This is a genomic window from Myroides pelagicus (assembly GCF_009711055.1).
Classification (GTDB): Bacteria; Bacteroidota; Bacteroidia; order Flavobacteriales; family Flavobacteriaceae; genus Flavobacterium; species Flavobacterium pelagicum.
In genome coordinates this window covers 1-54570 of record NZ_WMJY01000022.1, presented here as the reverse complement: position 1 = coordinate 54570, position 54570 = coordinate 1, and the positions used below count along the sequence as shown (strand labels likewise).

The window sequence follows — 54570 nt, the reverse complement described above, 5'->3', positions numbered from 1 at the left end:
AATGACTAATGTTGCATTTATAACTTGAATTCACGGTGGTATATTTTAATATTCCTTATTTGTTTTTAAAATTGTTTATTTGTGTGTTTTTGTTGCGTTTGTTTTTATAAATAGTGTTGATTTTATGTGAATTATAAATAAAAATAACTAGAGAGAAAATAATTACTTTATTAGGAGTGTGTTTATTCTTAGCAATAGGCTGTAAGGATAACAAAAACGTAGGGGGGGAGAATGTAGATGGTATGGAACAAGCAAATGCAATTATCGGTTATACTAATACGGTAATTGACTATATGAATGATTCTAATTCTTATCTTAATTCAAGACAAAGTGATTTGGTTAAGCTAGTTAATGCTACCGAGAAAAAGAAAACATTACAACGTTATGAAATTCCAAAGGAAGTGTTTTTTGTTGATCACCGAATAGGATTGAATAAGAAGAATGAAAGTCTAACAGTACCACCTACTGTGCTATCGGAAGAAGAACAAGCTTTTTTTAAAGAAAAAGTAGGGGAGTACAAAAAGAATAGAGATTTGATAGCAGGAACAGGTGTTGTATATATCAAATATTTAAACAATGAAGATTGCAAAGACAATAAATGGATTAAGGCAGAAGAGTATGCTAAAACATTAGAGCAGGCCTATGAAGCTTGTCAGAATATCAGACCATTAATTCTTGATAAGGTTGATGTGGTAACTGAAAAAGCGGAAGCTATCATTCTGGCTGATTCTCCAATTAAAGATGCGATTATGACTGTAAAAGGGGATTTGAAAAGTATAGAGCAGTTAGTTGACTTGTTTTATACACAAGCTGAAGAAGGTGGAAAAAAACAAGAGTTAGAAGATTTGTACAAAAAGATTGAAACTAATTTTGAACAACACAAAGGTTTATATGTTGAGGAACTAACGAAAGAACATAAACTAGACTCTTATACTAGTTTTTACTCTTCTGTTTCGAATGAATTAGGAGAGGTGAGAAAAGTACTAAGAAAAGTTAGAGAAGGTAAAAAAGTTACTGAGGATGATTTAGATAAATTGCTTAGAGTAAACAATAAAGCTGTAGGAAGTTATAATATCTTTATCTAAATAAAAATAAAAAGGGGAAGCAAGTTGCTTCCCCTTTTATTATGTTTATACTTGAATAACACCTAAGTTAAAAGGTTTCTCGATAGGAGCATGGTTCGCTGCTTCGATACCCATTGAGATCCATTGACGGGTATCTAGTGGGTCGATGATTGCATCAGTCCATAGGCGGGCTGCCGCATAGTATGGAGATACTTGGTTGTCGTATTTGGCTTTAATTTTATTGAATAACTCTTCTTCTTGATCAGCAGACAATTCTTTTCCTTTTGCTTTTAGTGATGAAGCTTCAATCTGCATAAGTACCTTAGCAGCCTGTGCACCACCCATTACTGCTAGTTCTGCACTTGGCCATGCGAAGATTAATCTAGGGTCATAGGCTTTACCACACATAGCATAGTTACCTGCTCCGTATGAATTGCCGACTACTACCGTGAATTTAGGTACTACAGAGTTAGATACTGCATTTACCATTTTTGCGCCATCTTTGATGATTCCCCCGTGTTCTGATTTTGATCCAACCATAAACCCAGTTACATCTTGAAGAAATACTAGAGGTATTTTTTTCTGATTACAGTTAGCGATAAAGCGGGTTGCTTTGTCTGCTGAATCAGAGTAGATAACTCCACCAAACTGCATTTCACCTTTTTTAGTCTTGACCACTTTTCGCTGATTAGCGACAATACCGACAGCCCAGCCGTCTATACGTGCATACCCTGTGATTATGGTCTGTCCGTAGCCTTGTTTGTACTCTTCGAAAGCAGAGTCATCGACTAGTCGCTTGATGATTTCCATCATGTCGTATTGCTCCGAACGTGCCTTTGGCAATATGCCGTAGATATCTTCTTGAGGTAGTGCTGGCTTTACAGCTTTTACTCTGTTGTATCCTGCTTTGTCAAAGTCTCCTATTTTATCCACGATGTTTTTTATTGTATCTAGGGCATCTTTGTCGTCTTTTGCTTTATAGTCTGTCACTCCAGATATCTCACAGTGTGTTGTTGCTCCACCTAGTGTTTCATTGTCTATACTTTCTCCGATAGCTGCTTTTACAAGGTAACTTCCAGCTAAGAAGATACTTCCCGTCTTATCGACGATTAGTGCTTCATCGCTCATGATCGGTAAGTATGCCCCGCCTGCGACGCAACTTCCCATAACTGCAGCTATTTGGGTTATCCCCATGCTGCTCATAATAGCATTGTTTCTAAATATTCTCCCAAAGTGTTCTTTGTCTGGAAAAATCTCATCTTGTAGTGGTAAATATACTCCTGCACTGTCCACAAGGTAGATAATTGGTAGTTTGTTTTCAATAGCAATTTCTTGAGCTCTTAGGTTCTTCTTTCCAGTGATTGGAAACCATGCACCTGCTTTTACTGTTGCATCGTTAGCCACCACAATACATTGTTTGCCTTTAATATAGCCTATTTTGACCACTACACCACCTGAAGGGCATCCTCCGTGCTCTGGGTACATGTCTTCTCCTGCAAACGCCCCTATTTCTATGCTCTTGCTGTCTTTGTCTAACAAGTAGTCAATACGTTCGCGAGCTGTTAGTTTGCCTTGATCGTGTAGCTTTGCTATTCTTTTTTCTCCACCACCCAACTTTACTTTGACTAATTTTCTCTTTAAGTCTGATAGTAAAAGTTTATTGTGGTCTTCGTTTTTATTGAAGTTTATATCCATAGTTTTTTGGTTTTTTCAATGATAGGTCGCTCTGTTTATTGGCTAAAATACAAAAAATCGCCTTATATGAAACAAGTGGCACAACAATTGAGTAGTAAAAAAACAAGAAGTAAGGGCATTACTTCTAATTAGAATAATGTAAATTTGTTAAAGTTTTATTCACACATTTTATTTACAATGTCATTAAACAGTATTTTTCAATTTTTAGTACCAAAGGATAAAGTATTCTATCCATTATTTGAGCAAGCAGCTAATAAAATTAAGACGCTTTCACAAACTTTGCACGAAGCAGTAAATGCTCCTGCCAAAGAAAGAGATAAATTATTAAGAGATGTTGAGGTTCTAAAACAAGAAATAGAAGCAATCGCACAAACTACACGTGTAGAATTGGGTACTAATTTCATTACTCCTTTTGATCGAGAAGATATTCACAACCTTATTACAGGTGTTGATGCTATTGCAGATAACTTATCGGATGCAGCTTCTCGTATGCGCCTTTATCAAATTGATAAAGTGACTAAGCCACTTCGCAAACTTACAGAAGCTAATCTAGAGGCGTGTAGTGAAGTGTCTAAGGGGTTAATGCAGCTAAAGGACATGAAGAACTTAGATGTATTAGCTGAGGTATGTAAGAATATTTCTCGACTAGAGCGCAAAGCTGATAAAGTATTTGATAAAGCTGTAGCTGATATCTTTGAAAACGAACATGACGCAATCGAAATAATTAAGTATAAAGAAGTAATGATGGCTTTGGAGTCTGCTACCGATAGTTGTAGAAACGTAGCCAACGTGCTAGAGGCAGTTACTGTAAAATACGCTTAATCACTAAGGTTTTATACGTATGGAGTTTATCACAGAAATGTTGAGTAATCAAGCAGGGATAATGCTGATCGTTATTATCGTATTGGCTTTAGGATTTGATTATATTAACGGATTTCACGATGCAGCCAATTCTATTGCGACTATTGTTACTACGCGTGTATTGACGCCTTTTCAAGCCGTACTTTGGGCAGCAGCGTTTAACTTTGTAGCCTATTTTATCTCTTTGTATATCATTGGAGAGTTTAAAATCGGTAATACAATCGCCAAGTCAGTCAATATTGACTTTATTAATCTGGAGGTTATTCTTTCTGGTTTAGTAGCGGCAATTATATGGAATTTAATCACCTGGAAGTTGGGTATTCCTTCTTCTTCTTCACATACTTTGATCGGTGGGTTTATTGGAGCTGCTGTAGCTCATGCAGGAGGTTTTGCTCCAGGGGGAACAGATGTGATTGTGTATGAGAAAGTAATTCCTATTTTCTTGTTCATCTTTGGAGCCCCATTCTTAGGAATGGTCTTGGCTTACTTTATTACCGTAGCCATTATGTGGGTTTGTAGAAAGATGAATCACCACAAATGTGAGGTATGGTTCAAACGACTGCAGTTAGTTTCTTCGGCCTTATTCTCTTTAGGACATGGAGGAAACGACGCTCAGAAAGTGATGGGGATCATTGGAGCAGCAGTAATTTACTACCACATGAATGTTGATTTAGATGCGGCTTATATGGCCGAAGGAGCAGATACTTTTGCTTTATTTGTAGAGCATTGGTGGTGGGTACCTTTAGCATCGTTTATCTTTATCGGTTTGGGTACTCTATCTGGTGGTTGGAAGATCGTAAAGACGATGGGATCTAAGATTACTAAGGTGACACCGCTGGAAGGAGTAGCAGCTGAGACAGCAGGAGCAGTAGCCTTATATGTGACTGAACATTTAGGGATTCCAGTATCAACTACCCATACTATTACGGGGTCGATTATCGGGGTTGGTGTGACCAAGCGTATATCTGCCGTGAGATGGGGGGTGACCATTAACCTTTTATGGGCATGGGTATTGACTATTCCTGTATCTGCTATTATAGCAATGATTGTTTACTATCTTGTGAGTCTATTTTTATAGCGATGAGTTCGTTAATATATGATACAAAAATAAGAGCTACTTCTACAAGTAGCTCTTATTTTTATATTCATGTTTTTAATCTTCTTCTTTTTGTCCCATCATCATTAGGTAGGCTTTTAAGAATTCGTCTAATCCTCCGTCCATGACATGGTCTACATCAGTTGACTCTTTTCCTGTGCGCACGTCTTTGACTAATTTGTAAGGGTGCATCACATAGTTTCTGATTTGAGATCCCCATTCTATCTTTTTCTTATTTGCTTCAATCTCATCGCGCATAGCTTGCTTTTTCTTTAATTCAATCTCGTAAAGTTGAGATTTTAAGAGTTGCATTGCTTTGGTTTTATTGTCCAATTGTGAACGCGTCTCGGAGTTCTCAATGATAATTCCTGTAGGGTGGTGACGAAGTCGCACAGCCGTTTCTACTTTGTTTACATTTTGACCTCCAGCTCCACTTGATCGCATGGTCTCCCATGAGATATCTGCAGGGCTTACTTCGATCTCTATCGTATCGTCAGCTAATGGGTATACATACACAGATGCAAATGATGTATGTCTTTTTGCATTACTGTCAAATGGTGAGATACGAACTAATCGATGTACTCCATTTTCCCCTTTTAAGTAACCAAAGCCGTATTCTCCATCGATTTCTAAGGTAACTGTTTTTACACCGGCAACCTCTCCTTCTTGGTAATTGAGTTCTTTGATCTTAAAGCCGTTTTTCTCCCCCCACATGATGTACATGCGCATTAGCATTGAAGCCCAGTCACAACTTTCTGTTCCCCCTGCACCTGCTGTGATCTGCAACACTGCACTCATACTATCTCCTTCATCTGAAAGCATATTCTTAAACTCTAATTCTTCAATTGTCGTCAGAGCCAACTGGTATTGCTCTTCTACATCTTCTGAGCTTGCTTCTCCTGCAGTATAAAATTCGACAAGTATTTGCATTTCTTCAATAGCGCTTTTTGCACTATCAAAGTCTTCTACCCATTTCTTTTTGGATTTCAGGTTTTTAACGATGACTTCCGCCTGCTTTGGGTTGTTCCAAAAGTCTGGCGCAAAGGTTTTTTCTTCTTCGTTTGTGATCTCGATTAATTTCTTATCGATGTCAAAGATACCTCCTTAACGCACCAAGGCGATCAATAATGTCCTTCTGTTGTTCTGTAGTTACCATATTTTTTAATACATTTATGCACAAAAATACTTATTCCAAATTATATATGGAAATTAATTTAACCAGTGATACAATTACCAAGCCTACTCCAGAAATGTTGAATTATATGCTAAAGGCTAGAGTAGGTGATGATGTTTATAAACAAGACGGGAGTACAAATGAATTAGAACATACAGTGGCAGAGCTTTTTGGTATGGAAGCGGCATTGTTTTTTCCCTCTGGTACGATGGCTAATCAAGTCGCAATCAAATTACACACTCAGCCAGGGGATCAATTGATCTGCGAGCGATCATCGCATATTAACCAATATGAAGCGGGAGGACCAGCCTTTCATAGTGGAGTGTCTTGTGGGGTGATTGATGGTAATCGCGGACGCATTACAGCTGAGCAAGTCTTGGATATGTACACTGATGCGAGTAATTTTCACTATCCAATATCGACATTAGTTTGTCTTGAAAATACTACTAATAAAGGTGGTGGAGCTTGTTATGAGCTTTCTGAAATAGAGAGAATTAGAGCGGTGTGTGATGAGAAAGGAATGAAACTTCACTTGGACGGTGCTCGTCTATGGAATGCTTTAGTAGCTAAGGCACAACACCCGACGCATTTCGGAAAGCTGTTTGACACTATTTCGGTTTGTTTTTCTAAAGGACTAGGAGCACCTGTAGGATCAGCTCTCATCGGAAGTAAGGCTGATATTCAAAAGGCAATGCGCCTGCGTAAGCTGATGGGGGGAGCAATGCGTCAGACAGGCTACTTAGCAGCTGCGGCCTTATATGCTTTAAAAAATAATGTGAGCAGATTGCAAAGTGATCACTTGCGCGCTAGACAGCTTGAAGTGGCATTAAATAAAAAGAGTTGGATAGCTGAAGTTCTGCCCGTTCAAACTAATATTATTATCTTTCGCTTACACAAGAACGAGGATATACCAAAGTTCTTTGAAAAATTGAAGCAAAAGAATATCAGTATTAGCGATATGGGGGGTGGTTGGCTTCGAATGGTGACACATTTGGATTACAGAGAAGTTATGCACGACTACGTATGTGAGGCAATAGCATCAATTGAGATATAACTACAAAGGCCATTGGTACAATGGTCTTTTTTTATGTGTATTTTTAACCTAAAGGACTAGATATATAAGAAATCTATAAAATTTCTGTTTTAATTTTTTACTACTATAAAAAGTCTTAGTTTTGCCTTGGATAAAATCAATTAATGGAGAAGTTAAAACAACGTTGGGGGTTGACATCTAATTTTCAGTTGACCATTATTCTTGTCGTATTTGCTATTACGGGATCTACGGCGGCTTATGTATCTAAGCCTATTCTATCTTTTTTAGGTATAGAGAGAGGAGTAATGCACCCAGTACCGTATTGGATACTGTATATCATCATCATCATGCCTATGTACAAGGTGCTACTTGTAACGATTGGAACTATTTTTGGGCAACATACTTTCTTTTGGAACTTTGTCAAAAAGATGCTTCGATCAATGCGTTTGGGCTTCTTATTGCCAAAGGAAAAAGAACCAACGGATAAATCTGAATAACAGCTGGTGGATCTATAAGAAAGATCATATCAAACGATTATATATAAAAAAGCACGTATTAGTCTAACTAATACGTGCTTTTTTATGCGTTTTGTGATTGGTATGTAATTCAATCGACTATTTATTTGTAAGCCTGTTAAAAGAGCTTAAAATACCCCTATTAGTTTTTGTGTATGATAAAGATACACGGACGCTTGTGTAAGTCTATTTTTGTCTTTTTCCACAATGAGGCTGGTTTAGTTTGAATAAACTCTGATTCCAATGTGATGTCACAAGCTACACAGATGAGTGTGTTTGGGTTGAGTATCTGACACATATCGGCTAGGAGCTGATTGTTTCTATAAGGAGTCTCTATGAATAATTGAGACTGATTGCGTTCTTGTGAGGTTTTCTCTAAGTTTTTTAAAGCATTTTTCTTATCTGATTTGTCGATAGGCAAATACCCATTGAAAGCGAAGCTCTGACCATTCATTCCTGATGCCATGACAGACAATAGAATAGAAGAAGGGCCTACAAGTGGTGTAACTTTTATGTTTTTCTTATGTGCTAAATCGACAATTACTGCTCCTGGATCAGCTACCCCAGGACAACCTGCTTCACTCATTACTCCGACACTTTTCCCTTCCAGTAATGGTTTGATATAATCTTTGTATTCACTTATTTCCGTATGCTTGTTTAGGGGTAATAAGATTAATTCAGATTGTTTTTTCTCTGGACAAATACTCTTGATAAATCGCCTTGCTGTCTTTTGGTTTTCCACAATAAAAATATCTAGCATTTTTATCGCTCTTTTGACCGTTTGCGGTAATACGTCTAATGGATTAGTCGTCTCTCCAAGGGTGATGGGAATTAGATATAAGGTTCCGTATGTATTGGTATTGTCCATTGTTAGGTTGTAAACTTTTTTAATAGGGGTAAAGGTATGAATAAAAAAAATGGAAGAGAATTTCTTTCTTCCATTTGTATATTTATCTAAGCTTGTAATTGTCTTGCTATACTGTCACAGGCTTCGTTTAGCATTCTATACACGTTGTAAAAACCACCTGGTCCACCAAAATAGGGATCGGGTACTTCTAAGTCTTTCCCTGGATTAGACTCATTTAGAATAAGCTTTACTTTTTGTTTAGCTTCTTCAGAAGGGGCTAATTTTACCACATTGTCATAATTGGAATGATCCATTACATAAATGCGGTCGAAGCGGTCGAAGTCTTCTGGGACAAATTGACGAGCGCGCTGTGTAGTCAGGTCAATGTCGTAATTGTTAGCTACTTCTATTGATCGAGGATCAGGTAGTTGTCCTACGTGCCATGCCCCTGTACCTGCTGAGTCCACTAAGAAGTCTTCTTTTGGAAGCTTAGCTTGTAGTATTCCCTCAGCTAGTGGTGATCGGCAGATATTACCCAAACAAACCATCAATATTCTTGCCTTCATTACATGTTGAATTTAAGGTTGATATCGTCGTGATGTCTTCTAAACTCTTTGTCTGTCTCGATTAGGTTGTCAATTGTTCTGCAAGCGTGAAGCACAGTAGCGTGGTCACGTCCACCAATTTGAGAACCAATACTTGCTAGCGAAGCTTTCGTGTATTTTTTGGCAAAATACATAGCTAATTGTCTAGCTTGAGCGATATTTCTCTTTCTTGTTTTTGAGCGAAGTGTTATTGGATCGATGTCGAAATAGTCAGAAACAACTGTTTGAATGTAATCAATAGAGATTTCTCTTTTAACATTCTTCACGAATTTTTCAACTACCGAGCGAGCTAAATCTAACGTTACTTCGCGCTTGATGAATGATGACTGAGCGATTAATGAAATAATAGCTCCTTCTAATTCACGGATATTTGTCGATACGTTTTGAGCAACGTATTCAATGATTTCTTTAGGCATTTCAACACCATCGCGGAATAAAATTCCTTCAACGATTTTTACTCTTGTCTCGAAATCTGGGTGGTGTATCTCGGCAGATAATCCCCATTTAAAACGAGAAAGTAATCGTTGTTCAATATCTTGCATTTCTACAGGTGCTTTATCAGAAGTGATAATAACCTGTTTGCCGTTTTGGTGCAAGTGGTTGAAGATATGGAAGAATACTTCCTGTGTTCCTGTCTTACCAGATAAGAATTGAATATCATCGACAATAAGTACATCAATTAATTGATAGAAGTAGATGAAGTCGTTTCTTGTGTTCTTTTTCACAGAGTCCACATACTGCTGAGTAAATACCTCTGCAGAGATGTATAAAACCGTTTTCTCAGGATATAGGTCTTTGATTTCAACACCGATAGCTTGTGCTAAGTGCGTTTTTCCAAGTCCTACGCCTCCAAAGACAAGTAAAGGGTTGAACGAAGTTCCCCCTGGTTTATTAGCTACAGCCAAACCAGCTGAACGTGCTAAACGGTTAGAATCCCCTTCTAGGAAATTGTCAAAAGAATAGTTTGCATTTAATTGTGACTCAATCTTGACATTGCGAATACCAGGAATTATAAAAGGATTTTTTAATTCAGGATTCTTGTTTTGGATTGGTACATCTAACTCTTGCGGTTTTACTGGGCTTCTTTGAGCACTAGGTAATTGTTCTGTGAATGGTTGTTTGCCTGTATTGGCAGACTCCATTTGTATTTTGTACAATAATTTTGCCTCTGGTCCTAATTGCTTAGTTAAGGCTACTTTTAGAATTTTTACATAGTGTTCCTCTAACCATTCGTAAAAGAATTTAGAAGGTACCTGAATACACAAAGAATTCTCTTTGGTCAATTCAATAGGCTTAATAGGCGTGAACCAAGTCTTGTAGGCTTGGTCTTGAATATTATCCTTTATGAATTCCAGACAATTGTTCCATACAGATTCAGCTGTCATGTTCGTATATTCACGCATTTTTGGTTAGAATTAAAAAACAGTTACTATTTTTGAGTGATTTTAAAGGGGTGGAAACCATGATTGATTTCAGTGGCAAATATGTGAACAATTTTTGGGATAAAAAAACATTTTAGTCATTGTAATAATCAAAAAAAAATGATACGTAGAGAAAAAAAAACAATACGCAAATAAACTAAAATATATATGAGAACATTTAACACAACCTTACGTGTACGCTACGCTGAGACGGATAAAATGGGTGTGGTTTACCACGGAAATTACGCGCAATACTTTGAAATTGGGCGAGTTGAGTGGCTTCGCAACTTAGGCGTTTCTTATCGAAAGATGGAAGAGCTTGGAGTGATGCTTCCAGTGGTATCTTTGACAATGAATTACAAAAAAGGAGCTAAGTATGATGATAATCTTACAGTTAGAACAATCTTTAAAAAAGCCAGTGGTGTGAAGATCGAATTCGACTATGAATTATACAATGAACAAGGCGAATTATTAACTACTGCCAACTCAATTTTGGTGTTTGTCAATATGGAAAACGCACGTCCTTGCGCAGCACCTGATTACGTCAGAGAAAAATTGGATTCAATAGTTTAGCTACTAAAGAATTAGTCGAAATTTATTCGCAAAAAGACTTAGTAATTGTCTATATTTACAAAAACAAATGAATATGAAATCTGCAAAAGGGTTAGTTTTACTAGCTGGATTAATAGCTACCACAGCTTTTGCTCAAGAGCAAAAATTAGTTGATGGACGAGCGCGATTGCTCGATGGGCGTAGTGTGCCGGTGAATATCGAAAACCGAAGAAGTAACGAACACGTAGCTGTAGATCAAACAGGCTACTATATGATTCTTGCTAAAGCAGGGGATACGCTTCGCTTCACTAGTAAGTATAGCGTGACTTCCGACTATATCGTGGAAAAGGAAGATTTGAAGAAAGGACGTGTCAATGTCGTATTGGCTAAGCCGGGACAGAGCCTAGAGGAAATCGTTATCATTAAAAAAGATTTTGGCCCTGACTTTTTTGGGAAGACAGCTGAAAATACGCTGACTCCTGCAGAAGCTAAGTTCAAACGCGACAATACTCTTACTAGTGCTACCGCCACTGGAGGGCTTGGTATCAGTATAGATGCTTTGTTTAACCTATTTTCAGGGCAGCGCAAAAAAGACAAACAAGCCATTGTTTATGAAAAGCTGAATTTGATCGTAGAAGATTTTAAAGAGAAATATCCACCAGCTTTATTGTCACAAGACCTTAGTATCCCAGGTGATCGCGTAGAAGCATTCTTGTATTACTTAGCTGCTCAACCTGATTTTCAGAAGGTGAGTGTGGAGCGCAGTGAAGGATATCAACTCTTCTTGGCTCAGCACTACGATGCTTTTTTAGCCTTTGTGGGACTAGATAAATAAGTTTTATTATTTTAATTATATAGTTAAAGCGGGAGTTATGTGATAATTCCCGCTTTATCTATTTTATAGAGTTATATAGTGTTAATTTGGTGGTAATTACTGAGTGTTTTTACTAAATTAACTCTAAGGGTTTAGACTTGTTAATTGTATTTAGTAATCTCTCCTACATATATAGCTTCGCTATATCCATTTGAATATATTATATCGATATAGGCATTGTAAGCGGGAATGTCTTTGTTTGATCTACCATGGAATTGGTTTTCTGGTAAAACCATTGATGCGTCCATATAGCCGTATATGAAGTTTACTAGTATTGAGTGAGGTTTGCTTGTGGGGTTGTTTTCAATTAACCTAACGGCTATTATTTCTATATCTTGGTTTTTTGTATAGATATTTTTTAGTCCTTTAATTAAGAAGGTTAATCTTTTATTGTCAAAGAAGAATTTGTTTCGATCAAGACTATTATCATAATTAGGTGTTGCACTAAAAATCACATCAGTAGTTTCATATTGTGTTTTTGGTGCATTTATCGATACATTTTCTTGTATTAACACAGGGCTATAGGTTTTATCATCTTTTGTTACCTCAATATACAAGTGATAATCTCCTGGTTTTATTTTTTCATTGGACTCGAGAAGTTGTTTTTCTAGATAAATGTTAATTTGTTTTTGTGTGTCTTTTTCAAAGTCACTAACCTTAGTATCTAAATAAAAAGAAGCTTGTTTATTATTTGGGTTTTCAAAGTAGTATCGAACTTTTTGTAATTCGCCAGAGTAATCTAGGTTTTGATAATTTAAATAACTGCTTGTGGAGTTTATAAAGATTTTATTATTTAAAACTTCCTCAGCATAAATAGTATTTAAACTCACACCTTTTATAACAAAGTCTAAATAATCGATTTGTTCAACAATTGAAATAGAAGTATTGTTTTTATCACTTGCTGTTATTTCAATTGCGAGTTTACTATTTGGTGATATTTTTGACTGTAATTGATCAAATGGAAGAGAGGTATTAAGTTGGTCTTGTATGTCGGTGTAGTTATTTTCCCATATAGTAGTATTATCCTTTTTAAGTCGTATTGTTACTTTTTTAATTTTGCTTTTGGAGTTGATTTTAGCCTGAATTGGTAGTGGTGTATTTGGTGTGGCTTGTTTGTTATTGTTTAAACCAATACTTAGTTTGTCAATTGATATTTTTTGAATTGCTACTTCACTTTGTTGGTGTTGCGTATCGTTAGAAGATGTACATGCACCTAGTGTTAATGCTAGTAATAGGCTAGAGACTAACCAATGTGTTTTAATCATTTTTATAAATTTAAATTACACAATATTTATTTAGATTAAATAAAAGTATAGCAAATGTATACCTTATAAATTCATTTCACAAAACATAATAAAGGTTAGAATAGTTAAGTTTTACTAGTTATTTGATACTACGGATGTTGTGTGCGATAATTTTTTATAGCAATAATAGGTTGGTTTAAATAGAAGGTTACTTTTACTGACTTAAGAGTATTTATTTAGAAAGCGTTCGTATAAAAAATATATAAATTCCTTAGATATACACTATATTTGGTATATCAGTAATTGACGCCTTTAACTCGGTAAGGGGGTAAGACAAAAAAATCAATACCGTTTCCAAATTATTATAACTAAACAAGCGATTGGGGTTTTCTCCAGTCGCTTTTTTTTGTGTAGTGACAGTGTGGTTTTAGGAAATAATACAGGGTATTGTTTTTAAGTAATTGTAATTTTAGTTAAGTGCAATATAAAGAAGAAGCTTATGGCAAAATACGAAGATGTTTCTTGGCATTACAAAGGAGCATAAATATGATTATGAACATGTGCGTTCTAGTGAAGAGTTATTTATGAAGTTTAGAGATAAAATGTCAAATGAGGAAATTGCTGAGTTAGTTAATTGTAAAGGAATTGTAAAAGTGACATTGCGATCAATTAATCAATCTAAAGGAAAAAGAGTGTTTGAGAAGTGGCTAAATGATTGTTTAAAGAATAGTCATAATATTTCAAGAGAAGTAGCTGAAAGGACGCTTAAAGATGCAGATCAGGCTATTGCTCGAAAAGCAGAAGAAATCTTATCACGTAAGTGACATGTTCTGTTTAAATTTTTTAAACAATTCTTATCAGCAAAGCAGCCCTAGGGCTGCTTTGTCTGTTTATATCAATAATCATCAGCGGTTGCTTCTACGACTTTGACTTCGTAGAAAGGGACGAAAGCCTCAAGGGCTTGGTCATATTCGCTTTTTCGGATAGAGAGTTCGATTTCGCAACTCATCTCCATGGTTTGGCCAATGATGTTTAGGTTCTTTTCTTTGATTACACGCATGACGTTGTTCATATCCTTGTATTCAAAGCGCACTTTGAAGGTCTTGTCAATGGTCTTTTCGACGATATCGGCTTCTTCCATAGCCATTTGAGCCGTTGCGCGATAAGCGGTGATTAGTCCACCTACACCTAGTTTGACTCCGCCAAAGTAGCGAACAACTACAATAAGTATATCTGTGACCTCATAAGACTGTATTTGCCCGTGTATCGGTGCTCCAGCGGTATTACTAGGCTCGCCGTCATCATTGGCGCGGTAATAGACCTGTTCAGCCCCTAATTGGAAGGCATAACACCAGTGTCTAGCATTGTAGTGTTCTTTTTTGATGCGCTCTAAGGTGTCTTTTACTTCGTCTTCACTTTTGATAGGGAAGGCATAGCCAAAGAATTTACTGTTTTTTTCTTTGTATAAGACTTCAGGGGTGGGTTGACTAATGGTTTTATATGAATCTAAGATTTCACTCATGTTATCTCTTTACGATGTTTAACGTATCGTTTAGGATACGGTGTTGTACTGTATTATTACTGCTTGGAACTTGGGGAGCTTTTACTCCATCACCCAAGTTGTGTTGGGCGACAAAGATACGAGCCTCGTCCCATAAACCACAATTGATAAAAGCGTCAAGGGTAGTTGTGCCTCCTTCAATTACCACCGATAAGATATTGTGCTGATATAGAATATCACAAATCTGCTGAGGTAAATTAGTGCTAAAGTCCGCATAAGCATAAACAACCTTGTCTGTAGAGACTAAGTCATTGTTGGTTGTTATACAGATTGTTTTAGCCACACCGTCGAGTAAAGCGTTTGGTTGGGTTACTTTACCTGTTCGATCTAGATAGACACGTACAGGGTCTTTGCCATACCAATCACGTGTGGTAAGCGATGGATTGTCTTTTAACGCGGTATTAGTACCTACTAAAAAAGCCATTTCTTCACTTCTCCACTTGTGTACCAATTGCTTGGAATAGTTGTTGGATATCCAAAAAGGGCGGTTGTCTACTTGGGTGTTTGGAGCAATGAATCCATCAGCGGTTTGCGCCCATTTCAAGATGATATAGGGACGTTTATTTTGATGGAAAGTAAAGAAGCGCTTGTTGCTTTCTTGACACTTTTTTTCTAAAATGCCGACGATAACTTCTATACCAGCTTCGCGCATCTTCTCAATACCGCGACCACATACTTTTGCAAAAGGGTCTATGGTGCCAATAACTACTTTAGGGATTTTCTTTTCAATCACTAAATCCGCACAAGGAGGTGTTTTGCCAAAGTGACTACACGGCTCTAAGCTCACGTATAGCGTACTTTCTTTGAGCAGCTCAGGATTCTTCACTGATGCTATGGCATTGGGTTCGGCGTGAGGACCGCCATAGGCAGAGGTGAAGCCTTCGCCAATAATCTTATCGTTGTGAACAATTACTGCTCCAACTGAAGGGTTGGGCAGCGCTGCATAGGTGCCTTGTTTGGCTAGTTGTAAGCAGCGAGAAATATATAATTCGTGTTTTTCCAAAGTTGATAAAGCTGTATCTTTGAACAAATTTAATCTTTTTCGCTAGAAGTCATTTGTTTTTAGCTGTTAACTATGGATATTAAGATAATTCAAGCGCGTTTTACAACTGTTTTAACGCCTATATATGATAAGGAAGAAGCTCAGCAATTGTTTTATATTGCCTTGGAGGAATTAGAAGGAAAGTCTCGCATTGATCTTGTGATGGATCCATCGATGCAAACGCAAAAAGCAGCGGCTTGGGAGGAAGTATTGGCTGATTTGACCGCAGAAAAGCCGATTCAGTATATCTTTGGCAAAGCGCATTTTTACGGACGAGTGTTTCAGGTAAATTCTTTTACCTTAATTCCTCGAGCAGAAACAGAAGAACTTGTGGAGTGGGTAGTCAATAGTGCACCTAAAGACAGAGCGATTCGCATATTGGATATCGGGACGGGAAGTGGATGTATTGGAATCACCTTAGCCGCGGAACTTCCTAATACGCAGGTAACTTTGATGGATGTGTCTATAGAAGCCTTAGAAATGGCAAAAGCTAATGCTGTCGCTAACGGTGTGAAGGTAGAGACAATCTTACAAGATGTGTTGGCTTTAGAGGCTTTGCCTGCTACTTATGACATTGTCGTGTCCAATCCTCCTTATGTACGAAACTTGGAAAAGGTAGAAATCAGAAAGAATGTATTAGACTATGAGCCCCATCTGGCTTTATTTGTTCAAGATAATGACCCGTTAATTTTTTATCGTCAAATCGCTCAGTTAGCTCAAGGGAGTTTGTCGACAGGGGGAATGCTTTTTTATGAGATTAATCAATATTTAGGGGCGGAAACTAAGGCACTATTCACCTCTCTTGACTTTAAGGATATAGAGCTCCGAAAAGATATGGTCGGCAATGATCGTATGATTAAGGCGATTAAGCAATAAACTAAAAGATGTATGATATTGAAGGTTGGTATTTACTGACCTTTTTTTGTGTTTTATCTCAAAGGTTTTCAGTGGATATTGGACAATAAAAGTTTGTATATTTTAGTGAGAAAGATTGTCTTATTTTTAGTTTTTTTATAGTTAATTTATTAGTAATTTAGTGTACTGATAATACTAATAGAGTACTGTGCTTGTAAATTGATTGATTTTTACGAATTATCTATTGATTGTCTTAAATAGACAAAGTAAGTATAGATAGTATACAGTTAAATAAGGAAAGTAGTATTTTCATATGCTAATAATGACTAAGCTTACTTTTAAGAGTAAGTATTGTCAGCGTTAATTGATTTTTTTATTATTCTTTACCTAAAAGGTTTTCATTTGTTCAAGGTGAGAACCTTTTTTTGTTCTTTATAGGGCTATAATTTATAGTCGTATCACTCCTGTCTTTCGGTTATGTTATGTAGAAATATTCTAGATAATTTGTTTTTTGTTTCATTTTTATATTTCTGTTCACTAGAGTGTAATTTCTCTTTTTAAAGTAATAGAAATTAATACTATTTAGTGTGTTTTGTTTATTTTAAGGGTGTTAGAAGTCATTATATGGCAATTAAAAGGGGGTTTTGTTCTGTTTGTGTAATTGGTTGATAATGATTGTTTTGTTAATAGTATGCTTGTATTGTATTTAGATTCTTTCTAAGTAGTGTTTGGTAATCTAGTTTATATGCCCCTATATTTGCGCTGTTATTTAAAATAAAACTAAATAAAAATATTTAAAAGCAAACAAACATGAAGAAGTATTTTACCTTATTAGCACTATCCTTATTTGTTTTGGTATCGTGTTCGAAAGAAGATGCTGCCGATCAATTAAGTAGTTTAACCATCGCTTTAGACAGTGAAACAGTAGTAGAGGATTATAGTACGTTTACTGTAATTTTAAAAGAATTAGAATCAGGACAAATTCAAGAGAAGCAAGCTGATAAAGTTGGTAAAGTAGTGTTTAATGTACCAAAGGGTAGTTTCAGTGTTCAAGCTGAAGACCTAGTAGACAATGCTGTAACTATGAGTGGGCAGATCACAAAGTTTACAGTAGCAGAAAGTCAAATGACTTTGTCACTACCTGTTGATTTAGTTGTTAGTCCAAAGAATACTTCCTTTGTTTTAGATGAACTGTATTTTAACGGTGCTAAGAACGGATATTCTTATACTTATTACGAACAATATTTTACTATACGCAATATTTCAGATAAAGCATTATATGCTGATGGATTATCATTTGGTGTGGCTGGAGATTTTAGCAGTTTAGAGGTAGGTGATGCAATGAGTAAGTACTTACCCAATGAGATTGTCATCAGTCAGTTTTATACAATTCCTGGAGATGGTAAGACATATAAAGTAGAGCCTAATGAGAGCTTAGTTATTGCTTTTTCAGCCATTAACCACAATGAGAAGGGCAATCAACCCAACAGCCTTGACTTGTCAGGCGCTGATTTAGAGATTTACGTAGAAGGAGGAATGACTGTAGATAATCCTGCTGTAGATAATGTAATTGTAAATCACTCAATATTTCAAGCCTTTCATTGGCAGTATTCAGGAGCGGCTCCGATGATTTTATTCCGTTTACCAGAGTCTGCTGATAAGTTTATTGCCCAGCACACTGAAAAACTTCCAAACCCTGCATCTATGGGAACGATGATTCAAGACTATTTGCGTCTACCGACAGAGTATGTATTGGATGCTGTAGAAACTGGAATGAAAGATGAGTTTTATCACAAAGTATTACCTGAGTCAGTAGATAGAGGAACTGTATTAATTGATGGATCTAGCTTTGACAATTTTAATGAGCAATTCGTTCAGCGTAAGCCTGTACTTGGAGGAAATGGAGAAGAGACTGTTGCTGATACTAATAATAGTTCAGCTGACTTTATTGTAAATGTTGGCGGACAAAAAAGTTATCCTAAAAAGTAAATAGCAATTAAAATAATGCAAAATGGAGGTACACTACGTACCTCTATTTTATTGATATAATGAAAAATATTAGTTCTTTTCAATCAATTTTTTATCTGCTATCACTCTATTTACTATCTATACCGATGGTTATGGCCCAAAAAGGGAGTAAAGCTTCTCTTCAGGCTAGTGTTGTCGATAGCCAGACAGGAACGGCGATTGCTTTTGCTACGGTGGTATTGACCGAAAGGCAATTAAGCTTACAGACAGATATAAATGGTCAGTTTACAATTGAGTTTAACGGTCAAACTTCACTTAGCTTACAGATTAGTAGTTTAGGCTATATGCCTAAAAGTATTGTTATAAAGCCTGGAGAAGAACACCTAGTTATTGCTTTAGCACTTCAAAGTATTGGTCTTTCAGAGGTTGTGGTTTCTGCCTCTTATACCAATCCATTAACAAGTGAAGCAAAGGTTGATCAACAAGCATTAGAGTATATTAACCCTATCTCTGTTGGGGATATATTTGTTTTGCTGCCCGGGGGAATGGTTCGTCCCAATACAATTAATACACGGGAGTTAATCTCATCCAGACAAGTGGGGAGTGATAAAAGTACGTCTTTTGGTATGGGGGTAACTGTTGATGGGGTACCTATGCAAAATGATGGTTATCGCTTACAGATGGCAGGTATTACTGGATCTAATGCTAACTTAACAACTAATACAGGTGTGGATTTACGCACACTATCTACCGATCATATTCAACAAGTTGAAATAAACAAGGGAATTAGTTCTGCCTCTCAGGGGAATCTCAGTAGTGGAAATATTAAGATTACCTCTAAAAAGGGAAAGTCTCCTTTGAGAACAAGGGTAAAGTTTGACCCTTTGAATAAGTTTGCCTATATAGGAAAAGGAATGCTTCTATCTCCTAAGCTGGGAACGCTCTATGCTGGACTTGATTACATCTCCTCGAGTAATGACCTTAGAGAGGTTAAGTCAGCTTATCAGCGAATTACAGGGCAGCTTAACTATGATAATCAATTTGCTTTTTGGGGTAAATCAATTGATTTTAATCTTAGAGGAAGTTATGTGAGTTCTTTTAAGAATCGAAAAGACGATGAGGTTATCCGACTCAAAGGGGAAAATTATAAGACTTCTTATACTCGTTATGGTTTATCTGCTAATGTTGTAGCTAATATTCACTCACCTATTGTTGATGAAGTTACCTTCAAGGCATCTGTAGATTATACAAGTGATTTACTTGAACATTACAAAAAAGTAGAAAATGTATCTGTACAAATCAGCCCTTCAGCATTGGAAGCTGGTGAGCATGAGGCGAGTTACTTACCCCAACAATATTACACTTTTTACGCCTTTGAAAATAAGCCCATGAATGCTTATACGAGTTTATCAGCCAATAAGTTTTTACAATTGTCAGAATATTTGTCTATGCGTGTACTTGTAGGGACTAATTTGACCTATACCAAAAATAAAGGAGCAGGGGTAATTGTAGATCCTACACGACCGCCTTATCCGTCAAGCACTTTTACACGACCTCGTTCGAATGCTAGTATTCCGGCCTTGATACACCAAGCGGCTTATGCCGAGACTAAGTTGCGTTATGTTGTGAATACCCATGAGTGGAATGCTTCTTTAGGAGTGCGTACTACTTCAATGTACAATCTGCCTAAAGACTATTTATTGGCCTCAAAGTTGCTTATAGAGCCTCGTTTGCAATTAGCTTATACGCATTCAAAAACACTAGCTGATCAAGCACTACTAATCAATAGCTTTCGTATAGGCTTTGGTATTGAGAATAAACTGCCTTCTATAGACTTTTTGTATCCAGATAAGGTGTATCAAGACTTTGTTGCTTTTAATGGATATTTTACAGAAGAACACAATCGCTATGTCTTGATAAATACACACGTATTAGATCCTTTAAATAGCAATGTGAGAGAGAATAAAAACAAGAAAATAGAGCTGGGGTGGGATATGAAATACAAGAAATTATCTCTGTCGATTACTGCTTTTAAAGAACAGATGAACGGTGGAGTTGAGTATTTTTCAATCTATGAGCCTGTAGCTTATACGGCTTACAAATTAAAGGATAGTTCAATTGACCATAAACCGACAAAAGACGATTTAGATCCTTATCAAAAGCGAGATTTTACCATTAATAGTACGCCTGTCAATAGTGCTAAAGTAGTCAAAAAAGGAATAGAGTATCGATTGTTTTTATCAAAGGTGGAGGCGATTGCTTCCGATATAGAGATTAATGGTGCTTATTATCACACCTTATACACTAGTGGTGTACCCGTGATGCATCGACCTGCAATTACTAATGATAATAACTTATATCCTTATGTGGGGTATTACGATGGTTTTGACAAGCAGTATAACCAACGATTTAATACAAATGTTTGGATTAATACTCATTTGCCGGTTTGGAAACTGATCTTTTCAAATTTCGTACAGATTACTTGGTTGGACACGTATCGTTTGGGTGATAATGTAAGTAAGTATCCTAGTCGTATTATGGATTTGGACGGAAATACACGCGAGATAACTCCACAAGAGATAGAGGGTAATCCTGCTTTTTCTGCTTTGATGCGCAGTTTTTCTTCAGCCATGTATAACAAAGAGCGTTTGCCAATTTCTATGCTGTGGAATGTCAAACTAACTAAGGAGTTTAATAAACATGTTAAACTCTCCTTTTTTGCCAATAATCTTTTGCAATTGTCTCCTTCATACAAGACTAAGTTTCAGCGTACCCAACGAAGAGCATTAGCTCCTTTTTTTGGAAGTGAATTGATTGTTAATCTGTTTTAATTGCTTGTTATGAAATTAAATATACTTATATACTTTATTGTTGTTTTTGTATCGGTGGGTATGTGGGCTCAACCAGATAAAGAAAGTATCTATAAAGCAGCTAAACAAACTTATCTAAATGAAGATAGTCAGTCGATAACTTATCACGGATTTAAAGCATTGGCAGATAATCCCGCTTTTAATCATTACACCAAGGAGTTTGTTGATGAGGTAGGGACTTGGAGTGAGTTTATAGGCAATGGAACAGTGTCTGTTGGTCATCGTTTTAATCAAGTGCCTAAGGGAGATTATCAATTTGATTGGGGTGATCGTCAGAGGTTTAGTGAGGTAGAGGCTAAAGGATTTTTTACACAAGCCAGTAAAGGAACATTGTTTGGTACTATGGCTTATGGTCAAGAAAACCGAGAAAATAGTACGCTAAACTACGCGATTAATCCTGAGATATATTATCCTTATTTAGTGTCTGATACTTTAGGTAATGGGGATAAGCGATATGAGCATTACCAGATTCAAGGGGGATATAGTTTTGCTAAAGACGATACTTATTTGGGAATCGGAATTTCCTATAAAGGAGTTGCTTCTTCGAGGATTACCGAACCACGTTTATCTATTTATGACTCTTGGTTTAAGGTAGATGTCGGACTGCTACAGCGAACAAAGCAAGGGTTAATCAGTTTACAGGTGTATCCAGAGTTTAATCGCCAAATGATCAGTAGTAGTAATGTCTTAAATAAAGCTCCAGCAGTTTTACAGTTTATCGGTTTAGGCCAGTGGAAAAACACTCCCATTAAAGTAGGACAAAGTTATGAGCGTTCAATGACAGTCGTTGGAGCAGGAGGTTCGTTGGGTTATAAGCAAATACGGCAACCTGTTCAGCGTTGGAGTTATCAAGCAAATATACACTATAACTATAGGTATATGAATACTTTTGACAATAGTCAACTGGGGTTTGAGAGTAATACTAAGTTAAACTTATTTACTCGAAATACCCATGTGCTGAGCCCTATGTTTGCTTTAGATTATCAAGGGTCCCGTGGCTTCTGGTCATGGATGTATCAGGGGAATAATAGTTTTAGCAAAGGTAGTGAGCATATTTATGAGAGCCAGAAGGTGTCTTCTTCTCAGAATTTGTATGACTATGTGAAGGTAGCTACAAATGCTTTTTATTCTCAACAGGATTGGCAAAATGCTTTGACCATTGAGCGAAAGCAATTCTTTGATCAAACCCATAAGCTTATGACTTGGGTAAAACTAAAACATCGTTTGTATCAGGAGAAATACCTTTATCATCAACAACAAGTCTCTAGTGAGTCTTTAACCGCTAGTATTGGAACGGGATACACAAAGATGTTTACAAAAAGTTCTTTAGATATCAATTTGTCTTATGCAAATCACAAATCATTAAGCAGTACTTATAAAGTGTATAAGTCACTTGAAAAGGTTGCTATAAGGCAGTCATATATTCCTTTTGTATTGCGAACAGAACCTAACTCTTCAGTACAATGGCGAGTGTCTTATCAGCACGCAATAACTAAGCAGCAAACCTTAGGTGTTGCTTTATCAGGGAAGTATGCTTGGACAAACGAGTATTATCAAGGGCCTTATGCTATTGATTTGTCTAACTACGATGTAGCAGTTAATAATCGAATAGCCCTAGAGGTAAAAGTCTTTTACCTTTTTTAATGAATTAAAAACATACTATAACACTTAATACGAAATGAAATTAAAACTATTCTCTATTTTCTTACTTAGTCTGTGTGTCATTTCTTGTGATAAAGAATTTGACTCACGAGAAGTTCCTAATCAAGAAAACCTAGAAAAACTGAAACAGGGAGTTAAAGGCATGATAACTGTTGAGTTTCAAGGAAGTATTGTTGAGCAGTTAGACAATACGGTTAATGAATTAACCTATCCTACAGGACATGCTTCTGTTGATAAATATTTGCAATCAGTAGGAGGGTATAAGCTAAAAAGAGTATTTCCTTATGCAGGTAAATATGAATCTAAACAAGTACAAGAAAATCTACATGCTTGGTATACTGTGTTGTTAAGTGAAGATGCTCAAAAGCCAAAGTTTCAAACTTTAAGCAATGACAATTATCGTGATGTTGTCGCCTATGTTGAGCCTGTATATGAGCCTGTATTGGGAAGTTATACAATAGTACCTACAGAAGAAAAAGTGGTTAGTCAAAGCAATAGCTCAGCTTTTTTCAATGATCCTTTATTTGATAAACAGTGGAACTATCTTAATGATGGGACTGTTGGAAATTACCAAGTGGGTGATGAATATATTGTAAGTTCAATAGCTGGTGCTGATATTAATATGATTCCAGCATGGAAGCAGCAGACAGGAAAGTCAGAAGTCATAGTTTGTGTGGTTGATGGAGGAATTGATATTTACCACGAGGACTTGAAAGACAATTTATGGGTTAATCAGGGGGAGATACCTGGCAATGGAATTGACGATGACAACAACGGGTATATTGATGATGTTTATGGGTACAACTTTGTCGATGAGACAGGTGAAATAGAACCACATGATCACGGTACACACGTAGCGGGTGTCATTGCTGCGACTAATAATAATGGCAAGGGAATTTCCAGTATTGCAGGAGGAGATGGAACACCTCTCTCAGGAGTACGGGTAATGAGTTCACAGATATTTAAAGCTAATCCTAATCACGATCCTAACGATCCGGATTCTCCTAGAAATATTTCAGTTAAATCTTCTAATCATACAGCGGCTGCTATTGTCTATGGAGCGAATAATGGAGCGATAATTTCACAAAACTCTTGGGGATATAACGTAGGGTTATCTACCCCAAGAGTTGTTCAAGTGGCGATTGACTACTTCATAAAAAATGCAGGATATAAGCACACAAAAGAACCATTAATCGAAGGAGGGCTTGTCGTATTTTCAGCTTCTAATGACAACACATCGTATAAGACTTACCCAGGAGCAGAACCTAATGTGATTGCCGTAGCAGCTTATGCTCCAGATTTTTCTGCTTCTTGGTATACCAATTATGGAACATGGGTTGATATTACAGCACCTGGTGGATCGAGTAAAATTGGTAAGAAATATCCTTATCAGGGAGGTAAGATGACTTCAGGTATATTAAGTACAGTGGTATCTGAGCACGGTCAGGGCAAATACGGATATATGCAAGGGACTTCTATGGCATCTCCTCATGTGAGTGGTATTGCAAGTTTGATTGTTTCTAAGTATGGGGGACAAGGTTATACCAATAGGGAGTTAAAGCAAAAGTTATTGACAAGTGTCAAAGGTGTGGATGCTAATAATTATAATGTAAAAGAGTATCACGATAAATTAGGAAAAGGATATATTGATGCCCATTTAGCCTTGGCTGAGGTTGACTATACAGCTTTGCCTGGTATTCCATACTTTATGTCGGAGTCTATTGAGCGAAGTTATAAGTCTATTACCATTGCGTGGAAGGCACATAAAGCGGCAAATCAAGAGCAGCTCAATATCGAGAGTTATACATTGTATGTCTCTAGCCAACCAATTACTTCAGCTAATCTAAACAGTGAACAGGTTATTGCTTTAGAAGTACCAGCGAGTTACAATGTTGAAGATGCTTTGCTGGAGCGAAAAATAACAGGATTATCGAGTGGAACACAATACTTTTTTGCCCTTAGGTCTTATGCGCGTAATGGAAAAGCTTCCGAATTAGTAGCTTATCAACAAGGCATTACTACACTTACGAATCGCGCGCCTATTATTCACATGAATATTGATGATAATCTGGCAGTTGAATTAGCAGGGAATGACGTCTTGGAACTGGCCTTTAGTATTGAAGAACCAGAACAACAAAAATGGGATTATAGCTTGAGTAATAGTGCACAGCTTACCCATTGGCGATCAAAAAATGACGTAATAGTGAAGTTAGAGGCCAGTAAGTTTTACAAAGGAGATCATCAGATTGTCTTGAAGGTAACGGATCAGTATGGAGCCAGAAGTGAAAGAGTCTTTCGATTTACTAAGCGTTTTGACAATCCACCTCGTTTAATAGAAAGCCAATCTTCTCTTAATGTTGTGCTTAATAGTTTAAAACAAGTGAATTTAAAACAGTTAATTAATGACGAAGAGGTAGAATCACTACAGTTTGAATTAGAGACAGCGACTTCATCTGTGTATACAGCTGGTTTAAATCAAGGTGTATTAACAATAAAGCCAAAACAACAAGGAAAGGGAGAAATAGTTTTGTGGGTAACAGATAAACACGCACAGAAAACAAAGGTTGTCCTTCCTGTATTTGTCTATGCTAATGAAGGGATATATAGCTTATATCCTAAGGTCGCAGAGGATATCGTTTATTTAAAAGTAGGTGATAGTATTCACGGAGAAGTACAATTGACCGTTAGAGATGTTTTAGGCAGACAAGTTAAAAAAGAAATCTTCAATACAAAGGAATTACACGCTTTAAAGCGTACCTATGTGTTGTATGTGAATAGTTTGAGCCCAGGCAGGTATGAAGTTGTCCTTAATCAAGGCAATGAGCAGTACAAACAAAGTTTTGTTAAACAATAATAGAATAGAGCAATGAATAAAGGAATTGTAAAGACAATAGTTTTACTGTTTTTATCAGTAATAACACATGCACAAAATCGTCCTATTGCATTAATAGAAGCGCCTGTATCTCCAGTGTCAATGAGTATGGGGCAAGTCAGTATGTCTAGGGCAGCTGAGGGCTATGTATTTCTCAACCCATCAGCGATGTTGGCTTCGGGGAAGCATATTAGCGCTGATTACAATATCGGTTTTTTACCCACAGATGAGAGTACTATGACTTTGCATACGGCAAGTGTTGCTTACCGTTATAAGAACAGTGCCTTTTTTATTGGTGGAAGGTATTTTGATATGGGGAGTATAGACGGATTTGGACAAGGAGAGTTTAATGAAGGTGCTCGTAAAATAGATTTGCAGGCTAATACAGTTAATATAGGTTATGCTTATCAGTGGACAGGTGCTTTAGCAGTGTATAGTAAAGTGGGTATGGCCAGTGAAAAGATGATACATACTGGCAGGGCTTATCACTTAGCTTTAGGAGCTTTTTATACGGGTGGATTGGACAATCTGCAGTATAGCATAGGGGCTGAAATAGGTAATATAGGTCAGTATGTCTATCGCGATGTCTCTAAGCAATTATCGCCTAAATTGAGTTTAGGAGGAGATATAAGTATGCCGACTACTTCTACACAAAAGATAACTTTAGCTATGGACTATAGTGCTTATTTTGCCACATCAGGGTATGATTTTAGCCAGCAGTATAGTCTAGGGATTGATTATAGTTTTTACAATCGATATGCTGTTCGTGTGGGAGGGCTATTTGGTCAAGGTAATGATGCTCTTAGCACTGGTTTTGGCATTAGTTACCAGTCGTTTACTTTGAATGCGGCTGCTCGATTTGGATTAGAAAGTACTATCTATAATTCATATATGTTAGGACTGAGTTACGCAATATAAACCGTTTTTATGGTTGTGCGTATTTGAGTTTTTTGTTAGTTTTTTTACAAGAGAAGTCTTCACTTTTTATAAGTGAAGACTTTTTACTTTTTTGTATAAGTATTTTACGGATTTAATTACCGTTTTTTTTTTAAATAGAAAAGAAGCTATTACAGTTAGTAATAAGCTCCTTTTCAAGTGTATGTAAGTGCATTAATTTTTGCGTAGTTTAGCTTGGTTTGACTCAAAATACCGTAGATATATTCCGTAGATTACCCCTATAGGTAATAAAGCTACAGCTAATAAGACCACCAAATATTTATCATCAAGGACAATGTGTTTACTCTTTAGTATGCGTATTGAAAATAGCACAATAAGAGTAACATAGGCAATGACATATCCAATTACTTCAGAGGATAATAGTAAGTCGTCCATATGTGTTTAATTAATAAATTTGATGAATAGTTATCAGCATATATTATACCAATGTTGAAAATTTTTGGTGTATTTTTTTAAAAAAACATACGATTATAACAAAATGCGAATTTATTAGCTACGATATAGTAAGCTAAACGTCTTTTTATACGAGCATCAGGATAGGAGCGAGGAAGTTATATCAATCTGCTTGTATCAAAAAGTCCATTTTATAGGGGATATAAAATGGACTTTAAAAAAAAAACTTACTATAAAACTAACTCATTAATCCTCCTCTACAATAGGATTAATCATTAGCGAAAAAATATGAAAAAAAACTTACTCTCTTATTTGATCGGCTTGACAATGATAAAAAAAAACTATCAAACTTGTATTAAGTATATTTCAATTACTGCGCCAAACTTCACATTATAAATAAAAATAAATTATTTTTAGCTTATTGTTTTCTAGTGAATTACTGTGTATTACTTGTTATTGTTGAGGTTAATGAAGGTAAAAATGTATTAGCCTTGTATGTTTAAAAGGAAAAGTGCTTTTTTTGTATTATTGCTCAATGAGTAGTAAGGAATTAATATAGGCAAACCGATCTTTTTTTGGTAACTTAGAGGTATTATAGCAATCTGTTAAGAAAGGGTGTTACCATGAATATGTTGATTAGGCTTTTTGAACAATATGGATATATCTCTGCTCAATGCAAGGAGGTCATCGAGCAAAATATACAGACTGTTCACCTAAAAAAAGGAACGGTTATTCAAAAGCGAGGACAGAGTCCTATGGCGCTATATGCCATAGAGAAGGGGGCTGTGCGAGGTTTTTACACTAAAGAAGTTCGAACCATAGATACTTGGTATGCTTTTGATCACACTATATTGCCTGCGACTTATCAAATGTATAAGAGCAGCGTGGCTAACGAGAATATTCAGTGTATGGAGGACTGTTTGGTACATTGTATTTCCAACAGTGTTATGTTGAGACTTTTTAGAGAGTATCCAGAACTCAATCTTATTTGTCGTCGATTGGTAGAAGAATATGCTTTGGATCTACAGCAGCGAGCTTACCAATTGCAAACCATGTCTGTTGAACAGCGTTACTATAGTTTACTCAAGGATTTAGGCGATCATTTTACTCGTGTGTCTAGTGCTAATATGGCGAGTTATCTCGGTATTACAGAACAGGTATTGAGTCATATCAGAAGGATTTGATTTACTTTAGTCTTGATTAGTTTTTTTAATCATTACCTTTGGCCAGTGCATAGTGAATCTTTTATGTAATATCAAGCCTTAAATACCATGAACTTTAGAGATCTTTCTTATCTTCAAACGGGTACTGCTGTCCAACAAGAAATTTATCAACTCTTAGATACACATCAGGTTATGCAAATATTAGCCATACATGACCCTGTACTTATTGGTACTTATCCTATTGATATCGCCATTGCTAGTAGTGATTTAGATATTTGTTGTACCTATCAAGATAAAGTCTCTTTTATAAGTTTGGTGAATCGATACTTTGGGCATTACCCTGGCTATCAGGTGAGAGAAAAGCAAGCTTGTGGAGAAGCTGCTGTAGTAGTCGGTTTTTTCATTGGTACTTATGAAGTAGAGCTATTTGCTCAGTCTATCCCTGTAGAGAGCCAAAATGGTTACCGACATATGTTGGTCGAACACCAATTGTTGGTTCAGCAAGGAGAAGCGTTCAAACAGGCGATTATTGCACTTAAAGAAGCTGGACTAAAAACAGAACCCGCTTTTGCTAAGCTATTGAACTTACAAGGTGATCCTTATGAGGCCTTGCTGCAATTCGGACAAAAGTAAGTAGAGATAAAGTGTACTTTGTCCTTTGGTTGTCCTTGTATTAAAGCAAGTAATCTCTTTATCTTTTTGATTTTACAATGGCTCTTTTTTTTCTTAGCAATTGCAGACGCGTATTTCTTAGGCTATCTCTAGTTTGTTTTCTCAGGTATTCATGGTGTAGAAACCAACCGCCAATTCCTCCAATTAAACTCCCAATAACAATGTCTAGAAAGCGCGATTGTATTAGCAAATTAGGCGTAGTGATCATTGTGCTCCCCGCTTCGGCTAGTAATACCGTAAGTGCAGTTATAAAAATAACCGCCACAGCATAGTTTCGGCTGATAAACATCTCTATTATAAACTGTAAGACCATTATACAAATGCAGAAATACAGTGGTGAGTCTGAAAGGGAAATGAGCAACCAACATAGCGCCAAACCAACAAATGTTCCTGCTATGCGCTGTAAGGCTCTTTGCCAGACGTGATATAGCGTTATCCCTTGCATAATAGCAGCACAAGAAATCGGTATCCAATAGGGGTTGTCTAATTTTAATAGATTGCCTGTTAATAGTGAAAACGACAAGAATCCACCGACAATCAGTGAGCGAATTAGGTATTCTACTTGTTCTTTTATAGGGACGTGATAGATCTGTGGTATGGCTGTTTTACTGTTGTATTTTTTGCCTATTAGTAAGCTATAGATCATCGCTAGGCTACAGGCAAACATCGTTCCCATAGCTACATATCCTAGTCGCGTTGGGATACTGGCTAAGTCAAAAGGCATATTGCTAGACATGGAAGCAACCATGATAAAAAAGAAACTACCAGGTGGAGGTGTCTTAAAATAGAGTGTTATCCAATGAACTGCTGTTGTAAATAAACCAAAGACCAAGGCTGAAAGATAGAGATTAAAGCTAAAGGTAATCCCAACGGCAAAGCTGAGCATAAAGCCGAACGAACACACTAACATTGTTAGCATTCGCTGTGGTGTAGGAATGTTAGAGGGTAAGTATAGAATCACTAATCCCGATAGACAGGCTAGTAATCCAGCCGAAAGATTGTCAAAGTACCAACCCGTGAGTAGGGGTACTCCAGTGGCTAGCATGGCCATAAGAGGTATATGCCACAAGCGTTGACTTTGTTTTAATTTGAATAGTGTTTTGCTCTCTTGTCTGATTAATCGGACAAAGAAATTATCTCCCATTGTATTTTTTTTAATGTATTGGTGAACTACACATATGCCATTTTTGTACTGTCGAAACAATAGCGTGTAGGCGAGTTAAAATAGTTCGGTATAAGACAATACTGAATCGTTGTAGTTTCTCATTCTAGCTAATTGTCTGTAATAAAGTATGGCAAAAATACTAAAAACTCTTGGGATTGCCCAATATAAAAAAGCGCACTATATTAGGGTATAGTACGCTTTTTAAATTATGTAGATACGAATTGTTTATACTCCTGTTATCAATGCGATGATAAAAGAGGCTACTGTTGCTATAAGTGTAAATAGGAAGTAGCGTTTTAATCCTGAAAAAGCATCAATAACTGCTTTTGTATCACTTCTGTTTTCTGTGAAGGCTTTACATTTGCTAGCATAATTGTATAGCCCTAACGATGCTAGAGCGTTTATTACTGCTATACCTATATTGAGTACTCCTGAAAGCGGATCGATTATTATAGTACCTATTGCACCTATAACGCTAAAGGCAACACCTAAAAATCCAAGTATCGCCATAAACATAGCCCAGCCTCCCATTTTAGCAATGTGGTCTTGTGCAGTTTCTGTAAATACTAATCCTTTACTTTGTTTATTTTCTATATTATGAATATCCATGACTTGTCTTTTTTATTTTGTTGATTGATTTTGGACTATAGTTGTGAAGCAAGCGCACCAGCACCAGCTATAATTGCAAAAAACAAAGCAAAGATTCCAAGTCCAATAGCGCAAATGGTCATTATTGCAGAGCCTTTAAAGTATTTACCTAGTGACTCTAGAGCTAATTCTAAATCTTCATCACTTTGATTGTTAATGCCTTCTGTTACTTGTTTAGAGAACTTAGTTAATAAGGTCAATAAATAAAAGATAATTGCAAAAATACCTAACACGGGAATAGCAATTAGCATAGCGACATTAGTGTCAACATCAGAAAAAGCACTTCCCATAATGCTTTCTAAAAATTCATCTCCAATACCTGCGATAATAGCTACAATCACTAAGGTAATTAGACCTAAGATAGCCATACCGATAACCGCTGTTATTTTAGTGTATTTACCTGTTTCTAGTAGATCATGTTGCGTTTGATCAGGTACGTAGAACTTATGTTCTTGCTCTCCAATATTGTGAAGTTCCATATTGATTAATTTAATAGAGTTAATGATTTTCTTTTTTGTTAAAAGTAAGAAAAAAATATTAGATAGATAGAGCGAAGGTATGTTTAACTACTTTAATAGTGTTGATATGATTAATTCTTTATAATGTTTTTTGTGTTTAATTGATTGATTTTTAATGTGAGAGGTGAAGGGTGTTAATTTGTAATATTACTTGATTAGATAACGAGAAGTAAAATAAACAAGTAGGTTAAAAACAACCCCTTGCTAATACGTGGATACACTAACAAGGGGATGAATAGTTTAGTATGAAATTGTAAGTATATTATAAATGGTCTTTAAAATTTTGTATGGTTTGGGTTAGAAGCGCTTTTTGTTCAGGGTTTATAATTTCTGCATCTTTGAAGTTGTCATAAAATTGTCCAAGTGAATAGCTAGCTATGATGTTTCCTCCAAAATAAGGAAAAATACTTTGGGCTTGTTGGAGAACACCAGAAGCGCCTCTTGCTCCAGGAGAAGTAGATAGAAGAAGCATAGGTTTATCTTTAAATACTTTCATATCCTCTCTCGAGGCCCAATCAAAGATATTTTTAAACGCTGTAGTGAATGATCCATTGTGTTCAGCTAATGAAATAATTAAAGCATCACTTTCACTTATAGCTTGATTAAACGCTGTAGCTTGGCTAGGTACACCTTGTTTATTTCTGTCTTCTGAGTAAATTGGCATTTCAAAGTCATTTAGATCCAAAAGATTAATCTGATCGTTTGGGAAATATTTAGTCGCCAATTCTACCAATTGACCATTGATAGAAGTTGAGCTATTACTTGCGGCAAATGCGGTTATTTTCATGTTTATTATTTGTTTTATTGTAGGTCAAAGATAGGTTGTATGGATGAGCTTTTACTTAATCTAGGACAAGAAGTTTATTTGTTTTATCACAGAATAAGGGATACTTTTAGTGAGGTATCTATAATGAGGTTTTACACAAATAGGTGCTAGGTTTAGATCAATCAATAAAAGCATAAATTAAAAAAGTATGAAAATATTAAGCACTGAGCAAATTCGGTTGTTGGATCAAAAGACCATAGAAAATCAGTATATTTCGTCGTTTAAGCTGATGGAGAGAGTTGCTACGCGCTTGTTTGAGGCAATTAGTAATAGACATAAGCTTTATCACAGTAGTTTTGTCATTTTCTGTGGAAAGGGAAACAATGGTGGTGATGGATTAGCTTTAGCTCAATTACTTAAAGAGGCAGGGGCATTCGTGAAGGTGTATTTGCTTCAGAGTAAAAAGTATAGCTCAGACAATTTGCGCAATCAAGAATTGCTTGAGGATAGAGGTATTAAAGTCGAGAAGTTTAATCCAGAGAAATTCAGCTTTTCGATCAAGCCAGACGATATATTGATTGATGCCCTGATAGGGACTGGTCTTCGCGAAGTATTACCTTCAGAGTGGGGAGAAGTAATGGATTGGTTAAACCAGGTCGAGTGTAAGGATCGACTGGCAATAGACGTTCCATCTGGAATGTTTGTTGATGGACCTACACCGGTAGGAGCTCCGGTATTTAAAGTATCAAAAGTTTATGCGATTCACGCACCTAAAATTGCGATGCTGTTACCTGACTCAGCAAAGTACATGGATGATTTTGAGGTGGTATCCATCGATTTAGACAAGGTTGCGGTAGAGGAGTTTGAGAGTAATTATCAGTATGTGTTAGCGAATATTGTACGACCATTTATCCACAAACCTACAAAATATGCTCATAAGGGAACCTTTGGACGGGCTTTGATTATTGGTGGTAGTCATGGTATGATGGGAGCAGCAGTCTTGGCAAGTCGTGCCTGTATGCGTATAGGTGCAGGACTTACTACGGCTTATGTCCCTAGCTGTGGGTATTCGATCATGCAGACAGCAAATCCAGAAGTGATGTGTATGGTTGGCTCATCTGATGAGTACCTAGTGACTTTTCCTATTGTGGAGAAGTATCAGGCTATAGGCGTGGGGATAGGATTGGGGACAGCTAAAGCAACGCAAGTAGCGTTTGCAAATTTTGTCAGGGAAAATACAAATCATTTGATGGTATATGATGCCGATGCGCTAACACTTTTATCGATGGATAAAAGGTTATTAGAGCATCTGGGTAAAGGAAGTATACTTACACCACACCCTAAAGAATTAGAGCGTTTGATAGGGACTTGGGAAACTGATTTTGAAAAGCTAACGTTGTGTTGTGCATTCGCTCAAAAGTACCAAGTTGTATTAGTTGTCAAAGGTGCACATACAGCGGTTGTTTGGCCTTGTGGCAAAATACACTTTAACAGTACGGGCAATTGGGGTATGGCAACAGCAGGAGCAGGAGATGTATTAACAGGGATACTAACGGGGTTACTCGCTCAGGGCTATACGAGTGAGCAAGCGAGCCTTTTAGGGGTATATTTGCACGGATTAGCAGGAGATTGTGCCGTAAAGCTAATGTATAAAGTTAATCTTATTGCTTCTGATCTTATTGATAATCTTACAAATGCGTATGTTTCGTTGCTAAATGAGTAATATGTTTTGCTTTGAGATTAAATAAAATAGTTAAAATCGCATTATTAACTTTTTTGTATTAAAAGTTTTCATAATTTAGCCCGCGAGAACAGTAGTAGTGGGGACTTTATTGCTTCTCAAATAGCAAAAATTACTTGTGTGATTCGAATAAATTGTTTTGATCTTAAAAGACGTTTATTCATACAAGTTAAAGAAAAAGGCATATAATATCCATTATATGCCTTTTTTAGTAGTATAGGGAATAAGAAGTATCTTTTTAGGTCCAATCTCCCAGCATAATGAGGGGCGATAACAAAAAAGTAATATTAAATATTAAAAAATAGTTATACTTTTGCCCTGAAAACAATGATTTCGGCGATTCAAAGGCTTTAGAAGCAGGGAGTAGAGAAGTAATTGTTCTTCATGGAAAAGGAAAAAGTTATTTAGGATAAAGGTTTGTCAAAGAATCGTTTATTTAAAATGTAAAAAGAATTGTATGAAAGTTGGAATTACCTTTAGTGCATTTGATCTGTTGCATGCAGGTCATATAAAGATGTTGGAAGATGCAAAGAGACAATGTGATTACTTAATCGTAGGGTTGCAAACAGACCCCACGCTTGATCGTCCAGAGAAAAACAAACCTACACAGTCAGTAGTAGAGCGCTACATTCAGCTGAAAGGATGTAAGTTCGTCGATGAGATTATCCCTTATGCTACAGAGCAAGACTTAGAAGATGTATTGCGTTCGTTTAAGATAGACGTGAGAATTTTAGGTGTAGAGTACAAGGATAAGAGCTTCACGGGAAGAACATATTGTGAAGAAAAGGGAATAGAGTTGTATTACAATTCTCGCGATCACCGCTTCTCAAGTAGTTCATTGCGCAAAGAAGTTGCCGAGAAGGAAAATAGCAAAGTTGTAAAAATAGGATAAATACAACTCAACGCATAGATAAAGTACAACCTGATGGTTGTACTTTTTTTTTGTGATAATATGTTTATAGCATAAGTGCTTTTTTGAAGTTCTTTGTTAATTCTAGACTTTGATTAAGCAGATGAAATGCTCTTTTTTTGATTTATTTGTTGCCAAGATTGAGAAATAACTCCAGTATTCTTGAGGTATACTACCCTAGGAGCACTTCTTTGGCAACAAAAGTGCAAGCAATGTGCACGTATACTTCAAGGAAGTCTGAGTAAAAGATGGAAATGTTTTTGAAAAAAAGGGCGTGAAGGGATAGCGATAGAGGGATTTTTGACTGTGCCTAGGGTATAGGGTATGGTGAGTATATTTAATGTAGGGAAACACAGGTGGTTTGAGGGTATAAAAAAGAGAATGCACAGGCATTCTCTTATAGTAGGAATTGCGATTGTATCGTATTTTGTTACAATAGAGTCGCAATTGCTGTTTCTAGATTAGTTGAACTATAAACGGGTGTTATAAAAATTAAGGTGTAAAGCGTAATTAAGATGACGTTAGTGGTGTTTATAATAAATATCTAGTTTAAGAAATATACTAGACCGGAAACTCGATAGCGTAGTATTTCTTAGGTCGTTTTAAAAAGCTAAACAATGCGCTTTTTTTCATCAGTTTCTTGATGGTGTAATTCTTTTCAATCAACAGTAAGTGATTTTGGTACGATAGTTTGTCAATATAAATAACAGACTCACCCCTTTGTTTAGCGTGGTGAATTAAAGAATCGATTTCATTCAATTCTCTTTCTAAGCTAAGATCGTCAATGGGGTTTTTGACAGATACAATTTGCATAGTAATACAATTTCGTTTATAAGGTGTTTGTTGCAAATGTAAGAAATAAAAGAGCGATTGTTTATTAATTACGTATTAAAAGCGATATATGATTGATTAATTATTAAAAAGCTAATTTAAAATGTTTATGACTTAAATTGGCAGTATAATTAACATAAGTGTAGTTATTTATTTTATGTATTTAACATAAAATATTAAATAAAATTTAAATAAGGTTTGATTGATTGATTTTGCTAAGTTTAATGATAGGTTAATATTAGTATTTATATATTTAACGCCAAATAAAGTCGTCATTGTAATTTGAATAAAGTAGTAGGATTGTTTAGTTAAAAGATTATTAGAAAATAAAGATTATTCATATCTTTATGCAAAACATTACAATCACATACTATGAAAAAAATATTATTCCCAACCGACTTTTCTGAAACAGCTAATAATGCACTAGTATATGCACTGCGAATGGCTGATAATCAAAAAGCTAGTTTATTTGTTTTGCATGCTTATGAAATGCCAGTAATCTCTGCAACGGCAAACCCTGTGATGGTGCAAGATGTCTATAAGACAATAGAACTTAGCAACTTTGAAAATTTCAAAGATCAGGTACCACAAATTAGAGAGATTGCCAAGGAGCACAATTTAGACCATGTGCCTATGCACTTTATTCTAGAGGAAGGTTTCTTAAATACGATTATGAAAAAGGTTGTGAAAGAAGAGGCTATCGACTTAGTGGTAATGGGAACCAATGGTAACTCTGGGTTGGATAAAAAGCTATTAGGCTCTAATACTGCTAATGCTATTAGTTCATTAGATATCCCTGTGATGAGTGTTCCGCATGATGCTATCTTCGACGGGGTGAAGTCTATTGCATTCTCTACTTTGTTTAAGACGCAAGATAAAGCAATTTTAGACAAGTTAATTCCAATGGCTAATGGTTTTGGTGCAACGATTAAATGTGTGCATGTAGCTACGTCTAAAGATAAAATTGATGGAGCTGTAGTGAAGAGCTGGGAAGAAAATTATAAAGATTCTCCTGTTCGTTTCTATATCGTTGAGGCAAGTGATGTTGAGAAAGGTATCTTTGAGTTTTTAGATCAAGAGAATATTGATTTATTAGTGTCTATCACACGCAGTAGAAACTTCTTTGAAAAGCTATTTACAAGTAGTGTGACTAAGAAGCTTAGTTATCATACTTATGTGCCTATTTTGGCTTTTCACGAAGAATAGTAAGAAACCGTATTTTTTGTAAATAAAGAGAGCTGTATTCATATGGAATGCAGCTCTCTTATTTTAATAAAAAGGTGTAATCGAATGATTACACCTGCATTCTCGAATGTGTTTAGTCGTGGAGTCTAAATTCTCGGAATGTTTGCTTTCTATTATAATAGGTAATTGTTGGTTTATTCGTGTTTTGTTGTATCACATTAGACATGAAAAGAAAAATTAAAGTAGGAAGGTAATCATTAAAACATTTGGTAGCTATAGGGGTATTTGTAAACTTGTTTTAATAAGTGTTTACGATTTGAATTTTGTACAAATAAAAAGTCCCTTTGGTTAAACAATCAAAGGGACTTAGTATATTCAAAATTACTACTAGAGCTACTGCTGGGGGTAATTCATAGAGCGGTTATTTTTGCTCTATTTTTTTGTAGGTGTATTTAATTACTTCTTTATCGCTTTTATCTGATTCAAAATAAGTAATTTGTTCTATTGGCATACCAGTTTTGGGATCTAGAGTATATTCAATCGGAAGTACTTCCGTATCATTGTATTGATACTTGGTCACGCTATTTTTGTTGTTGTGAACAAATCCTAAAAATTCACCTGTAAAATCATAGTCATCTAATGAAAAGTCAACGCGCATGTATTTAAAAGGATTAGGCGTATTGTCATAGCTGAACTTCATTTGTTCGGGTGTAGAGGTGTTCGGACTGTTGTCAACAAGTATGATATTACCTTCTTTGTGTTGATACATAATAGTGTTAACATTATTCGCAGTAGTCACAACTTCTTTTAAGACTTGTCTTTGATCGTTGTACTCAAAGGTAGTTTTTAAGTCTTCTACAGCATCGTAAATTTCGCTGACAAGCTCTTGAGCATTATACGTAAGGGTTGCGTCCCAGAAATCAGTATTGTCTATAAGGTCAACACTTTTGTACTTAACTAATAATCCTTTGTCGTTATAGGTATAGGTACCTTTGTACTTTTGTATATTTTCAGTTGGTTGTCCTATATCGTCAATCGATTCGATAGTATGACTAATTAAGGCTCCTTTGTCGTCATAGGTGAAAGTTTTTGTTTCTGTATCATATGGTTTGTCAAACTCTCCTTTGTCATTAGCTAAGTAGTAATCTGATTGCATAGATTCTACCACATAAATATCGTTTGATGGAACAGGGGTTGGGGTAGGAGTATCATCAGAAGAACAACTTGCCATCAAAAGAGCAATAATTGACATGGATAGAAATGATTTTTTCTTTTTCATATTTTTTCAATTAAGTGATTAGATTTGTAAATATAGATGAATTTTAACTTAAAAAAATATAATTTCACAGCTAAGTTAATAATTGTGAAAACTATAGGTAGGTTGCCTTATTAAATGTATGTTTGTAAAGTACTGTTAGGGGTGCTTTAGTAAGCTGAGATAATACCCTAGAACCTGATATGTTGTAATTGACATCGTAGGGAAACGGCAAAAAATAGAAAAGTATAGTTGTACTAGGACTACAATTATTCAAGATATTGTGTTGATGACCGTTTTGCTTGTGTAAAACGGTCTTTTTTTTTTGCTTAAAAGCCAACGCAGTAAACATACATAACTAAGCTAGCTGTGCCCATTTTGTTGTTTGTGCATTTGATCTAGTGTCGAAAATGTTTAGGGTATAAGCAGCAGCTTAGCTTGTGTACTGTGCTTTCGTTTTTAGTCTCTTCACATACAGCATATTTAGGGTTTGTGTTAAAAATTATTGGCATATAGATAAAATCAGAAGCAATGAGTCAGAGGTATAAAATAGCATTGAGTATAGCAGGGAGTGATCCAAGTGGAGGAGCAGGTATACAGGCAGATTTAAAGACCTTTTCGGCTTTGGGGTGCTATGGAGCTACAGCTATCACAGCAGTTGTAGATGAAAACACAGTAGGAGTAAGCGGTGTACATCCTATACCAGTTGATTTTGTCGTGGGACAGATAGATTCTGTACTCTTAGATATCGGCAGTGATGCTGTAAAAATAGGTATGTTGCACGCTAAGTCTTTAATTCAAGGAGTAAGTGAAGTTCTATTCAGGTATGAGCAAACCAATATTGTCTTAGATCCTGTGATGGTAGCAACATCAGGAGATGAACTTATGCAACAAGAGGCGGTTGATACACTAAAAGAAGTATTGATTCCTCAGGTAAGACTTCTAACCCCTAATATACCAGAGGCTGAAGTCTTATTGGGACAGAAGATAGATACGAAAGCTGATCTAGCTGAATACGCGCGTGCTTTATCGTGTAATAGACAGGTTTCAGTATTGTTAAAAGCAGGTCATGTTGCTGGGGAGGTATTGACAGATGTATTATACAATGCAGAAATTGACAAAGTGTTATACTTGCCATCGCCGCGTATTTATACACAAAACACCCATGGGACGGGTTGTACGTTATCTTCTGCAATTACGGCCTATTTAGCCTTAGGGTTGCCGTTAAACCAGGCGGTACAACGGGGTAAAGATTATATAACAAGAGTACTTATAGCTGGTGCAAAATACACAATTGGTAAAGGACATGGACCTGTTCATCACTTTGCTGATTTTTGGGAATAACCCCAGTGATAATTTTTTTTTCAATTATACTTAGAGGAGGCTTCTAGATAAGAAGTCTCCTTTTTTATGTTTAGGATCATTACGAAAGATAAGTAGGTGAAAATTGACGTTTTTTAAGGTTTTATTTCTTAAAGTTAGTTGTCTTTAAGAAAGGAGCCAAGCTCAAGCGACATGGTTGAGTATTTGTGGTACACCACCATCAGCAGTATTTGATATAAGTGATAAGCACTGTGGTGAAATTGTTGTTAATGGAGAGTACAAACAAGGGAAATACTTAGATGCTTCTAACTTTATCACCTTAACAGTGACAGTGACAGAGCCTGGTACTTACGAATTATTAGCTATTAGTAAGAATGGCTATTATTTTTCTGACAATGGAACTTTTCCAGCAGCGGGAAGTTATACACTGATGCTCAGTGGGACAGGTACACCTAGTAAGGGGTATACTACCGGAGAAGCAGGTGATAAATTGACTATATATTTAGATAAGCGTAGAGAAAGTGACTGTCATCCTAATGTGTTTGTTAGTAGAGCTGCTGTAAGTTATATGGTGGAGTGTGCGACGATACGAGTGCCAGATGCGTGCTTTATTGGTTTAAAGTTAACGGAAGCTGATAAGTTAGCATTTACTGTTAATGTAACTTCTCCAGAGTATTGGAATATTAATACAGATAAGGTAAATGGCTATTCTTTTGCTGGTTCGGGTATATTTGAAACAACAGGTAAGGTTGAGATTGAATTGCAAGCCATGGGAACACCAATTGCTTCAGGAAAAAATGCTTTTACATTAGTTACCAATTCGGATATGGCTAATACTTGTCCTGCCATAGATGTAGAGGTAAAAGATATTAGTTTTTCAGTTGACTGTACGAATGCCGTAGTTAAAGGAGATTACTTACAAGATGAAGCAGCTACTGCTAATCATACTGTGATTCTTCCGATCACTGTATACGCTACTGGCGTAACTACCTTAAAGACTAATGAAGTAGGAGGGGTGTATTTTAGCTCTGGACCATTAACTCTAGATAGTATGGGTGAGCATGAAATAGTACTAACAGCTAATGGTATACCGACAACACCTGGGGTGAATACTTATATTTTAATGTCAGCTGATGGTTTGACACAGTCATGTTCATTTGATGTATCAGTGGCTGCTCAGCCGGTTAATTATTTACTGGATTGCTCGAAAACGGTTAGACACGGTGTGTATTCCCCAGGAATTGCGATGACACAAGAGAATACTTTGGAAGTAATGGTAGATGTGAAGTACCCAGGAGAGTACCTTATAAAAACCAATGAGGTAAACGGAGTAAGCTTTTCTGCTACTGGTCTGTTTGAATCTATAGGTAAACAATCCGTTCTATTAAGAGCCAAAGGTATTCCAGTTGATGGAGGTACATATAATTATGCAATAAGTGGCAATAGTTCTGTTGGTGTAAATGTGTGTAGTCAATCCATTGACTTTAGATATCGAACGATTAATGTTCTTGGGCTTGGAGCCGGAGTATATCAACCTGCTTCTTCAGATCAAATTCATTCTTCAAAGGCTATTGTAAAAACAGCAGCTAACCTTGGTCCAAAAGGAATTCTTAAAGTCGAGAGTATTGAGCTGGTTGATGGTGAGGGTAGTAAAGGTGTGTATTTAAAGAATTTTATTAATAATAATAAGATTGATGTTATTGTAATTGGCTTTGCTTATGGCGCAGATAATGAGGTAATTAAGATTTTAGCCGATTTTGTCAAAAATAAAAAAGGAGTGGTGATTCACGCTCAAGAAAACAATCCTGAAAAATATAAAGAATATGCTTAATGCTATAAGTACTTCAGTAGGCACAGTTGTTAGCAGTGGTGTATCGACACCTACTAATGCAATTAAACAAGTAGACGATCCGTTAATCAATGGACCTTTTGGAGATATTCGAGGGTTGGCAGCTGGTAGTGATGTAAATAATTCACTATATGTTAAAGGATATTCATCGGATTATCTTCCTATCGCGGTTAATAATAAAGATGCTGCATTGGCTTGGATGCTTAAACATCAACCTTTGGGTTATACATTGGCGATGGAGGTTGGATTTCAGGAAATGCAATTAATAAAGATATAAATATATATCCAGCAGCTATTACATCAGCAGGTAAGCCAATTGCTAAAAAGTATAATGGCGATATAATGGTATATAATAGTGTTTTATATGCTAACACTATGGCTTGGGCGATTGCATATGTACAGGCTAATACAGTAGTGGAGTATATGGTTAAATAAGGCTATTAAAAGTAGAAGATTAAAAAAGAAGTGAGTCTAGCATTGTTAGGCTCACTTTTTTGTTATATACTAATGAGAAAATGAAGTGATTTTTAAGGGGTATTGGAGGTCGATAAAGTTATTTTCTAACAAAAATGGGCTTAACACAACAAAAATCAAGTGAAAAAAGATAGGATTTCACATGAAATTAGAAGATAGGCTTCTAACTTTTCTTTAAGAAAATAATTAATACTTCTAGAAAGAGCTTTTTTGGAAGTTTTAGGTATAGTTTTCGAAAAAAAAGAGAGAGAATTCACCACTGAAATCATTGATTTCAACAAATATTCAATAAATCTTTTTAAGATTTTAAACGTTAAATTATCTTAAAAGACAAAAATAGGCATTAGCTAGAATGTTAGGTTTGTTGCTAATAATTAAGTTATTTGTTTTTATTATTTAGGTTCTTAATAAAATATAGATGTATGGTGTTTATAATTTGATTATTCGCAATAAGTCATTTTATGTGATTATAGGTTAGTGAATCCATTTTATGTAATTATCATGAATAAAAACATGATAAATTACCATATTCTTATTAAGTAATATTCTTTATATTTGAATTATCAAAAAAGAAATGGAATTGTTTTTGTAGATAAGTAATCGAAAATCAATAGAAAGTTACAGGGGCTAAAAGCAAAAGTCAATTGGCAAGTGTACAAAAAGAGTTCTGTTTGTTTTTTTTCAATTTTTAATAAATAATTTCTAAAATAGTATAAAATGAAAGATACTAGAAGAGAACATGATTTCTTAGGAGAGTTAGATATTCCTAATGACAAATATTATGGGGTACAAACCTATAGAGCTATTGAAAATTTTAACATTACTGGAATTACTTTAGTAAATGAAAAAGACCTAATTAAATCATTAGGTTGGGTAAAAAAAGCTGCAGCTTTAGCTAATAAAGACTGTGGAGTATTAAAACCAGAGATTGCAGATGCTATATGCTTCGCTTGTGATGAAGTTATCGCTGGTAAATACGATGATCAATTCGTGAGTGACTTGATCCAAGGAGGAGCAGGAACTTCGGTAAATATGAATGCCAATGAAGTAATTGCTAATATCGCTTTAGAACACTTAGGACACAAAAAAGGTGAATACCAATTTGTCCATCCAAATAATCACGTTAACTGTTCTCAGTCAACAAATGATGCTTATCCTACAGCATTCCGTTTAGCTTTATACTTAAAATTAGAGTCTTTCTGTCAGACAATGCAAAAAGTAAACAAAGCGTTTGCTGCTAAAGCACTCGAGTTTGACCAAGTGCTTAAAATGGGACGTACACAACTTCAAGATGCCGTTCCGATGACACTAGGACAAGAGTTCCACGCTTTTGCTACTACAGTGAATGAAGACTACGATAGACTAAAAGAAGCTCAAAAGTTAATTCTAGAGGTAAATATGGGAGCTACTGCTATCGGTACGAAAGTAAATGCACCTGAGGGATACCCTGAGTTATGTGTAGACTACTTAGCAAAAGAAACTAATCTACCTTTAACTTTATCTCCTGATTTAATCGAGGCTACAAGTGATACAGGAGCGTATGTACAAATCATGAGTACACTGAAACGCGCTGCTGTGAAGATCTCTAAAATATGTAATGATTTACGCTTATTGAGCTCTGGACCTCGTACAGGAATTAACGAGATTAACCTTCCTGCTCGTCAGCCTGGTTCTTCTATTATGCCTGGTAAGGTAAACCCTGTAATTCCTGAGGTTGTTAACCAGACTTGTTTCTACGTTATTGGTCAAGACCTTACTGTGACAATGGCTGCTGAGGCTGGACAGTTACAGTTAAACGTTATGGAACCAGTTATCGGATTTGCTTTGTTTACTTCATTGGAATACCTTAAAAATGCTTTGGAAACTTTAGTTGATAAATGTATTATTGGTATTACAGCAAACAAAGAGCACTGTGCAAACTTAGTAATGGGTAGTATCGGAATCGTTACTCAGTTAAACCCAATCCTTGGATACGAAGTATGTGCTAGTGTAGCAGGAGAAGCGTTGTTATCTGGTAAAAACATTCACGAGATTGTGGTTGTTCAGCGCAAATTAATCACACAAGAAAAATGGGATGAAATCTATTCTTTAGAAAACTTGATCCATCCAAAATTAATAAACTCTTAATATTCTTTACAAGATGAAAAAGGTATTAGCAATCGTATTTGGAGTAATGTTTACTTTCCAAATGCAAGCAGAAAAACAAAAAGCGTATTCAGACAAAGGTGAAAAACCAAGAGTAATCATCCTAGCTACAGGAGGTACTATTGCAGGGTCTGGGGAATCTTCTACAAAAGCTGCTTATACAGCTGGTAAAGTGCCTGTTGATGATTTATTAAATGCTGTTCCTCAAATCCATGATTTGGCAGATATCAAAGGTGAGCAAATCGCTCAGATTGGTAGCCAAGATATGAATATCGACACATGGTTAAAATTGAGCCAACGCATCAACGAAATCTTTGACAACAATGAGGCTGAAGGTGTAGTTGTTACTCACGGTACGGATACTCAAGAAGAAACTGCTTATTTCTTAGAGTTAACTGTTAATTCTGACAAACCTGTAGTACTTGTAGGTGCTATGCGTCCTTCGACTGCGATGAGTCAAGATGGAAATAGAAACTTATTAGATGCTGTGATGGTTGCGGCTTCACCTAATAGCCAAGGGATTGGTCCTGTAATTGCAATGAATGAATCTGTATTCGCTGCAAGAGATGTGACTAAAACTATCACTACAAATATAGCTACTTTCCAATCTAGAAATTTTGGACCTATCGGTTTAATCTATGACGGTAAAGTAAGCTATTACTACAAATCACTGCGTTCTTCTGAGGCGAAATTCAATGTGAAAGGGCTTAAGAAATTACCTCAAGTAGAGATTATCTACGGATATGCTGATGCTAGCGCGATTACTGTAAAAGCTCTTCGCGAGGCAAAAGTAAAAGGGATTGTTTACGCTGGTATGGGTAATGGTAACTTCAATGCTCAAGTAGGTGCTGAATTAGAGGCTGCTGCAAAAAGTGGTATCGCTGTATGTAGATCTGCTAGAGCAGGTGGTGGACGTGTTACTTTGTTCAATGAGGTAGATGATAAAGCACTAGGTTTTGTAGTTGCTGATGACTTAAACCCACAAAAAGCGCGTATTTTATTGATGCTTGCATTAACTAGAACAGCTGATGCTAACGCAATTCAAGATATTTTCTTCAAATACTAACAAACACTAAAGGGGTACTTTATAAACGTTGTCTTCTTTGTAAGCATCAAAAGTAAAGTATATAAGATTCTTTAAAATAATGAAAAAAGGAGCACAAATGCGTGAATTTTATTCGTGCAGGCTCCTTTTTTTATTCCCTTATAAGGTGTGATTAAACTGATACATTATGTTGTTAATACAGTTTATAATATTGATAGCCATGATTTTAATTGGCTCTCAAATGAAAGGAATTGGTCTAGGTGTGATGGGGATGGTTGGACTTATCATCTTTGTTTTCTTCTTTAATATGCGCCCAGGCGATCCACCGATAGATGTGATGCTTGTTATTATGGCTATTGTGACTACGGCTGCGACTTTGCAAGCCTGTGGAGGACTAGACTACTTAGTGCATTTGGCAGAAAAAGTGATTCGTTCAAATCCTTCTAAAATCGTATTCATTGCGCCATTTACAGTGTATTTTTTCTGTTTATTCGCAGGTACTGCCCACCTTTTATATTCGTTATTACCTATTATCTCTGAGGTAGCTGCCAAAAAGCGTATCCGTCCAGAGCGTCCACTAAGTGTGTCGGTTATTGCCTCTCACTTGGCCATTACAGGTAGTCCGATGAGTGCTGCTACTGCTGCTTTTGCAGGTGCAGGTATCCTAGGGTATCCAGGAGCGCTAATCGACATTATGAAAGTCTGTATTCCTGCTTGTTTGATCGGAATATTGATTTCGTGTTTGGTGGTGCTTAAAAAAGGTAAAGAGCTTAATGAAGATCCAATCTTCTTAGAAAAAATGAAAGACCCTGCTTTTGCAGCGAGTTTAGACTCTGGTGATGAAGGTCAGCAAAAACAAATTAGCAAAGGGGCTAAACTATCTGTTATCATTTTTTCAATAGCTGTATTGATGATTGTTGTAGCAGGAGCATTTCCTAGTTTATTGCCTACATTCGAAGCGGGTTCAGCTAGCTTAATTATGAAAGCCAATGGAGAACTTCAGATGGTAGCTGTAATTTGTATGGTTACACTAACAGCTTCAGCTGCGATGCTTTTACTTACCAAAACAAGTGCAGTAAAAGTAACACAGGTAAGCTTGTTTAGTTCGATGGCTACTGCTGTTGTTTCTGTCTTCGGTGTGGTTTGGATGAGTGCTACTTTTATGAGTCACAATAAAGTGGAAATTCAAGGCTTCTTACAAGAAGTAGTAACACTTTACCCGTGGACATTCGCCATCGCCGTGTTCATCTTAGGAGCACTGATGTTTAGTCAAGCGGCTACTACCAAAACAATGATGCCATTAGGTATGGCACTAGGATTGTCAAATCCAGCACTGATTGCAATTTTCCCTGCTGTGAATTCTGACTTTGTATTACCAGGTTATCCAACTCTTTTGGCTGCAATCAACTTTGACCGTACCGGAAGTACTAAGATTGGAAAGTTTGTGGTCAACCACAGTTTTATGGTACCAGGAATTGTAGCCATTGTGGTAGCGATAGCTGCCGGCTTCTTGATTGGTTCCTTTGTAATGTAATAGTGAATAAAAAAAATCATAACATGAAAAAATTATTATTAATCATGGCTATTATGGGGCAAGCTGCTATGTTTGGCCAGGCCTTAGAGAAGCAATCGAGTAATGATACTATCGCTAAGCCGATTATCCCAACAGAAAGACAAAATCTATTAAAGAACGTTGATGTGATCTTTAATATGCGTTTTGGATTAGACAATCAGTTTACCGATGGAAATCACATGAATTCGGCGTTTAATAATAACCAAGGTCGTCTAGAAATTAAAGGTAAAATCCACGACAAAGTGTACTTTAGATTTAGAGACCGCTATACTAAAAGTAAAGAACCAGCCGATAGAGATCATATTGCACGTTCTACTGACTTAGCTTTCATTGGTGTAGATGTTACGCCAAATACTCAAATCATGCTTGGTAAGATGAGCGCTGATTGGGGAGGGTATGAATTTGACCTTAACCCAATTGATATCGTAGAGTACAATGATATCTTGGAGTATGCGGACAACTTTCTTACTGGGGTAGCTGTTAATCAAAAATTAAACGCTAATCACTCTTTAGGATTTCAAGTATTAAATGCGCGTAACAGTAATTTTAATTCGATCTATGGAGCATCTATTCCTGCTGGAGTTGAAGAGTCTAAGACAGCTATGGCTTATGTGACTAACTGGAGAGGTAGTTTTTTTGGTGGTAAATTCGAGACTATTTATAGTTACAGCTACTTCCAAGAAGCTAAAAACAAAGGAATGAACTACTATTCATTAGGTCATAAATACCAAGATGACAAACTGAAAATCATGTATGACTTCAAATATTCGAATGAAGGAATTGATAGAAAAGGTTTGGTGACAGGTATGTTGAGTGATCAGTTAAATGGTGAAGCGGCACAAGATACTTCTTATATGGAGCATTGGGTACGTATGGAGTATATGCCTACACCTAAGTGGAACTTGATGTTGAGCGTGATGACTAGTGATGCTTATGGTAAAAACGTAACGGGTCCGGATAGTGGTACAAATCACATGCGTACGGCTTATGGATTTATTCCTGAAGTACAATACATTCCATTCAAAGACTTGAATGTGCGTTTCTTTGTTACTTACGTAGGACGTTACTACAACTACTCAGATTATGCTAAAAATACAATAGGTCTAGAAAACTACAATACAGGAAGACTTTCTGTAGGTTTTGTAGCTCCATTATTAATTTTATAGGCTAATATGCAAATTGTAATATATTGAGTTTTAAAACGGCTATTTCGCTTTTGTGAAATAGCCGTTTTTATTTAAATATCCTATAGTAGTGCTGGTGTTCTGCTTTGATTTTGAGGGACTTCTTATGGAGTGAAAACTATTAATATTGTATCTTCGTTAAACTGAAACTTAGAGTAGAGGTTGAAGTTGCTTGACTTTAAAAGGTATTGTTGAAAATAGAATCACTTTCTATGTATACCAAATGCGATTAGTATAAATTAAAAAAAGTAATATGATGAATTCAAGGGATTTGATTATTTTGAATTTGGAAGAGATCCGAAGAAGAAGTATAATGTTATGGGAAGCTCTTCCTGCACAATATTATTTTTGGAAGCCAGACCCTGAGGCTATGACTGCTATCGAAATGGTTAGGCATGTGTTAGAGGCGGACTATGGTTGGACTAAAATCATCACAGGTGAAGATATGTCCAATTATCAAACTCCATGGGAGGGAAGACCGTTTGAGTCTATTGCAGATGAATTGGTTTTTGCTCAGCCTTATCGACAACTTTTTTTGGAGGCGATACAGCAGTTCTCATCAGATGATTTATTAAATAAACAGATAATTCACCCAGGTAATAATCTTTTAAAGCCATTGGGACAGTATTTATTGCGCATTGGTTATCACGAATCGGTACATGCAGGACAGTTTACGGCTTATCTTCGAGCGATGAATGTGGATCGTCCGATGATATGGGACTGATTCTTTTGTAGAGAAACTGCTTTTTTGTTTAATAGGTGAATTTGTTGTAGTAATTAGCCATATAATCTTTGTTTATGCGAATAAAATAGATGTATTTATTTGACAAATGACTAATTGCTGGTGTGGTAGATTTTTTAAAAGTGTATTATTCAAAGAAAAAATGAATTCTGTTGAATTATAAAAAACACCATAAGTATGGTTAATGATACGACAGAAAGATTGTTGTATGTTTAGTCGCTCCATTATTTGTTTTATAGGTTAATATGTCAATTGTAATATATTGAGTTTTAAAACGGCTATTTTGCTTTTTATCATTCTCTTGTATGGGTGTTTTCTTGACCTATACGTGTAGCGTACTGCACCTATAGCAGAAACTTGGTAAGAAATACCATTGTTTTGGGTACTCTATTAGTCTAAAAGAACTGGAATTATCAAGGCGCTTAAGTTTATTGCTGCTTTTTGATGGCTTCCTTTTTAGTGTCTATTTCTGTCATGTAGTATATATTGTTTTGTTGGGTATCATTTGTTCGTTTTTTTGCTGGAAAGTGAAGCATAGTTTGTATTGCGATTGTAGTGAATAGACAGATTTATATTCTACTTGTTCTTTAGGAGGATCTCGAAGAGATAGACAAATGGATAAGAATAAGGCTAGGTAAAGTGTTACTATAATTGAGATAAGGCTTAGTATGATTAGCTTCTAGTCTTTTTTTTGAAACTAATTACCGTATAATAAAAAAGGATAACTTATATAAAAATGACGGATTGAAGTTATATTATTCAAAGATTTTGTAATGAGAAACAGCGATAGAAAAGTAAGTTTTTTAAGAGGAAATACAATACTCGTAATTGTTGATTTTTTAGTATAGGTTTTTCTTATTAGGCTTTATAATGATTTTAATCGCTAATAAATACTTTCAATAATTGAATATTAACATAGAGTTAATGTTTGTTTTTTGCTTTTTGTTATTTTAAAATGTATAAAATTACACCTCTACTTAGTTAAAGTTTTAATAAAAGCACTGTTTTAATGTGGGTTAATTTGTGTTTTAGTTTATAAAATTAACATGTAATTTTATTTTATGTAATTTTTGTGTCTTTTCAGTTATAATAGGTTTGTAATATTGCTTGAAATTATGCTATATTGCCAAAGTTAAAATTAACTAAATATAAACCTTATGAAAACAAAAAATTACTTTACTGCGATGTTGTTTCTGATATCAAGTATAGTAGTTGCACAAGACAAGAAGATGATCAACGGAGTAATCGTCGATCAAGATGGTCTTCCATTAATCGGTGCAACTGTCTTAATACAAGGTACAGATAAAGGAGTAGGAGCGGATGAGAATGGTGCTTTCTCCCTACAGGTGACAGAAGGACAGACTTTAGCGGTGTCTTATGTATTCTATCAATCACAGCAAATAAAAATAGGAAAAGATAATACGTATCGCATTGTTATGAAGACAGACGATCAAGTATTAGATGATATTGTAGTAGTAGCATATGGTACTACTTCAAAAGAAGCTGTGACTGGTGCCGTAGCAATGGTTAAGCCAGATGAAATAGCAAAAAGACCAGCGACCAATGCTTTAGGAGCATTAGAAGGAGCTGCAGCAGGTATCCGTGTAAATAATACTTCTGGACAACCAGGTGCTGAGCCAACTATCCGTATTCGTGGATTCTCTTCTTTAACTAGTGGTGGTAACGATCCATTAATCGTAGTTGACGGAGTGCCATTTGGAGGAAATATTTCTGATTTGAACCCAAATGATATCGAGAGTATGTCTGTGTTAAAAGATGCGTCTTCTTCTACTTTATATGGTAATAGAGCATCGAATGGGGTAGTGTTGATCACAACTAAGAAAGCATCAAAAGGAGCGGGGTTCTTTAATGTAAATATTAAACAAGGGTTGTATAACCGTGGAATTAAAGAATATGATCGCCTAGGAGCTAATGATTTTATGAATGTAATGTGGAAAGGTTACCGCAATTCATTGGTTACAGACGGTAAAACATTAGATCAAGCTAATCAATTAGCGAATACTACGCTTATTTCGAATGTTTTAGGATTGAATATCTATAATCAACCAGATGATCAATTATTTGAAAATGGTCAATTAAGACAAGATGCTTCAATTTTAGGAGGATATGCTGGTGACTTAGATTGGTATGATCCAATCGAGCGTACAGGGTACTACCAAGATTTAAATATGAGTGGTCGTGTGGCTAATGATAAAGGAGGGGCATACTTCTCGACTGGATTTTTAAACAATGAAGGTTATTTTAAAAAATCGGATTTCAAGCGTTTTACAGCGCGTATCAACGCAGATTACCAAGTAAGAGAATGGTTAAAAGTAGGAGGAAATATTAATGCTTCTCACCAAGAGTCAAATGGTCTTTCAGCTTCAGCTGGTGATTCAGGACTTTATGTGAATCCATTTATGTACTCACGTACAATAGCTCCTATTTACCCAGTGCATAAACACGATGCAGCTACAGGAGAGTTTGTATTAGATGAGTTTGGAAATAGAATCTATGATTCAGGAGATGACTCAAGAAAGCAGTACGAAGGAAGACACGTGATTTGGGAAAATGAGTTAAACTCGTCTAAATCATATAGAACAACTGTGGCAGGGCAGTTCTTCGCAGAGTTTAAATTTTTAAACGACTTTACTTTCAAAGTATTGGGTGATTTAAGTTTGAGAAACTCAGAAAATAGAACATATGACAACGCAATTATCGGTGATGGTGCTGGTAACAATGGACGTTCAAGAAGAAATAATTACAGATATAAAACCTATACTGCTCAACAGTTATTAACGTATAACAAAGCATTTGGAGATCACAGTATTGAGGTATTATTAGGTCATGAGAATTACCACACTGAGTACAATTATTTGTATGCAATGAAAGGGAATGAGAATTTCGCTGGACAAGATCACTTGATTAATTTCAACGATATGACTAACTTATACGATTATATCAACGTATATAGAACAGAGGGTTATTTATCAAGAGCTAACTACTCTTACAAAAACAAATACTTCGCTGATGCATCATTCAGAAGAGATGCTTCTTCTAAGTTTCACCCAGATAATAGATGGGGTAACTTCTGGTCTGTTGGAGGTAGCTGGATTATCACAAATGAAGATTTCTTTGATGTAAAAGCAGTTGACTATTTAAAACTTAGAGCTTCTTATGGTGAAGTAGGTAATGATGGTGCGGCAGATTACTACGCATTCCAAGACTTGTATTCGATTTTGAAAAATGGTGGAAACGCTGCACTTTACAAATCACAAATTGGAAATAAAGACTTACAGTGGGAGACGTCGTCTTCATTCAACATCGGTCTTGATGCTCGTTTGTTTAAAAGAGCAAATGTAACTGTAGAGTATTTTGATAAACGTTCTCAAAACTTATTGTTTGAGTTGAAAATGCCATTGTCAATGGGATCTGTGTCAACAGGAGAATCTTCACCATTTGTGTTGAGTAACGTGGGAAGTATTTCGAATAATGGTTTAGAATTATCTTTTGATGTAGATGTAATCAAGACTGAAGATTGGAAATGGAATATCGGAGCAAATGCAACTTGGTTGAAAAACAAGATTGTTACTCTTCCAGCAGAGAATAGAGAAAACGGTATTATTTCAGGATTATACAAACGCGTAGAGGGAAGAAGTATTTATGACTTCTGGTTATACCAATATGCAGGGGTAGATCAATTAACAGGAGATGCGCTTTACTTAGTAGATGATCAGGCTTACAATGTGAATGGTTCTGCACCAGGTAAAGATGCTGTGCCGGATGAGTACTTAGTTCAAATAGGAGATAAGTACTACTCAAAACATACAACTTATGCTAAACGCGATTGGTCAGGTAACGCTCTTCCAACGGTAGATGGTAGTTTCTCTACAACATTAACGTATAAAAACTTCTCTTTAAACGGGTTGTTTACTTACGGAATCGGAGGAAAAACATATGACTACGCTTACGCTAGTTTAATGTCTGTTAGTGCTAAACCAGGAGCTATCCACAGTGATGTTTTAGGAGCATGGGATGGAACGCCATCGGGTATGACAGCAGATTCGGCTAATCGTTTAGATCCAAATGGAATTCCTGTTGTAGATTATACTAGAGATGATTTGGCATCAGCTACTTCAAGCAGATTCTTACAAGACGGTGATTACTTAGTGATTAAAAACGTATCGATTAACTATGATTTTCCAAAGGATTTCTTGAAAAAAGTTAACATTAGTAAAATGAGCTTAAACCTAGGGGTAGAGAATTTATACACGTTCTCTAAACTACAAGGTATGAACCCACAACAATCGTTTGGAGGGATTAATAGAAACGGATATGTTACACCAAGAACATTTATCTTAGGATTAAATGTTGGATTCTAAAATTAGGAATATTATGAAAATGAAATATATAAAATATTGTTTATTAGCCGCATCTATTTCACTAGGCTCTTGTAGTAGTGAATATTTAGATACTTTACCGACTAATGAAACATCGCCAGATACAGCGTTTGGATCAACAGCGAATGTGAAAATGGCAATCAATGGTATTGCTAAGATTATGACTACTCAGCATTTATCATCGCAAGGATTTAATGGAGAGGGGACTATTAAGATGTATTACGGAGAATATCCAGGAGCAAATTTCCGAGTGGATTTAGCAGGTTGGGCTGTGATTATCAATGGGCAGTACTATGAAAACATTAATTCAATCTATAACTATTACCCTTGGCATTACTACTATATGATTATCTCAAATGCCAATGAAATTGTAGCGAGAATTGATGGTGTAGATGGGCCAGTGACTGAGAAGCAATACTTAAAGGCACAAGCTTTATCATATAGAGCGTATGCTTATACAATGTTAGTACAGTTATATGGTTACTCGTGGGATAAATCACAAAATGGTGAGTTTAAAGCTTTACCATTGCGTTTGACACCTGATCAAGATAAGGATCTACCTCTTTCGTCAATGAAAGATGTATATGCGACAATCTATGATGACTTAGATGAGGCAATTAACTTGTTTACCCAAGCAAACTACACAAGAAAAGCAAACTATGAAATTGATGCAAGTGTAGCTCATGCAATTTATGCACGTGCAGCATTGAATAAACAAGATTATCCAAAAGCACAAGCTGAGGCGGCAATGGCTAGAGCAGCTTATCCTTTAATGAGTGTTGCTGATTATAAAAAAGGATTCTCTAATCCAACAGGAGAGTGGATCTGGAGTAGTTATGGAGCTTCTGATGAGCAATTGTACTATTACTCTTACTTTGCTTATATTGGGTATAATTCTAACGCTTCTGCGGTTCGTAACTATCCAAAGCGTATTAGTAAAGAGTTTTTTGAGACCATTCCTAATACTGATATTCGCAAAGGATTGTTCTTAGATCCAACAGGATATGATGCAAGTACCTATAATGCAACTACTGGGGTAGCTAAAAATGGATCGCCTATGGATCAGTATGTTAGAGATAATTATGAGTTCCAATCAAATGCGAAAGTAGCTGCATATATGCAGTTAAAAATTAAAAACAATGACAATCCTGGAGTTGGAAACATGAACCATTTCAGATCTTCTGAGATGGTGCTAATCGAAGCAGAAGCTAAATTACACACAGAAGGTCCAGCAGCGGCAAAAGCAATGTTAGCAGAGTTAAATAAGGATAGAGATCCAAACTACGATGCTAATGCAGTAGCTGATGCGAAAGTATTTGACGAGATTGTGAAATACAGAGGATTAGAATTATGGGGAGAAGGTTTTGACTGGTTTGACCACAAGCGTTGGAATAAAGCAATTGTGAGAAAGTCAGTGGAAGAAGGAGGAAACTACAACGTTTCTCTAGCAAAAACTATTGAACCAACACAAGGAAACAATTGGACATGGAAGACTCCTTCGAAAGAAAGTGACTTCAACGATGCTCTAGAATAGTTAGTTAATACTATAGTGTTATAGTTCAGAAAAAGGGATACCAGTACCAGGTATCCCTTTTCTGTTGTGTGCCCAGCATGGGCAATAACTATAGGGTGTAAGTCCCGAACACGCCTTTACAGTGGGAAGTGTTAGCCAACAGCAAGGGTGTCCATCGTGAGGTGGAATCTGAAGGAAGCTTACGGCAAAACCTTGACCTGACCAACAGAAACCATATATAAGGCTCAAAGTATCGGATAAGGTTGCAACACAAACTGAAGTCCAAAACTGTACGGAGGCATCATAG

General features: G+C 36.1%; 45 protein-coding genes and 1 riboswitch. Of the genes, 29 read left to right on the top strand and 16 right to left on the bottom strand.

The annotated features are described in order from the left end of the window. The first annotated feature begins 176 nt into the window (after positions 1 to 176). Positions 177 to 1085 (top strand): hypothetical protein, encoded by a 909-nt coding sequence (locus tag GJV77_RS10385; RefSeq protein WP_155036291.1) that lies wholly within the window; start codon positions 177 to 179, stop codon positions 1083 to 1085. 45 nt (positions 1086 to 1130) lie between these two features. Here GJV77_RS10385 and GJV77_RS10380 read toward each other — a convergent pair whose 3' ends face one another. Then, on the bottom strand, positions 1131 to 2759 hold the full coding sequence (locus GJV77_RS10380) for an acyl-CoA carboxylase subunit beta (RefSeq protein ID WP_155036290.1): 1629 nt from the start codon (positions 2757 to 2759) through the stop codon (positions 1131 to 1133). A 177-nt stretch (positions 2760 to 2936) separates the two neighbouring features. Here GJV77_RS10380 and GJV77_RS10375 point away from each other — a divergent pair, with 177 nt between their 5' ends. Then, a complete protein-coding gene (locus GJV77_RS10375) occupies positions 2937 to 3581 on the top strand; it encodes a DUF47 domain-containing protein (protein WP_155036289.1) in 645 nt (214 codons plus the stop codon). 19 nt (positions 3582 to 3600) lie between these two features. Further along, the gene (locus tag GJV77_RS10370) at positions 3601 to 4698 is read left to right on the top strand and encodes an inorganic phosphate transporter (protein ID WP_155036288.1); all 1098 of its coding nucleotides are present in this window, start codon (positions 3601 to 3603) and stop codon (positions 4696 to 4698) included. 75 nt (positions 4699 to 4773) lie between these two features. Here the strand turns inward: GJV77_RS10370 and prfB are convergent. Beyond that, a protein-coding gene (gene prfB, locus GJV77_RS10365; RefSeq protein WP_155036287.1) for a peptide chain release factor 2 occupies positions 4774 to 5872 on the bottom strand; the annotation gives its coding sequence in 2 pieces (ribosomal slippage) (positions 4774 to 5808 and positions 5810 to 5872; 1098 coding nt in all). Positions 5873 to 5918: 46 nt separating this feature from the next. On the opposite strand from prfB, the gene GJV77_RS10360 reads away from it, so the two are divergent. Together GJV77_RS10360 and GJV77_RS10355 are read left to right on the top strand one after the other, a co-directional pair. Beyond that, positions 5919 to 6944 (top strand): threonine aldolase family protein, encoded by a 1026-nt coding sequence (locus GJV77_RS10360; protein WP_155036286.1) that lies wholly within the window; start codon positions 5919 to 5921, stop codon positions 6942 to 6944. Positions 6945 to 7087: 143 nt separating this feature from the next. Then, complete coding sequence (locus tag GJV77_RS10355) at positions 7088 to 7420, top strand: DUF6787 family protein (protein WP_155036285.1); 333 nt, start codon at positions 7088 to 7090, stop codon at positions 7418 to 7420. A gap of 160 nt (positions 7421 to 7580) precedes the next feature. Here the strand turns inward: GJV77_RS10355 and GJV77_RS10350 are convergent, their stop codons facing one another. The 3 genes from GJV77_RS10350 to dnaA form a co-directional block, all read right to left on the bottom strand. Next, a complete protein-coding gene (locus tag GJV77_RS10350) occupies positions 7581 to 8306 on the bottom strand; it encodes an SAM-dependent methyltransferase (protein ID WP_155036284.1) in 726 nt (241 codons plus the stop codon). A gap of 86 nt (positions 8307 to 8392) precedes the next feature. Beyond that, the gene (locus tag GJV77_RS10345) at positions 8393 to 8851 is read right to left on the bottom strand and encodes a low molecular weight protein-tyrosine-phosphatase (protein ID WP_155036283.1); all 459 of its coding nucleotides are present in this window, start codon (positions 8849 to 8851) and stop codon (positions 8393 to 8395) included. Next, positions 8851 to 10293, bottom strand: a complete 1443-nt coding sequence (gene dnaA, locus GJV77_RS10340) for a chromosomal replication initiator protein DnaA (protein ID WP_155036282.1) — start codon at positions 10291 to 10293, stop codon at positions 8851 to 8853. The genes GJV77_RS10345 and dnaA overlap by 1 nt, the downstream gene beginning before the upstream one ends. 186 nt (positions 10294 to 10479) lie before the next feature. On the opposite strand from dnaA, the gene GJV77_RS10335 reads away from it, so the two are divergent. Further along, positions 10480 to 10884 carry an acyl-CoA thioesterase gene (locus GJV77_RS10335; protein ID WP_155036281.1) on the top strand — a complete coding sequence of 135 codons (405 nt, stop codon included), beginning with the start codon at positions 10480 to 10482 and terminating at the stop codon, positions 10882 to 10884. Positions 10885 to 10957: 73 nt separating this feature from the next. Then, complete coding sequence (locus GJV77_RS10330; protein WP_155036280.1) at positions 10958 to 11698, top strand: hypothetical protein; 741 nt, start codon at positions 10958 to 10960, stop codon at positions 11696 to 11698. A 140-nt stretch (positions 11699 to 11838) separates the two neighbouring features. Here the strand turns inward: GJV77_RS10330 and GJV77_RS10325 are convergent, their stop codons facing one another. Beyond that, a complete protein-coding gene (locus GJV77_RS10325; RefSeq protein WP_155036279.1) occupies positions 11839 to 13002 on the bottom strand; it encodes a hypothetical protein in 1164 nt (387 codons plus the stop codon). A gap of 494 nt (positions 13003 to 13496) precedes the next feature. Here GJV77_RS10325 and GJV77_RS10320 point away from each other — a divergent pair, with 494 nt between their 5' ends. Beyond that, the gene (locus tag GJV77_RS10320) at positions 13497 to 13805 is read left to right on the top strand and encodes a hypothetical protein (protein WP_155036278.1); all 309 of its coding nucleotides are present in this window, start codon (positions 13497 to 13499) and stop codon (positions 13803 to 13805) included. Positions 13806 to 13876: 71 nt separating this feature from the next. Here GJV77_RS10320 and GJV77_RS10315 read toward each other — a convergent pair whose 3' ends face one another. Continuing rightward, positions 13877 to 14503, bottom strand: a complete 627-nt coding sequence (locus GJV77_RS10315; RefSeq protein ID WP_155036277.1) for an IMPACT family protein — start codon at positions 14501 to 14503, stop codon at positions 13877 to 13879. Position 14504: 1 nt separating this feature from the next. Further along, positions 14505 to 15572: a bifunctional diaminohydroxyphosphoribosylaminopyrimidine deaminase/5-amino-6-(5-phosphoribosylamino)uracil reductase RibD gene (gene ribD / locus GJV77_RS10310; RefSeq protein WP_155036276.1), complete on the bottom strand. Its 1068-nt coding sequence runs from the start codon at positions 15570 to 15572 to the stop codon at positions 14505 to 14507. Between the two features lie 45 nt (positions 15573 to 15617). Between ribD and prmC the strand changes: the two genes are divergently transcribed. The 6 genes from prmC to GJV77_RS10280 all read left to right on the top strand — a co-directional run bounded on the left by prmC (position 15618) and on the right by GJV77_RS10280 (position 26729). Beyond that, positions 15618 to 16460 carry a peptide chain release factor N(5)-glutamine methyltransferase gene (prmC, locus tag GJV77_RS10305; RefSeq protein WP_155036275.1) on the top strand — a complete coding sequence of 281 codons (843 nt, stop codon included), beginning with the start codon at positions 15618 to 15620 and terminating at the stop codon, positions 16458 to 16460. 789 nt (positions 16461 to 17249) lie between these two features. After that, positions 17250 to 18428 carry a DUF4876 domain-containing protein gene (locus GJV77_RS10300; protein ID WP_155036274.1) on the top strand — a complete coding sequence of 393 codons (1179 nt, stop codon included), beginning with the start codon at positions 17250 to 17252 and terminating at the stop codon, positions 18426 to 18428. Between the two features lie 131 nt (positions 18429 to 18559). Beyond that, positions 18560 to 21238, top strand: a complete 2679-nt coding sequence (locus GJV77_RS10295) for a carboxypeptidase-like regulatory domain-containing protein (protein WP_162521606.1) — start codon at positions 18560 to 18562, stop codon at positions 21236 to 21238. A gap of 9 nt (positions 21239 to 21247) precedes the next feature. Continuing rightward, positions 21248 to 22921 carry a DUF6850 family outer membrane beta-barrel protein gene (locus GJV77_RS10290; protein WP_155036272.1) on the top strand — a complete coding sequence of 558 codons (1674 nt, stop codon included), beginning with the start codon at positions 21248 to 21250 and terminating at the stop codon, positions 22919 to 22921. 34 nt (positions 22922 to 22955) lie between these two features. Further along, positions 22956 to 25793, top strand: a complete 2838-nt coding sequence (locus GJV77_RS10285) for a S8 family serine peptidase (protein WP_155036271.1) — start codon at positions 22956 to 22958, stop codon at positions 25791 to 25793. A 12-nt stretch (positions 25794 to 25805) separates the two neighbouring features. Next, complete coding sequence (locus tag GJV77_RS10280; protein WP_155036270.1) at positions 25806 to 26729, top strand: PorV/PorQ family protein; 924 nt, start codon at positions 25806 to 25808, stop codon at positions 26727 to 26729. Positions 26730 to 26921: 192 nt separating this feature from the next. On the opposite strand, the gene GJV77_RS10275 is transcribed toward GJV77_RS10280, so the two are convergent. Then, a complete protein-coding gene (locus GJV77_RS10275; protein WP_155036269.1) occupies positions 26922 to 27143 on the bottom strand; it encodes a hypothetical protein in 222 nt (73 codons plus the stop codon). Between the two features lie 641 nt (positions 27144 to 27784). Here GJV77_RS10275 and GJV77_RS10270 point away from each other — a divergent pair. Both GJV77_RS10270 and GJV77_RS10265 read left to right on the top strand, forming a co-directional pair. Further along, positions 27785 to 28345 carry a Crp/Fnr family transcriptional regulator gene (locus GJV77_RS10270; RefSeq protein WP_155036268.1) on the top strand — a complete coding sequence of 187 codons (561 nt, stop codon included), beginning with the start codon at positions 27785 to 27787 and terminating at the stop codon, positions 28343 to 28345. An 87-nt stretch (positions 28346 to 28432) separates the two neighbouring features. Then, entirely contained in the window at positions 28433 to 28957 is a 525-nt protein-coding gene (locus tag GJV77_RS10265) for a DUF4269 domain-containing protein (RefSeq protein ID WP_155036267.1), read from the top strand. 58 nt (positions 28958 to 29015) lie between these two features. Here the strand turns inward: GJV77_RS10265 and GJV77_RS10260 are convergent, their stop codons facing one another. From GJV77_RS10260 to GJV77_RS10245, 4 genes are all read right to left on the bottom strand, one after another. After that, a complete protein-coding gene (locus GJV77_RS10260; RefSeq protein WP_155036266.1) occupies positions 29016 to 30140 on the bottom strand; it encodes an FUSC family protein in 1125 nt (374 codons plus the stop codon). Between the two features lie 246 nt (positions 30141 to 30386). Further along, positions 30387 to 30770 carry a hypothetical protein gene (locus tag GJV77_RS10255; protein ID WP_155036265.1) on the bottom strand — a complete coding sequence of 128 codons (384 nt, stop codon included), beginning with the start codon at positions 30768 to 30770 and terminating at the stop codon, positions 30387 to 30389. A gap of 35 nt (positions 30771 to 30805) precedes the next feature. After that, positions 30806 to 31288, bottom strand: a complete 483-nt coding sequence (locus tag GJV77_RS10250) for a DUF5362 family protein (protein WP_155036264.1) — start codon at positions 31286 to 31288, stop codon at positions 30806 to 30808. A 301-nt stretch (positions 31289 to 31589) separates the two neighbouring features. Next, entirely contained in the window at positions 31590 to 32114 is a 525-nt protein-coding gene (locus GJV77_RS10245) for an NADPH-dependent FMN reductase (RefSeq protein WP_155036263.1), read from the bottom strand. Between the two features lie 187 nt (positions 32115 to 32301). Here GJV77_RS10245 and GJV77_RS10240 point away from each other — a divergent pair, with 187 nt between their 5' ends. Next, positions 32302 to 33816 carry an NAD(P)H-hydrate dehydratase gene (locus GJV77_RS10240; RefSeq protein ID WP_155036262.1) on the top strand — a complete coding sequence of 505 codons (1515 nt, stop codon included), beginning with the start codon at positions 32302 to 32304 and terminating at the stop codon, positions 33814 to 33816. A 475-nt stretch (positions 33817 to 34291) separates the two neighbouring features. Further along, positions 34292 to 34726 carry an adenylyltransferase/cytidyltransferase family protein gene (locus tag GJV77_RS10235; RefSeq protein ID WP_155036261.1) on the top strand — a complete coding sequence of 145 codons (435 nt, stop codon included), beginning with the start codon at positions 34292 to 34294 and terminating at the stop codon, positions 34724 to 34726. Positions 34727 to 35305: 579 nt separating this feature from the next. On the opposite strand, the gene GJV77_RS10230 is transcribed toward GJV77_RS10235, so the two are convergent. Continuing rightward, positions 35306 to 35557, bottom strand: coding sequence for a hypothetical protein (locus tag GJV77_RS10230; RefSeq protein ID WP_155036260.1), 252 nt, complete (start codon positions 35555 to 35557; stop codon positions 35306 to 35308). 390 nt (positions 35558 to 35947) lie between these two features. Here GJV77_RS10230 and GJV77_RS10225 point away from each other — a divergent pair, with 390 nt between their 5' ends. Next, positions 35948 to 36781, top strand: coding sequence for a universal stress protein (locus tag GJV77_RS10225; RefSeq protein ID WP_155036259.1), 834 nt, complete (start codon positions 35948 to 35950; stop codon positions 36779 to 36781). 400 nt (positions 36782 to 37181) lie between these two features. On the opposite strand, the gene GJV77_RS10220 is transcribed toward GJV77_RS10225, so the two are convergent. Further along, the gene (locus GJV77_RS10220; protein ID WP_155036258.1) at positions 37182 to 38039 is read right to left on the bottom strand and encodes a hypothetical protein; all 858 of its coding nucleotides are present in this window, start codon (positions 38037 to 38039) and stop codon (positions 37182 to 37184) included. Positions 38040 to 38166: 127 nt separating this feature from the next. Next, positions 38167 to 38259, top strand: a riboswitch (TPP riboswitch). 287 nt (positions 38260 to 38546) lie between these two features. Between GJV77_RS10220 and thiD the strand changes: the two genes are divergently transcribed. The 10 genes from thiD to GJV77_RS10170 all read left to right on the top strand — a co-directional run bounded on the left by thiD (position 38547) and on the right by GJV77_RS10170 (position 54284). Further along, positions 38547 to 39359, top strand: coding sequence for a bifunctional hydroxymethylpyrimidine kinase/phosphomethylpyrimidine kinase (gene thiD / locus GJV77_RS10215; protein ID WP_155036257.1), 813 nt, complete (start codon positions 38547 to 38549; stop codon positions 39357 to 39359). 175 nt (positions 39360 to 39534) lie between these two features. Beyond that, positions 39535 to 41169, top strand: a complete 1635-nt coding sequence (locus GJV77_RS10210) for a hypothetical protein (protein WP_155036256.1) — start codon at positions 39535 to 39537, stop codon at positions 41167 to 41169. Next, entirely contained in the window at positions 41162 to 41464 is a 303-nt protein-coding gene (locus GJV77_RS10205; protein ID WP_155036255.1) for a hypothetical protein, read from the top strand. The genes GJV77_RS10210 and GJV77_RS10205 overlap by 8 nt, the downstream gene beginning before the upstream one ends. 914 nt (positions 41465 to 42378) lie before the next feature. Beyond that, the gene (gene aspA / locus GJV77_RS10200) at positions 42379 to 43788 is read left to right on the top strand and encodes an aspartate ammonia-lyase (protein WP_155036254.1); all 1410 of its coding nucleotides are present in this window, start codon (positions 42379 to 42381) and stop codon (positions 43786 to 43788) included. A 13-nt stretch (positions 43789 to 43801) separates the two neighbouring features. Next, positions 43802 to 44872 carry a type II asparaginase gene (locus tag GJV77_RS10195; protein ID WP_155036253.1) on the top strand — a complete coding sequence of 357 codons (1071 nt, stop codon included), beginning with the start codon at positions 43802 to 43804 and terminating at the stop codon, positions 44870 to 44872. Between the two features lie 166 nt (positions 44873 to 45038). After that, complete coding sequence (locus GJV77_RS10190) at positions 45039 to 46385, top strand: anaerobic C4-dicarboxylate transporter family protein (protein WP_155036252.1); 1347 nt, start codon at positions 45039 to 45041, stop codon at positions 46383 to 46385. A gap of 23 nt (positions 46386 to 46408) precedes the next feature. Then, positions 46409 to 47590, top strand: coding sequence for a porin (locus tag GJV77_RS10185; RefSeq protein WP_155036251.1), 1182 nt, complete (start codon positions 46409 to 46411; stop codon positions 47588 to 47590). 271 nt (positions 47591 to 47861) lie between these two features. Then, positions 47862 to 48332 carry a DinB family protein gene (locus GJV77_RS10180; protein WP_240142852.1) on the top strand — a complete coding sequence of 157 codons (471 nt, stop codon included), beginning with the start codon at positions 47862 to 47864 and terminating at the stop codon, positions 48330 to 48332. 1175 nt (positions 48333 to 49507) lie between these two features. Beyond that, entirely contained in the window at positions 49508 to 52732 is a 3225-nt protein-coding gene (locus GJV77_RS10175) for a SusC/RagA family TonB-linked outer membrane protein (RefSeq protein WP_155036250.1), read from the top strand. Between the two features lie 13 nt (positions 52733 to 52745). Further along, complete coding sequence (locus GJV77_RS10170; protein WP_155036249.1) at positions 52746 to 54284, top strand: RagB/SusD family nutrient uptake outer membrane protein; 1539 nt, start codon at positions 52746 to 52748, stop codon at positions 54282 to 54284. A gap of 18 nt (positions 54285 to 54302) precedes the next feature. On the opposite strand, the gene GJV77_RS14725 is transcribed toward GJV77_RS10170, so the two are convergent. Beyond that, on the bottom strand, positions 54303 to 54570 hold a 268-nt coding region (locus GJV77_RS14725; protein ID WP_205012527.1), incomplete at its 5' end, for a hypothetical protein.

What these genes read in the sequence shown, in the direction of transcription:
- GJV77_RS10380 (WP_155036290.1), bottom strand. Translation starts at nt 2,759, where the DNA reads ATGGATATAAACTTCAATAAAAACGAAGACCACAATAAACTTTTACTA.
- GJV77_RS10375 (WP_155036289.1), top strand. Translation starts at nt 2,937, where the DNA reads ATGTCATTAAACAGTATTTTTCAATTTTTAGTACCAAAGGATAAAGTA.
- GJV77_RS10370 (WP_155036288.1), top strand. Translation starts at nt 3,601, where the DNA reads ATGGAGTTTATCACAGAAATGTTGAGTAATCAAGCAGGGATAATGCTG.
- GJV77_RS10360 (WP_155036286.1), top strand. Translation starts at nt 5,919, where the DNA reads ATGGAAATTAATTTAACCAGTGATACAATTACCAAGCCTACTCCAGAA.
- GJV77_RS10355 (WP_155036285.1), top strand. Translation starts at nt 7,088, where the DNA reads ATGGAGAAGTTAAAACAACGTTGGGGGTTGACATCTAATTTTCAGTTG.
- GJV77_RS10350 (WP_155036284.1), bottom strand. Translation starts at nt 8,306, where the DNA reads ATGGACAATACCAATACATACGGAACCTTATATCTAATTCCCATCACC.
- GJV77_RS10345 (WP_155036283.1), bottom strand. Translation starts at nt 8,851, where the DNA reads ATGAAGGCAAGAATATTGATGGTTTGTTTGGGTAATATCTGCCGATCA.
- dnaA (WP_155036282.1), bottom strand. Translation starts at nt 10,293, where the DNA reads ATGCGTGAATATACGAACATGACAGCTGAATCTGTATGGAACAATTGT.
- GJV77_RS10335 (WP_155036281.1), top strand. Translation starts at nt 10,480, where the DNA reads ATGAGAACATTTAACACAACCTTACGTGTACGCTACGCTGAGACGGAT.
- GJV77_RS10330 (WP_155036280.1), top strand. Translation starts at nt 10,958, where the DNA reads ATGAAATCTGCAAAAGGGTTAGTTTTACTAGCTGGATTAATAGCTACC.
- GJV77_RS10325 (WP_155036279.1), bottom strand. Translation starts at nt 13,002, where the DNA reads ATGATTAAAACACATTGGTTAGTCTCTAGCCTATTACTAGCATTAACA.
- GJV77_RS10320 (WP_155036278.1), top strand. Translation starts at nt 13,497, where the DNA reads ATGTTTCTTGGCATTACAAAGGAGCATAAATATGATTATGAACATGTG.
- GJV77_RS10315 (WP_155036277.1), bottom strand. Translation starts at nt 14,503, where the DNA reads ATGAGTGAAATCTTAGATTCATATAAAACCATTAGTCAACCCACCCCT.
- prmC (WP_155036275.1), top strand. Translation starts at nt 15,618, where the DNA reads ATGGATATTAAGATAATTCAAGCGCGTTTTACAACTGTTTTAACGCCT.
- GJV77_RS10300 (WP_155036274.1), top strand. Translation starts at nt 17,250, where the DNA reads ATGAAGAAGTATTTTACCTTATTAGCACTATCCTTATTTGTTTTGGTA.
- GJV77_RS10295 (WP_162521606.1), top strand. Translation starts at nt 18,560, where the DNA reads ATGGCCCAAAAAGGGAGTAAAGCTTCTCTTCAGGCTAGTGTTGTCGAT.
- GJV77_RS10290 (WP_155036272.1), top strand. Translation starts at nt 21,248, where the DNA reads ATGAAATTAAATATACTTATATACTTTATTGTTGTTTTTGTATCGGTG.
- GJV77_RS10285 (WP_155036271.1), top strand. Translation starts at nt 22,956, where the DNA reads ATGAAATTAAAACTATTCTCTATTTTCTTACTTAGTCTGTGTGTCATT.
- GJV77_RS10280 (WP_155036270.1), top strand. Translation starts at nt 25,806, where the DNA reads ATGAATAAAGGAATTGTAAAGACAATAGTTTTACTGTTTTTATCAGTA.
- GJV77_RS10275 (WP_155036269.1), bottom strand. Translation starts at nt 27,143, where the DNA reads ATGGACGACTTACTATTATCCTCTGAAGTAATTGGATATGTCATTGCC.
- GJV77_RS10270 (WP_155036268.1), top strand. Translation starts at nt 27,785, where the DNA reads ATGAATATGTTGATTAGGCTTTTTGAACAATATGGATATATCTCTGCT.
- GJV77_RS10265 (WP_155036267.1), top strand. Translation starts at nt 28,433, where the DNA reads ATGAACTTTAGAGATCTTTCTTATCTTCAAACGGGTACTGCTGTCCAA.
- GJV77_RS10260 (WP_155036266.1), bottom strand. Translation starts at nt 30,140, where the DNA reads ATGGGAGATAATTTCTTTGTCCGATTAATCAGACAAGAGAGCAAAACA.
- GJV77_RS10255 (WP_155036265.1), bottom strand. Translation starts at nt 30,770, where the DNA reads ATGGATATTCATAATATAGAAAATAAACAAAGTAAAGGATTAGTATTT.
- GJV77_RS10250 (WP_155036264.1), bottom strand. Translation starts at nt 31,288, where the DNA reads ATGGAACTTCACAATATTGGAGAGCAAGAACATAAGTTCTACGTACCT.
- GJV77_RS10245 (WP_155036263.1), bottom strand. Translation starts at nt 32,114, where the DNA reads ATGAAAATAACCGCATTTGCCGCAAGTAATAGCTCAACTTCTATCAAT.
- GJV77_RS10240 (WP_155036262.1), top strand. Translation starts at nt 32,302, where the DNA reads ATGAAAATATTAAGCACTGAGCAAATTCGGTTGTTGGATCAAAAGACC.
- GJV77_RS10235 (WP_155036261.1), top strand. Translation starts at nt 34,292, where the DNA reads ATGAAAGTTGGAATTACCTTTAGTGCATTTGATCTGTTGCATGCAGGT.
- GJV77_RS10230 (WP_155036260.1), bottom strand. Translation starts at nt 35,557, where the DNA reads ATGCAAATTGTATCTGTCAAAAACCCCATTGACGATCTTAGCTTAGAA.
- GJV77_RS10225 (WP_155036259.1), top strand. Translation starts at nt 35,948, where the DNA reads ATGAAAAAAATATTATTCCCAACCGACTTTTCTGAAACAGCTAATAAT.
- GJV77_RS10220 (WP_155036258.1), bottom strand. Translation starts at nt 38,039, where the DNA reads ATGAAAAAGAAAAAATCATTTCTATCCATGTCAATTATTGCTCTTTTG.
- thiD (WP_155036257.1), top strand. Translation starts at nt 38,547, where the DNA reads ATGAGTCAGAGGTATAAAATAGCATTGAGTATAGCAGGGAGTGATCCA.
- GJV77_RS10205 (WP_155036255.1), top strand. Translation starts at nt 41,162, where the DNA reads ATGCTTAATGCTATAAGTACTTCAGTAGGCACAGTTGTTAGCAGTGGT.
- aspA (WP_155036254.1), top strand. Translation starts at nt 42,379, where the DNA reads ATGAAAGATACTAGAAGAGAACATGATTTCTTAGGAGAGTTAGATATT.
- GJV77_RS10195 (WP_155036253.1), top strand. Translation starts at nt 43,802, where the DNA reads ATGAAAAAGGTATTAGCAATCGTATTTGGAGTAATGTTTACTTTCCAA.
- GJV77_RS10190 (WP_155036252.1), top strand. Translation starts at nt 45,039, where the DNA reads ATGTTGTTAATACAGTTTATAATATTGATAGCCATGATTTTAATTGGC.
- GJV77_RS10185 (WP_155036251.1), top strand. Translation starts at nt 46,409, where the DNA reads ATGAAAAAATTATTATTAATCATGGCTATTATGGGGCAAGCTGCTATG.
- GJV77_RS10180 (WP_240142852.1), top strand. Translation starts at nt 47,862, where the DNA reads ATGATGAATTCAAGGGATTTGATTATTTTGAATTTGGAAGAGATCCGA.
- GJV77_RS10175 (WP_155036250.1), top strand. Translation starts at nt 49,508, where the DNA reads ATGAAAACAAAAAATTACTTTACTGCGATGTTGTTTCTGATATCAAGT.
- GJV77_RS10170 (WP_155036249.1), top strand. Translation starts at nt 52,746, where the DNA reads ATGAAAATGAAATATATAAAATATTGTTTATTAGCCGCATCTATTTCA.